General features: G+C 67.3%; 46 protein-coding genes and 3 tRNA genes (1 of these 49 running past the window's edge). 22 read left to right on the top strand and 27 right to left on the bottom strand.

From position 1 onward, the window contains the following. On the top strand, positions 1-321 hold the 3' portion of the coding sequence (locus ACV22W_RS21960; RefSeq protein ID WP_448021698.1) for an ACT domain-containing protein. The gene continues 90 nt to the left of window position 1, outside the view; the window shows 321 of its 411 coding nt (coding positions 91-411); the start codon falls outside the window, past its left edge; its stop codon occupies positions 319-321. Between the two features lie 92 nt (positions 322-413). Here the strand turns inward: ACV22W_RS21960 and ACV22W_RS21955 are convergent, their stop codons facing one another. Together ACV22W_RS21955 and uraH are read right to left on the bottom strand one after the other, a co-directional pair. Beyond that, positions 414-1,607 (bottom strand): urate hydroxylase PuuD, encoded by a 1,194-nt coding sequence (locus ACV22W_RS21955; RefSeq protein ID WP_448021696.1) that lies wholly within the window; start codon positions 1,605-1,607, stop codon positions 414-416. A gap of 53 nt (positions 1,608-1,660) precedes the next feature. Next, positions 1,661-2,014, bottom strand: a complete 354-nt coding sequence (uraH, locus tag ACV22W_RS21950; protein WP_448021695.1) for a hydroxyisourate hydrolase — start codon at positions 2,012-2,014, stop codon at positions 1,661-1,663. 512 nt (positions 2,015-2,526) lie between these two features. Between uraH and ACV22W_RS21945 the strand changes: the two genes are divergently transcribed. After that, entirely contained in the window at positions 2,527-3,939 is a 1,413-nt protein-coding gene (locus ACV22W_RS21945; protein WP_448021693.1) for an 8-oxoguanine deaminase, read from the top strand. A gap of 127 nt (positions 3,940-4,066) precedes the next feature. Here the strand turns inward: ACV22W_RS21945 and ACV22W_RS21940 are convergent, their stop codons facing one another. Then, positions 4,067-4,996, bottom strand: a complete 930-nt coding sequence (locus ACV22W_RS21940) for a LysR substrate-binding domain-containing protein (protein ID WP_006762467.1) — start codon at positions 4,994-4,996, stop codon at positions 4,067-4,069. Positions 4,997-5,218: 222 nt separating this feature from the next. Next, the gene (locus ACV22W_RS21935; protein ID WP_006755984.1) at positions 5,219-5,428 is read right to left on the bottom strand and encodes a dodecin; all 210 of its coding nucleotides are present in this window, start codon (positions 5,426-5,428) and stop codon (positions 5,219-5,221) included. A gap of 135 nt (positions 5,429-5,563) precedes the next feature. Here ACV22W_RS21935 and ACV22W_RS21930 point away from each other — a divergent pair, with 135 nt between their 5' ends. Further along, a complete protein-coding gene (locus tag ACV22W_RS21930) occupies positions 5,564-6,457 on the top strand; it encodes an NAD(P)-dependent oxidoreductase (RefSeq protein ID WP_448021691.1) in 894 nt (297 codons plus the stop codon). Between the two features lie 77 nt (positions 6,458-6,534). Here ACV22W_RS21930 and ACV22W_RS21925 read toward each other — a convergent pair whose 3' ends face one another. The 4 genes from ACV22W_RS21925 to ACV22W_RS21910 form a co-directional block, all read right to left on the bottom strand. After that, entirely contained in the window at positions 6,535-6,981 is a 447-nt protein-coding gene (locus ACV22W_RS21925) for a hypothetical protein (protein ID WP_027784713.1), read from the bottom strand. Positions 6,982-7,312: 331 nt separating this feature from the next. Next, entirely contained in the window at positions 7,313-7,744 is a 432-nt protein-coding gene (gene mscL, locus ACV22W_RS21920) for a large conductance mechanosensitive channel protein MscL (RefSeq protein ID WP_034207569.1), read from the bottom strand. A gap of 249 nt (positions 7,745-7,993) precedes the next feature. Continuing rightward, positions 7,994-9,169 (bottom strand): tetratricopeptide repeat protein, encoded by a 1,176-nt coding sequence (locus ACV22W_RS21915; RefSeq protein ID WP_448021689.1) that lies wholly within the window; start codon positions 9,167-9,169, stop codon positions 7,994-7,996. 78 nt (positions 9,170-9,247) lie between these two features. Further along, a complete protein-coding gene (locus ACV22W_RS21910; RefSeq protein ID WP_044843730.1) occupies positions 9,248-9,928 on the bottom strand; it encodes a PspA/IM30 family protein in 681 nt (226 codons plus the stop codon). Between the two features lie 437 nt (positions 9,929-10,365). Here ACV22W_RS21910 and ACV22W_RS21905 point away from each other — a divergent pair, with 437 nt between their 5' ends. Further along, positions 10,366-12,888, top strand: a complete 2,523-nt coding sequence (locus ACV22W_RS21905; RefSeq protein ID WP_448021688.1) for a penicillin-binding protein 1A — start codon at positions 10,366-10,368, stop codon at positions 12,886-12,888. A gap of 87 nt (positions 12,889-12,975) precedes the next feature. Here ACV22W_RS21905 and ACV22W_RS21900 read toward each other — a convergent pair whose 3' ends face one another. The 4 genes from ACV22W_RS21900 to mfd form a co-directional block, all read right to left on the bottom strand. Then, positions 12,976-13,446 carry a DUF3574 domain-containing protein gene (locus tag ACV22W_RS21900; RefSeq protein ID WP_448021687.1) on the bottom strand — a complete coding sequence of 157 codons (471 nt, stop codon included), beginning with the start codon at positions 13,444-13,446 and terminating at the stop codon, positions 12,976-12,978. Positions 13,447-13,579: 133 nt separating this feature from the next. Further along, positions 13,580-14,599 (bottom strand): threonine/serine dehydratase, encoded by a 1,020-nt coding sequence (locus tag ACV22W_RS21895; protein ID WP_059817680.1) that lies wholly within the window; start codon positions 14,597-14,599, stop codon positions 13,580-13,582. Between the two features lie 59 nt (positions 14,600-14,658). Then, positions 14,659-15,879: an acetylornithine deacetylase gene (argE, locus tag ACV22W_RS21890; protein WP_448021686.1), complete on the bottom strand. Its 1,221-nt coding sequence runs from the start codon at positions 15,877-15,879 to the stop codon at positions 14,659-14,661. A gap of 96 nt (positions 15,880-15,975) precedes the next feature. After that, positions 15,976-19,446, bottom strand: coding sequence for a transcription-repair coupling factor (gene mfd / locus ACV22W_RS21885; protein WP_448021685.1), 3,471 nt, complete (start codon positions 19,444-19,446; stop codon positions 15,976-15,978). A 108-nt stretch (positions 19,447-19,554) separates the two neighbouring features. On the opposite strand from mfd, the gene ispD reads away from it, so the two are divergent. Together ispD and ispF are read left to right on the top strand one after the other, a co-directional pair. Then, positions 19,555-20,265 (top strand): 2-C-methyl-D-erythritol 4-phosphate cytidylyltransferase, encoded by a 711-nt coding sequence (gene ispD, locus ACV22W_RS21880; RefSeq protein ID WP_448021683.1) that lies wholly within the window; start codon positions 19,555-19,557, stop codon positions 20,263-20,265. Between the two features lie 28 nt (positions 20,266-20,293). Beyond that, complete coding sequence (gene ispF / locus ACV22W_RS21875; protein ID WP_175718041.1) at positions 20,294-20,779, top strand: 2-C-methyl-D-erythritol 2,4-cyclodiphosphate synthase; 486 nt, start codon at positions 20,294-20,296, stop codon at positions 20,777-20,779. Between the two features lie 144 nt (positions 20,780-20,923). Here the strand turns inward: ispF and ACV22W_RS21870 are convergent, their stop codons facing one another. The 4 genes from ACV22W_RS21870 to ompR all read right to left on the bottom strand — a co-directional run bounded on the left by ACV22W_RS21870 (position 20,924) and on the right by ompR (position 24,402). Beyond that, on the bottom strand, positions 20,924-21,451 hold the full coding sequence (locus tag ACV22W_RS21870) for a carboxymuconolactone decarboxylase family protein (RefSeq protein ID WP_044843722.1): 528 nt from the start codon (positions 21,449-21,451) through the stop codon (positions 20,924-20,926). A 76-nt stretch (positions 21,452-21,527) separates the two neighbouring features. Beyond that, the gene (locus ACV22W_RS21865) at positions 21,528-22,076 is read right to left on the bottom strand and encodes a peroxiredoxin (RefSeq protein ID WP_006478563.1); all 549 of its coding nucleotides are present in this window, start codon (positions 22,074-22,076) and stop codon (positions 21,528-21,530) included. A gap of 189 nt (positions 22,077-22,265) precedes the next feature. Continuing rightward, complete coding sequence (locus ACV22W_RS21860; RefSeq protein ID WP_448021682.1) at positions 22,266-23,627, bottom strand: ATP-binding protein; 1,362 nt, start codon at positions 23,625-23,627, stop codon at positions 22,266-22,268. A gap of 40 nt (positions 23,628-23,667) precedes the next feature. Next, complete coding sequence (gene ompR, locus ACV22W_RS21855; RefSeq protein ID WP_004192636.1) at positions 23,668-24,402, bottom strand: osmolarity response regulator transcription factor OmpR; 735 nt, start codon at positions 24,400-24,402, stop codon at positions 23,668-23,670. A 258-nt stretch (positions 24,403-24,660) separates the two neighbouring features. Here ompR and ACV22W_RS21850 point away from each other — a divergent pair, with 258 nt between their 5' ends. The 3 genes from ACV22W_RS21850 (at position 24,661) to ACV22W_RS21840 (ending at position 27,847) form a co-directional block, all read left to right on the top strand. Further along, positions 24,661-24,939 carry a hypothetical protein gene (locus tag ACV22W_RS21850; protein ID WP_448021680.1) on the top strand — a complete coding sequence of 93 codons (279 nt, stop codon included), beginning with the start codon at positions 24,661-24,663 and terminating at the stop codon, positions 24,937-24,939. Between the two features lie 120 nt (positions 24,940-25,059). Next, positions 25,060-26,556, top strand: coding sequence for a DUF1800 domain-containing protein (locus tag ACV22W_RS21845; protein WP_448021678.1), 1,497 nt, complete (start codon positions 25,060-25,062; stop codon positions 26,554-26,556). 67 nt (positions 26,557-26,623) lie between these two features. Continuing rightward, positions 26,624-27,847, top strand: a complete 1,224-nt coding sequence (locus tag ACV22W_RS21840) for a DUF1501 domain-containing protein (protein ID WP_059693483.1) — start codon at positions 26,624-26,626, stop codon at positions 27,845-27,847. 24 nt (positions 27,848-27,871) lie between these two features. Here the strand turns inward: ACV22W_RS21840 and hpnD are convergent, their stop codons facing one another. After that, on the bottom strand, positions 27,872-28,705 hold the full coding sequence (gene hpnD / locus ACV22W_RS21835; RefSeq protein ID WP_448021676.1) for a presqualene diphosphate synthase HpnD: 834 nt from the start codon (positions 28,703-28,705) through the stop codon (positions 27,872-27,874). A 235-nt stretch (positions 28,706-28,940) separates the two neighbouring features. Here hpnD and ACV22W_RS21830 point away from each other — a divergent pair. Then, positions 28,941-29,027 (top strand) — tRNA-Leu (locus ACV22W_RS21830). A 229-nt stretch (positions 29,028-29,256) separates the two neighbouring features. On the opposite strand, the gene ACV22W_RS21825 is transcribed toward ACV22W_RS21830, so the two are convergent. From ACV22W_RS21825 to ACV22W_RS21810, 4 genes are all read right to left on the bottom strand, one after another. Further along, on the bottom strand, positions 29,257-29,487 hold the full coding sequence (locus ACV22W_RS21825) for a hypothetical protein (RefSeq protein WP_448021674.1): 231 nt from the start codon (positions 29,485-29,487) through the stop codon (positions 29,257-29,259). Between the two features lie 97 nt (positions 29,488-29,584). Continuing rightward, entirely contained in the window at positions 29,585-30,694 is a 1,110-nt protein-coding gene (locus ACV22W_RS21820) for a class II histone deacetylase (protein WP_448021672.1), read from the bottom strand. 15 nt (positions 30,695-30,709) lie between these two features. Then, positions 30,710-31,927 (bottom strand): MFS transporter, encoded by a 1,218-nt coding sequence (locus ACV22W_RS21815; RefSeq protein ID WP_448021671.1) that lies wholly within the window; start codon positions 31,925-31,927, stop codon positions 30,710-30,712. Positions 31,928-31,949: 22 nt separating this feature from the next. Beyond that, positions 31,950-32,993, bottom strand: a complete 1,044-nt coding sequence (locus ACV22W_RS21810; protein WP_448021669.1) for a porin — start codon at positions 32,991-32,993, stop codon at positions 31,950-31,952. A gap of 302 nt (positions 32,994-33,295) precedes the next feature. Here ACV22W_RS21810 and ACV22W_RS21805 point away from each other — a divergent pair, with 302 nt between their 5' ends. Beyond that, positions 33,296-34,441 (top strand): response regulator transcription factor, encoded by a 1,146-nt coding sequence (locus tag ACV22W_RS21805; protein ID WP_448021668.1) that lies wholly within the window; start codon positions 33,296-33,298, stop codon positions 34,439-34,441. 100 nt (positions 34,442-34,541) lie between these two features. Next, entirely contained in the window at positions 34,542-35,540 is a 999-nt protein-coding gene (locus ACV22W_RS21800; RefSeq protein WP_448021666.1) for a 2-dehydropantoate 2-reductase, read from the top strand. 240 nt (positions 35,541-35,780) lie between these two features. Here ACV22W_RS21800 and ACV22W_RS21795 read toward each other — a convergent pair whose 3' ends face one another. After that, complete coding sequence (locus tag ACV22W_RS21795; RefSeq protein WP_174908762.1) at positions 35,781-36,230, bottom strand: MarR family winged helix-turn-helix transcriptional regulator; 450 nt, start codon at positions 36,228-36,230, stop codon at positions 35,781-35,783. Between the two features lie 62 nt (positions 36,231-36,292). Next, positions 36,293-37,438, bottom strand: a complete 1,146-nt coding sequence (locus tag ACV22W_RS21790; protein ID WP_448021664.1) for a glycerate kinase — start codon at positions 37,436-37,438, stop codon at positions 36,293-36,295. Positions 37,439-37,824: 386 nt separating this feature from the next. Between ACV22W_RS21790 and tig the strand changes: the two genes are divergently transcribed. The 7 genes from tig (at position 37,825) to ACV22W_RS21755 (ending at position 46,476) form a co-directional block, all read left to right on the top strand. Then, positions 37,825-39,171 carry a trigger factor gene (gene tig, locus ACV22W_RS21785; protein ID WP_448021662.1) on the top strand — a complete coding sequence of 449 codons (1,347 nt, stop codon included), beginning with the start codon at positions 37,825-37,827 and terminating at the stop codon, positions 39,169-39,171. Positions 39,172-39,311: 140 nt separating this feature from the next. Next, positions 39,312-39,965 carry an ATP-dependent Clp endopeptidase proteolytic subunit ClpP gene (gene clpP, locus ACV22W_RS21780; RefSeq protein ID WP_006496351.1) on the top strand — a complete coding sequence of 218 codons (654 nt, stop codon included), beginning with the start codon at positions 39,312-39,314 and terminating at the stop codon, positions 39,963-39,965. Between the two features lie 164 nt (positions 39,966-40,129). Next, positions 40,130-41,401, top strand: a complete 1,272-nt coding sequence (clpX, locus tag ACV22W_RS21775) for an ATP-dependent Clp protease ATP-binding subunit ClpX (protein WP_006754177.1) — start codon at positions 40,130-40,132, stop codon at positions 41,399-41,401. A gap of 197 nt (positions 41,402-41,598) precedes the next feature. After that, positions 41,599-44,022: an endopeptidase La gene (lon, locus tag ACV22W_RS21770; protein ID WP_448021661.1), complete on the top strand. Its 2,424-nt coding sequence runs from the start codon at positions 41,599-41,601 to the stop codon at positions 44,020-44,022. Positions 44,023-44,228: 206 nt separating this feature from the next. Further along, positions 44,229-44,304, top strand: a tRNA-Val gene (locus tag ACV22W_RS21765). A 23-nt stretch (positions 44,305-44,327) separates the two neighbouring features. Beyond that, a tRNA-Asp gene (locus tag ACV22W_RS21760) sits at positions 44,328-44,404 on the top strand. Positions 44,405-44,541: 137 nt separating this feature from the next. Further along, complete coding sequence (locus ACV22W_RS21755) at positions 44,542-46,476, top strand: SurA N-terminal domain-containing protein (RefSeq protein WP_448021659.1); 1,935 nt, start codon at positions 44,542-44,544, stop codon at positions 46,474-46,476. 112 nt (positions 46,477-46,588) lie between these two features. On the opposite strand, the gene ACV22W_RS21750 is transcribed toward ACV22W_RS21755, so the two are convergent. Continuing rightward, positions 46,589-47,263, bottom strand: coding sequence for an arylesterase (locus tag ACV22W_RS21750; protein ID WP_448021658.1), 675 nt, complete (start codon positions 47,261-47,263; stop codon positions 46,589-46,591). Here ACV22W_RS21750 and ACV22W_RS21745 point away from each other — a divergent pair. Further along, positions 47,262-47,963, top strand: a complete 702-nt coding sequence (locus tag ACV22W_RS21745; RefSeq protein WP_059449953.1) for an ABC transporter ATP-binding protein — start codon at positions 47,262-47,264, stop codon at positions 47,961-47,963. The genes ACV22W_RS21750 and ACV22W_RS21745 overlap by 2 nt on opposite strands. A 75-nt stretch (positions 47,964-48,038) precedes the next feature. Here the strand turns inward: ACV22W_RS21745 and pgi are convergent, their stop codons facing one another. The 3 genes from pgi to ACV22W_RS21730 all read right to left on the bottom strand — a co-directional run bounded on the left by pgi (position 48,039) and on the right by ACV22W_RS21730 (position 52,667). Continuing rightward, positions 48,039-49,661: a glucose-6-phosphate isomerase gene (pgi, locus tag ACV22W_RS21740; protein WP_448021656.1), complete on the bottom strand. Its 1,623-nt coding sequence runs from the start codon at positions 49,659-49,661 to the stop codon at positions 48,039-48,041. Between the two features lie 111 nt (positions 49,662-49,772). Beyond that, on the bottom strand, positions 49,773-51,317 hold the full coding sequence (locus ACV22W_RS21735; protein WP_448021655.1) for an NAD(P)H-hydrate dehydratase: 1,545 nt from the start codon (positions 51,315-51,317) through the stop codon (positions 49,773-49,775). A 51-nt stretch (positions 51,318-51,368) separates the two neighbouring features. Beyond that, the gene (locus ACV22W_RS21730) at positions 51,369-52,667 is read right to left on the bottom strand and encodes an FAD-dependent oxidoreductase (protein WP_448021653.1); all 1,299 of its coding nucleotides are present in this window, start codon (positions 52,665-52,667) and stop codon (positions 51,369-51,371) included. A gap of 330 nt (positions 52,668-52,997) precedes the next feature. Between ACV22W_RS21730 and purL the strand changes: the two genes are divergently transcribed. After that, positions 52,998-57,062, top strand: a complete 4,065-nt coding sequence (gene purL / locus ACV22W_RS21725) for a phosphoribosylformylglycinamidine synthase (RefSeq protein ID WP_448021651.1) — start codon at positions 52,998-53,000, stop codon at positions 57,060-57,062. After that, positions 57,062-57,604 (top strand): GNAT family N-acetyltransferase, encoded by a 543-nt coding sequence (locus ACV22W_RS21720; RefSeq protein WP_448021650.1) that lies wholly within the window; start codon positions 57,062-57,064, stop codon positions 57,602-57,604. The genes purL and ACV22W_RS21720 overlap by 1 nt, the downstream gene beginning before the upstream one ends. Positions 57,605-57,671 lie beyond the last annotated feature (67 nt).

The following is a 57,671-nucleotide window of genomic DNA, read 5'->3' as shown; positions in this document are numbered from 1 at the left end:
GCCGATGCAGACATATCGTTATCCGAAGCGATTGCGACGTTCCGCGAAACGGAGGGCATGACCGTCGTCGTCGACGAGGCAATGGCCGCGCGCCGCGGCTGGCCCGTGCTGTTGCGCGCCGCATGGATCACGCTGACGGTGCATTCGGACCTCGCGGCGGTCGGCTTGACGGCCGCGTTCGCGAGCGCCCTCGGCGCGGCGGGCATCAGCTGCAACGTGATGGCCGCCGCGTATCACGATCACATCTTCGTGCCGTTCGACGACGGCCCGCGCGCGCTCGATGCGCTCGTCGCGCTGCAGCGCGACGCGATGCGGAGCTAGCGGAGACACGTTCCGCGCGGGCAAAAAAACGGGCCCGTTTCCGGGCCCGCGAACGGAGAGGATTGCGCCGGCAACCGGCGCCGCACGGCGGCTTACTTGACCGCGCCGCCCTCGAACCAGGCGGCGAGCTTCACGCGCTCGTCGTCGGTCATGTGCGTGACGTTGCCGATCGGCATCGCCTTCAGGCGCACGGCCTGTTCGTAAATGCGTTGCGCGTTCTTCGACACTTCGTCCGGCGTGTCGAACATCACGCCGGCGGGCGCGCTGCCCATCAGCGTCGGCTTCGCCGAGTGGCACTCGACGCAGCGCTGCTGCAGGATCGGCATGATGTCGTTGATCACGATCTTCGGTGCGTTCGCCGCCTGCGCTTCCGGTGCGACCGGCTTCGGCATCGTCCACACCAGTGCGCCCGACAGCAGCGCGACGCCGCCGATCGGCAGGTACCACAGCTGCTGGCCGCGGTGACGCATCACGAAGAACTGACGGATCAGCGCGCCGGCCAGCATGATCAGCACGAGCACGACCCAGTTGAACTTGTTCGTGTACGTCATCGCATAGTGGTTCGACAGCATCGCGAACACGACCGGCAGCGTGAAATACGTGTTGTGCACCGAACGCTGCTTGCCGCGCTTGCCGTAGATCGGGTTCGGTTCTTCGCCCTTGAGCATCTTGTCGACCATCTTGCGCTGGCCCGGGATGATCACGAAGAACACGTTCGCCGACATGATCGTCGCGAGCATCGCGCCGACGATCAGGTACGCCGCACGGCCCGAGAAGATGTGGCACGCGAGGTACGCGGCGACGACGACGTAGACGCCGACGCAGATGCCCAGCACGCGATCGTTGGTGCCGAGGATGCGGCACAGCGAGTCGTAGACGATCCAGCCGGCCGCGAGGAAGCCGAGGGCGGACGCGACGGCGACCACCGGGCCCATGTCGAGCACGCTCTTGTCGATCAGATACGTGTTCGGCGCGAGCAGGTACAACACGAAGAACAGCGAGAAGCCCGACAGCCAGGTCGTGTACGACGGCCACTTCGACCAATGCAGGTCATCCGGCATTTCGGGCGGGGCGACCGTGTACTTCTGCATGTTGTAGAAACCGCCGCCGTGGACGTGCCACAGCTCGCCGAACACGCCGCGCTTGCGCTGGTTCGCGTCGGTCGGCGGTTTCAGGCTGTTGTCGAGCGCGACGAAATAGAAGGACTCGCCGATCCACGCAATGGCGACGATGACGTGCAGCCATCGCAGCGCGAGGTTCAGCCAGTCGGTGATGAAGCCTTCCATGAAACTCCTCCAGACTCAGATCGTTGTCTTTGATGCGGGCGCCGATGCGGGTGTCAGCTGCCGCGATAGGTGCTGTACGACCACGGCGACACGAGCAGCGGCACGTGGTAGTGCGATGCGGTGTCGGCAATGCCGAAGCGCAGCACGACGCGGTCGACGAAGCGGGGTTCGGGCACCTTCACGCCGAGCGATGCAAAGTAGTCGCCGGCATGGAACACGAGTTCGTATTCGCCGGCGGCGAGCGCCGCGCCTTCGAGCAGGGGTTCGTCGCAGCGACCGTCGCCGTTGGTCAGCACGGTCTTGATCGCGCGGCGCGATTCGCCGTCCAGCGCGTAGAGGTCAACCTTGATGGCAGCGCCGGGGCGGCCGTGTGCCGTATCGAGTACGTGGGTAGTGAGCTTTCCCATTCGCAATTGTCCTTGTGTGAATGCGAGGTTCGGCGGCGACTCGATCCATTGACTGTGCGGCGGATCGAGGCTCCACGTCACGTGGCTACATACCCGTCGGCGAGAGTGAAGCGAGCGCCGTGCAGGCATTGTAAAAAGGTTCCCCGTGCAAATACGGGCGCGATATCAAAGATAATGCGCCGCGCATGAACCGCTGTCGACGCCCCGCCGGAAGCCGCCGGCGGCCCGGGATTCCGGCGTCTGCCGGGGCCGCGTGCGGCGTACCATATCGAAACCGTGAAGCGCGGTATTCCGGATCGCGCATTGTGCGTTGCGCGCGGTTGGGCGATGCTCCGGCCGTGCGCATCGGGCCGTGGGCCCGCGCGTACCCCGAAGACGGCATTCACGCCGGGTAACCGGGCCAGCGCGTTCGAACGGACGCAGGCACCGGGGCGTGCCGCGAATCAGCGTTCGAACGGCCTTGTGATGGTCTCCGGGAGCGGCTCCCGGGGGCAGAACGACGCGGAGAACGCATGAACCTCGAGCAGCACGCCGGCGCACGCGCGCCGCACCCATCCTCATCCCGCCCGACGACCCTGCTGGTCAAGCACGCCGACGTGCTCGTGACCATGGACGACACGCGCCGCGAATTGCGCGACGCGGGCCTCTATATCGAAGACAACCGGATCGTCGCGGTCGGCCCGAGCGCCGAGTTGCCCGATACCGCCGACGAAGTGCTCGACCTGCGCGGCCACCTCGTGATCCCGGGGCTCGTGAATACGCATCACCACATGTACCAGAGCCTCACGCGCGCGGTGCCGGCTGCGCAGAACGCCGAGCTGTTCGGCTGGCTCACGAACCTGTATCGGATCTGGGCGCACCTGACGCCCGAGATGATCGAGGTGTCGACGCTGACCGCGATGGCCGAACTGCTGCAGTCGGGCTGCACGACGTCGAGCGATCATCTGTACATCTATCCGAACGGCAGTCGGCTCGACGACAGCATCGGCGCCGCGCAGCGAATCGGCATGCGCTTTCACGCAAGCCGCGGCGCGATGAGCGTCGGCCAGCGCGACGGCGGGCTGCCGCCCGATTCGGTCGTCGAGCGCGAGCCCGACATCCTGCGCGATGCCCAGCGCCTGATCGAGACCTATCACGAAGAAGGCCGCTACGCGATGCTGCGGGTGGTGGTCGCGCCGTGCTCGCCGTTCTCGGTGAGCCGCGGCCTGATGCGCGACGCGGCCGTGCTGGCGCGCGACTACGGCGTGTCGCTGCACACGCACCTGGCCGAGAACGTCAACGACATCGCGTACAGCCGCGAGAAGTTCGGGATGACGCCTGCCGAATACGCGGAAGATCTCGGCTGGGTCGGCCGCGACGTATGGCACGCGCACTGCGTGCAGCTCGACGATGCGGGTATCGGCCTGTTCGCGCGCACCGGCACCGGCGTCGCGCACTGTCCATGTTCGAACATGCGGCTCGCGTCGGGCATCGCGCCGGTGAAAAAGATGCGTCTCGCGGGCGTGCCGGTCGGGCTCGGCGTCGACGGTTCCGCGTCGAACGACGGTGCGCAGATGGTCGCGGAAGTGCGGCAGGCGCTGCTGCTGCAGCGGGTCGGGTTCGGGCCCGACGCGATGACCGCGCGCGAGGCGCTCGAGATCGCGACGCTGGGCGGCGCGAAGGTGCTGAACCGCGACGACATCGGCGCGCTGAAGCCCGGCATGGCCGCGGACTTCGCCGCATTCGACCTGCGCCAGCCGCTGTTCGCGGGCGCGCTGCACGATCCGGTCGCGGCGCTCGTGTTCTGCGCGCCGTCGCAGACGGCGTACACGGTGGTGAACGGGAAGGTGGTGGTGCGGGAAGGGCGGCTCGCGACGCTCGACCTGCCGCCGGTCATCGAGCGTCACAACGCGCTGGCGCAGGCACTCGTGGAGGCGTCGCGCTGACGCATCGATGTGAAGGCCGCGCCGCGCGCCGCTGATCGGGCGCGCGGTGGCGGTGGCGGCCGCCACACGCCGCGCATCGCACCGGGCCGCACCGCGACGGCACGGCCGGCGCGTGCGTCGTGCGCGATTACGCCTCGATCAGCGTGCGGGTCGCTTCGGCGACGAGGCTGCGCAGCCAGCGCACCTCGTCGGAGTAGTGGCAGCGTTCGTGCCACAGCTGGTAATACTGCATCGGCGGAAAGTCGAGCGGTGCCGGCACGACCGACAGCGGCAGGAACTTCGCGTAGTGATCGGCGAACAGGCGCGTCGTCGTGAAGATCAGGTCGGACTTCACCAGCACGTACGGTGCGAGGTTGAAGTACGGCAGCGTGACGACCACGTGACGCTTGAGCCGTTCGCGCGCGAGATGCACGTCGATCGCGCCGCGCTGGCCGACCGAGTACGGCGTCGGCGCGAGATGCGGCGCGTTCAGGTACTGGTCGAGCGTGAGCCCGCCGCGCTTCGCGAACGGATGCGTGTTGCTCATCAGGCAGACGATTTCGTCGACGAACAGGTTCGACAGGTGCAGTTGCTCGGGCGGCTCGGGCCAGTTGCCGACGACGATGTCGAGCTTGCCGTCTTCCAGCGCGAGCTCGTAGTCGAATGCGGGGCCGAGCGAGTGGAACTCGAGCGTCGCGTTCGGTGCCGCCTGGCGGAAGCGTTCGACGACGGTCGGCACGAACAGCACGTTCAGGTAGTCGGGGCAGCCGATCCGGTAGCAGCGGATCGACGTGGCCGGGTCGAAATTGTGCTGCTGGAATTTGATGCGCTCGATTTCGCGCAGTGCGTTCTGCACCGGCTCGAGCAGGCGCAATCCGTATTCGGTCGGGACCATGCCGGACTTGCCGCGCACGAGCAGCGGGTCGCCGGTGATGTCGCGCAGGCGCCGCAGTGCGGCGCTGATCGCCGGTTGCGACTGGTTCAGTTTGACGGCCGCGCGCGTGACGCTGCGCTCCATCAACAAGGTGTGCAAGACGCGCAAGAGGTACGTGTCGATCGCCTCGCGTTGCTGACTCATGATTTCTCCGGTTTATATGGCTGGGCTGATCGAGGGGTGATGTGGGTATATGGTTTTTAATATGAACGAAAGTCAGCGTCAAGAGATGGATACCCGCAGACGCGCGCCGGCCGGGCCTCGCGAAGGCGGGGCGGACGGGGCGTGATGCGGGGGGGCGCGGCGCCGCGCGGATGCGCATTGCACGGATCCGGTGGCCAGGGCACCGCGCGTGACGCGCGTGCGTCAGTCGTCGATGCGCATGCCGACTTTCAGCGTGACCTGCCAGTGGATGACCTGGTCACCTTCGATGTGCCCGCGCGTTTCGGTGACCTGGAACCAGTGCAGGTTGTGCAGCGTCTTGCCGGCTTTCGAGATCGCGTTGCGGATGGCGTCGTCGCACGATTGCCGCGACGAACCGGTCAGTTCGATCAGCTTGTAGACGTGGTCGCTCATGATGCGCTCCCTGGGATGTCGGTGTGTGCGGCCGGCGCAAGCGGCGGGCCCGAGGCGGCACCACGCGTGTCCGGCTTCTTGAGTGATAGGTATGATGGGCGGCAAGTGCAACCCCAATTGGAGACGAGGAACATCGTGGAAGTCGGATTTTGCGGACCGGGATTGATGGGCGCGCCGATGATTCGGCATTTGCTGGCGGCGGGCCATCGGGTCAGCGTATGGAACCGGACGCGCGCCAGGGCCGAGGCGCTCGAAAAGGATGGTGCGCAAGTGGTCGACACGCCGCGCGAACTGGCCGAGCGCGTCGACACGGTGTTCGTGTGCGTGCTCGACGGCCGCGCGGTCGGCGACGTCGCGTTCGGCGAGCACGGGCTCCTTGCCGGCGATGCGAATGCGCGCCGCCTGAAGCGCATCGTCGATCATTCGAGCATTCCGCCTGCGGCGACGCGCGACTACGCGTCGCGCGCGGCCGCGCTCGGCGTCGGCTGGATCGACGCGCCGGTGTCGGGCGGCGTGCCCGGCGCGCAGGCCGGCACGCTCGCGGTGATGGCGGGCGGCGGCGCGGCCGACCTCGACGCGGTGCGGCCGCTGATCGACACCTATGCGTCGCGCATCACGCACATGGGCGACGCGGGCGCGGGCCAGACCGCGAAACTCTGCAACCAGGCGATCGTCACCGCGACGGTGACCGCGATCGCGGAAGCGGTCGGCCTCGCCCAGGCGAGCGGCATCGACGCCGCGCGTCTGGCCGACGCGCTGGCGGGCGGGTGGGCCGATTCGGTGCTGCTGCAGACCTTCGTGCCGCGCATGACGTCAGGCGGTCATCCGCCGATCGGCGCGCTGAGCACGTTCCAGAAGGACGTCGACGCGATCGCCGACGCCGCGCGCGACACCGGCGCGGTGATGCCCGTATCGGCCACGGTGCAGCAGGTGCTGCGGCTGGGCGCCGCGCAGGGGCTCGCCGGTGCCGATTTCGCTGCGTTCATCGACATCGTCCGGCCCGGCAACGGGCGCGCGACCGCGCAGTGATCGCGCGGCGACGGTGAAGCGGGAAGCCTGAATGGCCGATGGGCCGCCCGGAGGCGGCCCATCGTGTCGGTGTCGGTTCAGCCGAGGGAGCGCGGTGTCGTATCGCCGGCGTTCTGGCGTCCGAGGCCGCCGCGCAGGCTCGCCTTCGTGCCTGCACCAAATTCGGGCAGGATGCGCGCGCGGGCGCGGCTCGCGAACACGAGGAAGCCGAAGCCGTTCGCCTCGTACCAGTACCCGCCGTTCTCGAGGCCGTCGAGCGGTTGTTCGAGTGCGTTGGCGATCGATTCGATGCAGCGCTTGCGCAGTTCGGCGATGGCCGGATAGGGCGGCTGAGCGCCGCGCACGCTGCACAGGAGCACGTCGAGGCCGGGCAGCACATGCGCATAGAGGACGGGCTCGTCCTGTGCACGGGCGCGGGCAATCTTGGTGTCGAGCTGCGCGAACGGTTTCGAGTGGCGCAATACCGCGAGGAACGACTCCTGGCCGTCCTGTTGCGCACGTCGACGTTTTTTCGGGAAGGACATAAACACTCGCCTCAAAAACAATTGCAAGAAATGCGGCACTTTCATGCGACCCACTCCCGGCTATGTACGCCGCATGTCGATCCTTTATAGCACACGAAAATGCTGCACTCGTGCGGTACGACGATCAATGTCTCCCGTCGACCCGCTTGCCACGATGATCGACACAGCCAGCGTCTTGGCGCCCGTACTGTCGTTTAGTCTCCATCATAGACCTGCTTTTCCCGCGCGTGCATTCGCGCGTCACAAAAAAGTGAGACAGGCCGCGCACGGCGCGTGCCCATGAAAAAGGCCCGCACTTGGCGGGCCCGGCGGATGCTGCGTCGCGCGGTGCTCAGCGTTGCTTGAGCGAATCGCGGATCTCGCGCAGCAGCACGGTGTCTTCCGGCGTCGCGGCCGGCGCGGCTTCTTCCGGCTTGCGCAGCTTGTTGATGAATTTCACCATCAGGAAGATGATGAACGCGAGGATCACGAAATTGATCGCCACGGTGATGAACGAGCCGTAGCCGAATGCGGCGACGCCCGCGGCCTGCAGGTCCTTGAACGAATCGGGATTACCCTTGAACGACGGAGGGATGGTGCCGAGCAGAACGAACTTGTTCGAGAAATCCAGACCGCCCGTCAGCACGCCGATGACCGGCATGATGAGGTCTTTCACGACCGAGTCGACGATCTTCGAGAATGCGCCACCGATGATCACGCCGACGGCGAGATCCATCACATTGCCTTTGACGGCGAACTCCTTGAATTCCTTGATTATGCTCATGAGCGGCTTTCTCCTGGTTGGGCGAGGGGAGGCGTGCCGCGACGCGCAGGGCTGCGAAGCGTCTGGCGGGTCGGAGGGGGATCGGAGGCACGCCGATGGCCGCATGATAGCGAACGTGCCCCATTGCCGGTAGCCCATCTTGAAATGATTAACAAATCACGGACGGGGCCGCCGCGAGCGGAAATGAAAGGAATCGCGGTATGACGGGGCGGGCGCGGCGCGATGCGTCGACGCCCGCGTGTGCACGGCTCAGGTGTTGTCGTCGGTCCAGCCGTCGTCGTTGCTGCCGAGATCGACGCCGCCACCGCCGTTGCCGTCGCTCCAGTTCGAGCTGTCGCCGCGGCCGAAGTCGAAGCCCGGATCGTTGTTCTCCTGGCGCCGGCGCTGGTCGTCGACGATCACGTCGCGTTCGACCACGCGTTCGCGGCCGCCGGACATCGCCTCGCCGAGCAGCACGCCCGTCAGCAGCCCGCCCATTCCGCCGCCGAAACCACCGCCTTGCTGGACCACGACGGGCGGCTGCTGTTGCGGATACGGCTGCTGCGGGTACGGTTGCTGCTGATATGGCTGGCCTTGCGTGCCGGTCATGCGATCGGCTTCCTGCGCATACACGGAGCCGCCGCCGTTCGCGGGCGCCGCGGGCTGCGCGCTCGGATCGGGGCGGCCCTCGACGCGCGCCTTCACGCTCGCATGGCGCTGTTCGAGTTCGTCGATGCGATACGGCGGCACCGGGTTCTTGCCGTTCGACAGCGTCTCGACGAGCGTGCGTGCATCGGTCTCGATGCCTTCGAGTTCGCCGGTGAGCGCGGCGGCGCCCGGCGCCGTCGACAGCTTCGCGTCGAGTTTCAGCGGACGGATGTCGTTCAGCACGTCGGTCGCGCGCTTCAATTGCGTGCGGCGTTCGTCGTCGGCGCGGCTGTTGTCGGCGGAGCGCGCGCGCCGCAACGTCCAGCGCAGCACCAGTGCGATGATCGCGACGATCAGCCCGAGGCCGATCCACATGCCGGTCGACGGACCGTGTTTCGCGACCGGCGCGGCGGGCGCGAGCGACGACTGCAACGAACCGGCCTGCGTGGCCGACGGTGCGTTGCCGCTGGTGCGCGCGACGTCGGCGCGAATGCGCGATTCGGTCTGCGCGAAACGCGACGCGTCGGTGAAGCGCAGTTGCGGATCGAGCGACTTCGCCCGCTGCAGTTGCACGAGCGCGTCGGACGCGCGGCCTTCGCGGTCCAGCACCTGAGCGTACAGGTAGCGCGCATGCGCGTTGTTCGGATGCGCGTCGATGACTTGCGATAGCTGCGTGTCGGCTTGCTGCCAGTTGCGCTGCGCGATCGATTGTTCGACCTGCTGCAGCGACGGGACCGCAAACGCGGCGGACGACAGCAGCATCAGCGAAAGGCCGAGAGCGGCGAGAGATTTCTTCATGGTCGAACCGGGCGCGAGCGCCCGTCTCCTGACGATCGGTGCGCGCCGCGGGCCCGGCGGGCCGCGGCGCGGTTGCCGTTACTGCGCGGGCGTGTCGAGCTGCTTCTTCAGCGCGGCGAGGCGGTCCTCGACCGACGGACCCTTGTTCAGCGCGGCGAGCTTGTCGTCGAGCGCCTTGCCGCTCGACGTGTCGGCCGAGTTCAGGCGGGCATCCGAGCGCGCGTTCTGCAGCGCGACCTTGTCCTCGAGCTTCTGGAAGTCCTCGGACAGGTTCTTGCCGCCGATGCCGCCGAGCGCGCTGGCCGCGACGTCCTTCGCCTGCGCGATCTCCTGCTTGGCCTGCAGGATGTTCGAGCGTGCGTTCAGGTCGTTGCGGCGCTGACGCATGTCGGCGATCTGCCCCTTCAGCTTGTCGACCGACGGCTCGAGCGTCGTCAGTTCGGCCGCGAGCGCATCGCGCTCGGCTTCCGCGTTCGACTGCGCGGCGAGCGCCTCGCGTGCGAGCGCTTCGTCGCCGGCCTGCAGCGCGCGCTTCGCACCGTCCTCGTACTTCTTCACCTTGTCATCGGCCGCATCGCGCTTGCTGCGCTGGGTCGCGACTTGTGCCTCGATCTCGATCAGCGAATTCTCGGCACGGCCGATGCTGTCGTCGAGCTCCCGCACGATCTGCCGTGCGTCGCGCGAAGGATCCTGTACCGAGTCGGCCGCATCGTTCAGCAGGCCTTTGATCGTGCGCGAAACAGAGTCGAAAAGCGACATGAAATCCTCCGTGGTTGAAAGGTGCCGCGTCGGCGGCAATGCCCGTCGCGAATCGGTTCCGACCCGCGTGAGCTGGCGGATATTACACCGCCGGCCCCTTAAATACGGCTTAAGTGCCGGAGTTCAAGCGCCATGCGTGTGCGGATTTCAACCTTTCGCATCTGAAAGAAATGCCGCGGCACGCACCGGGTTGCGAGTCCATGATAGGCGGAGCATGGCGCCAATACGTTCTGCAATTCACGCTTGTGCGGGAATTTTTACAAAAAATCGCGAAGCCGGTCGGTCGATTTCATTAAAATGCGCTGTCACGTCGCGGGAACGGATCGCCGCGCGGCGGGGTCTGTCGACGTGACAGTTGCCACGATGCACCCACTCTGATTCATCCGCTTGCATTTTCCGCATGCGTCCGAGGGCGCCACGCCGCCCGCCATTCCGACATGCCAATTATCAAACGACCGTCTTCTCCTTCCGACCGGAACGAACCTCACTACACGTTGCGCCGTTCGCCGTCGGGAGCCTATCACCCCGATGACGACGACCGCGGCGACGACGACCGGCACGCGCAGCGTCGCGGAGGCGGAGGCGGCGATCGCCGTTCGTTCGGCTCGCGCGTCGCGCTGTGGTTCGTCGGCCTGTTCGCGACGCTCGCGATCGTCGGCGCGCTGATCGTCGGCTACGCACTCGTCGTGATGGCGCCGCAACTGCCGTCGCTCGATGCGTTGACCAACTATCAGCCGAAGGTGCCGCTGCGAGTGTTCACCGCCGATCACGTGCTGATCGGCGAGTTCGGCGAGGAGCGCCGCAGCCTCGTGCGCTTCCAGGACATTCCCGACGTGATGAAGAAGGCGGTGCTCGCGATCGAGGACTACCGCTTCTACGAACACGGCGGCGTGGACTTCCTCGGCATCCTGCGCGCGGGCGTCGCCGACCTGATGCACGGCGGCGCGCGCCAGGGCGCGAGCACGATCACGATGCAGGTCGCGCGCAACTTCTTCCTGTCGAGCGAGAAGACGTATACGCGCAAGATCTACGAGATGCTGCTCGCGTACAAGATCGAAAAGGCCCTGACGAAGGACCAGATCCTCGAGCTGTACATGAACCAGATCTACCTGGGCCAGCGCTCGTACGGTTTCGCGGCCGCCGCGCGCGTGTATTTCGGCAAGGACCTGAAGGACATCACGCTCGCGGAAGCGGCGATGCTCGCGGGGCTGCCGAAGGCGCCGTCCGCGTACAACCCGGTCGTCAATCCGAAGCGCGCGAAGGTACGTCAGGAGTACATCCTGAAGCGCATGCTCGAGATCGGCTACATCACGCAGCCGCAGTACGACCAGGCGGTGAAGGAAGAGATCCACGTGCGCACGCCGGGCAATCAGTACGCGGTGCACGGCGAATACGTCGCAGAGATGGTGCGGCAGATGATGTACCAGCAATACAAGGACGAAACCTATACGCGCGGGTTGACCGTCACGACGACGATCAACTCGGCCGACCAGGAAGCGGCTTACCAGGCCGTGCGTCGCGGCATTCTCGACTACGAGCGCCGCCACGGCTATCGCGGGCCGGAAGGCTCGATCAACCTGCCGGCGGCCGGCGACGATCGCGACGAGGCGATCGACGATGCGCTCGCCGATCACCCGGACAACGGCGACCTGCAGTCGGCGGTGGTGCTGGCCGCGTCGCCGAACGCGGTCGAGGTGCAGTTCGTCGGCGGCGCGACGACGACGATCGGCCCGGCCGGGCTGCGTTTCGTGTCGGCCGCGCTGAGCCCGCGCGCGAATGCGACGCTGCGGATCAAGCCGGGCTCGATCGTGCGCGTGCTGAAGGACGGCAAGGCGGGCTGGCAGGTCGTGCAGCTGCCGCAGGTCGAAGGCGCGCTCGTCGCGATCGCGCCGCAGGACGGTGCGATCCGCTCGCTCGTCGGCGGCTTCGACTTCAACAAGAGCAAGTTCAACCACGTGACGCAGGCGTGGCGCCAGCCGGGCTCGTCGTTCAAGCCGTTCATCTACTCGGCGTCGCTCGACAAGGGCCTCGGGCCGGCGACGATCATCAACGATGCGCCGTTGTACTTCCCGCCGAGCGTGCCGGGCGGCACCGCGTGGGAGCCGAAGGACGACGATCAGCCCGACGGCCCGATGTCGATGCGCACGGGCCTGCAGCGTTCGAAGAACCTGGTCTCGATCCGGATCCTCGCGTCGATCGGCACGCAGTACGCGCAGGAGTACGTGACGCAGCGCTTCGGTTTCGATCCGGCGAAGACGCCGCCGTATCTGCCGATGGCGCTGGGTGCCGGCCTCGTGACGCCGCTGCAGCTCGCGACCGGCTATGCGGTGTTCGCGAACGGCGGCTACAAGGTCGATCCGTACCTGATCGCCGAAGTAGACGACGCGCGCGGCCAGCCGCTGCAGAAGTCGCAGCCGGTGATCGCCGGCGGCACCGCGCCGCGCACGATCGAAGGCCGCAACGCATACGTGATGAACAGCCTGCTGCACACGGTCGCGACGGCCGGCACGGGCGCGGGCACCAACGCACTCGGCCGAAGCGACCTGCAGGGCAAGACGGGTACGACGAACGATGCGAAGGACGGCTGGTTCGCCGGCTACCAGCAGTCGCTCGTCGCCGTTGCGTGGATGGGCTTCGACCAGCCGAAGAGCCTCGGCAGCCGCGAATTCGGCGCGCAGCTCGCGCTGCCGATCTGGGTGAACTACATGCGCACCGCGCTGAACGGCGTGCCCGAGCAGCAGATGCCGATGCCGGACGGACTGACCTCGATCGACGGCGAGCTTTACTACGCTGATCGCACGCCGGGCAACGGTTTCGTCGCGAGCGTGGACATCAACCCGGCCGCGAACGCGATCAGCGCGAACGACGCGCTCGGCTCGGCCGGCTCGGAAGGGCTCGCGCCGCCGCCCGTCACGCAGCAGGAGAAGCAGCAGATCATGGACATGTTCCAGAACAAGTAAGCGATACGCGGATGTTTCGCATGCGACGGGCGCCTTCGGGCGCCCGTTTTCTTTTGCGTGTCGCCGTGCGCCGGCGATGAAGACGAATCAGAACGACGCGCAGGCCGGCACGAGCGTGATGCCGACGGACTCCTGCCGGAAGCGCTCGCGGTACGCTTGCCGGATCTCGGCAAGCCGCGCGTGCGTGTTGGCCGTATCGTCGGCGACGATGCGGACCACGAAACTCGCTTCGCGGATGATCCGGCCGGTGGCGCGGTCGCGCCATTGGCCGCGGGTGTCCCAGTAGGTGAAGCCGTCCGGGAAGCGCGGCGTGACGACGTCGGCGAGGAACGCCGCGCGTTCCGCATCGGTGACGGGGCCTCGTCCGGCGATATCGCGCCCGAACAGCAGGTCGGCCTGCAGCATCCGGTGCGCGTCCGGCTGCACGCAGGCCGTGGGCGTGTCGACGACGGGCGAGGGCGGTGCCGCGCAACCGGCGAGCAGCGCGATGGCGGCGGTGCCGATCGCATGGTGCGCGCGATGCCGCCACGTCGCGGGACGGGCGCTCGAAGGCGGCATCTGCCTATTTCGCGTCCGGCGTGCTTCGCGCGCGTAAAACGCTGCGCGCTCAACCACTTGCGTGCATGTCCGGCGGGTTATCAACAGGGCTGTCAACATAAACTGGGGATAACCCGGAGTGCCGTGCAGGGCGTCAGTGCTGCAGTTTCGCGTGCGCGAGATGCATGCCGAGCGTCGCGGGGTCGGTGTTGGTGCCCGACAGCAGCACGCCGACCCGCTTGCCCTGCAGCGTTTCGCGCAGCGGGCCGAGCAGCGCCGCGAGCGCGGCCGCGCACGCCGGTTCGACCGCCAGCTTCAGGTGCGAGAACAGGAACAGCATCGCCGCGCGCAGCGCGTCGTCGGACACCGTGACGATGCGGTCGACGTGGCGCCGGCACAGCTGGTAGCTGTATTCCTCGGTGTGCGGCGCCATCAGCGAGTCGGCGATGGTCTGCATCGCGCTCATCTTGATCGTGTGATTCGCCGCGAAGCTGCGGCTCATCGCGTCGGCGCCTTCCGGTTCGACGCCATACACGTGCACGCGCGGATTCGCGAGCCGCAGCGCGGTCGCCATGCCGGCCGCGAGCCCGCCGCCACCGATCGGCACGATCACCGCGTCGAGATCGGGCGTCTGCGTCGCCCATTCGTAGCCGAGCGTCGCGGTGCCGAGAATCGTGTGATAACCGTTGAACGGATGGATGAAGAAGCGGCCTTCCTCGGCCTCGATCCGGCGCACGAGGTCGAATGCCTGCGACGCGCTGCCGGCGAGCACGACTTCCGCGCGGTACTGCTTGCACTGCGCGATGCGCGCCGGGCTCGCGGTATGGAACATCACGACTTTCGCGCTGCTGCCGAGCCGCATCGCCGCGTACGCGACGGCTGCCGCATGATTGCCGGCCGACACACACGTGACGCCGGCGTTCTTGCGCGCTTCGTCGAGCGCCAGCAGGTGTGTAAACGCACCACGCACCTTGAAGCTGCCGCTCACCTGCAGCAGCTCGAACTTGAAGTTGACGTGCGTGCCCTCGAGGGACGGCAGGTCGGCGCGCTCGAACACGGGCGTGCGTGCGACCCACGGTGACAACGCGAAATGCTGCGCGGCGATTTCGTCGAGCGTCGGAATCGGCTCGCCGTCGATCGTCGTATGGGCGGTGCCCTGTTGTTCAGTCGACATGACGTGGCGGGTGGCGGGGTGGGCCGGCCCGCACACGCAGGCCGGCGTGGCGGGGGCAGTCAGCGTGCGTCGACCGACATGCTGCGAATGAACTTGCGCAGGAACTGCTCGCAGGCGGCGAGCTGCGCGAGTTCGACATACTCGTTCGGCTTGTGCGCCTGTTCGATGTTGCCGGGCCCGCACACGATGCTCGGGATGCCCGCGCGTTCGAACAGGCCGGCCTCGGTGCCGTATGCGACCTTGCGCTTGTCCTGGTCGGCCGTCAACGCGCGCACGAGCTGTGTGATCGCGGCCTGTTCGGTCGCATCGAGCCCGGGTGCGGCGGCGATCTTCGAGAACTCGATCGCCGCGTTCGGATGCTCGCGACGCATCTGCGGCAGCAGCGTTTCCTGCGCATACGCTTGGATGCGCGTGAAGATCTGCTCGGGATCGAGCGTCGGCAGGTTCCGGAACTCGAAGTCGAACCGGCATTCGGCCGGCACCGTGTTGATCGCGTTGCCGCCCTGGATCGTGCTCGTTTGCGCGGTCGTGAACGGCACGTCGTACAGCTCGTCGAACGGGCCTTCGGCGCGGAAGCGCTCGGCGATGTCGCGGATGTGGCAGATGAGGCGCGCCGCGTATTCGATCGCGTTCAGGCCCTTCGGCGTCAGCGACGAGTGTGCCGCGTGGCCGCGCACGCAGCAGCGGTACGCGTTGATGCCCTTGTGCGCGATGATCGGCCGCATGCTGGTCGGCTCGCCGACGATGCAGCCGGACGGCTTCACGCCGCGCTTGACGAGATCGGCGATCAGAAGCGGTGCGCCCGCGCAGCCGATTTCCTCGTCATAGGACAGCGCGAAATGAATCGGCTTTGCGAGCTTCGTCGCCTGCATCTCGGGTAGCAGCGCGAGCGCCGCGCCGATGAAGCCCTTCATGTCGCACGTGCCGCGGCCATACAGGCGGCCGTCGCGCAGCTCCGGCGCGAACGGGTTGCTGTCCCACTGCTGGCCGTCGACCGGCACGACGTCGGTGTGCCCCGACAGCACGATGCCGCCGTCGGTCGAGCCGTCGTGCGCGGGCACGGTCGCGAACAGGTTGGCCCAGCCTTCGCGCGGATCGTGCGTGAGCGTCGACACGATGCCTTTCGCGGCCAGTGCGTCGCGCACCGTTTCGATCAGCCCGAGGTTCGGCACGCGGCTCGTCGTGTCCATCGACACCAGCCGCTCGATCCAGGGCAGGCTGACGAGCGAAGCGTCGCCTTGGGGGGCGGCGGACGGCGCGGGCGCGTCGAGTGTGGACATGGCAAAACTCCGTCTGATGAATGGGAAAATCATACTCAAAAACGCGTGCGCCCGCCTTCGCCGGCCGCGATGCGGTGCAGCATCGCGGCCGTGCGCTCAGCGTGCCGCGCTCGCCGCGTCGGCGCGCGGGGCGAGCGCGCGCAGCGTCTCCTTGATCGTCGACACGCGGATCGCGAGGTCGGGCGAGCGCGTCTCGATGCGCAGCTTGTCCTGGCCCGCGAGCTTGATGTGCCGGTGCTTCTGCACCATCTCGATGATCCGCATCGGATCGATCGGCGGGTTCGGCTCGAACTGCAGCCCGATCGCGGCCTCGCTCGCGTCGATCTTGACGATGCCGAGCGGCTTCGCGGCCAGCCGCAGCCGGTGCGTCTCGACGAGCGCGTGCGCCTGCGGCGGCAGCTTGCCGAAGCGGTCGATCAGCTCTTCCTGGATACCGTCGATCGCGTCGCCATGCTCGCAGTTCGCGAGTCGCTTGTACAGCGACAGCCGCTCCTGCACGTCCGCGCAGTAATCGGCCGGCAGGATCGCGGGCGCGTGCAGGTTGATCTCCGTCGTCGCGGCGAGCGGGGCGGTGAGGTCGGGCTCCTTGCCGTTCTTCAGCGCCTTCACCGCGTCGTTCAGCATGTCGGTGTACAGCTGGAAGCCGATCTCGTGGATTTCGCCCGACTGCTTGTCGCCGAGCACCTCGCCGGTGCCGCGGATCTCGAGGTCGTGCATCGCGAGATAGAAGCCCGAACCGAGTTCCTCCATCTGCTGGATCGCTTCGAGCCGGCGCTGCGCCTGCTTGGTCAGCGACTGCGGGTCGTGGACCAGCAGGTAGGCATACGCCTGGTGGTGCGAACGGCCGACCCGGCCGCGCAACTGGTGCAGCTGCGCGAGGCCGAACTTGTCCGAGCGATGCATGATGATCGTGTTCGCGCTCGGCACGTCGATGCCGGTCTCGATGATGGTCGTGCACAGCAGCACGTTCGCGCGCTGCGCGACGAAATCGCGCATCACGCGTTCGAGTTCGCGCTCGTGCATCTGGCCGTGCGCGATCACGATGCGTGCTTCGGGCACGAGTTCCTCGAGCATCGCCTTGCGGTTCTCGATCGTCTCGACCTCGTTGTGCAGGAAGTACACCTGGCCGCCGCGCTTCAGTTCGCGCAGCATCGCCTCGCGGATCACGCTTTCTTCCTCGCGCCGCACGAACGTCTTGATCGCGAGCCGCTTTTGCGGCGCGGTCGCGATCACCGAGAAATCGCGCAGCCCCTCGAGCGCCATGCCGAGCGTGCGCGGGATCGGCGTCGCGGTCAGCGTCAGCACGTCGACCTCCGCGCGCAGCGCCTTTAGCGCTTCCTTCTGGCGCACGCCGAAGCGGTGTTCCTCGTCGATGATGACGAGGCCGAGGCGCTTGAACTGCACGTCCGACGACAGCAGCTTGTGCGTGCCGATCACGATGTCGACGCTGCCTTCGTTGATCTGCGCGATCGCCGCGTTCACTTCCTTCGCGGTCTTGAAACGCGACAACTCGACGATGCGCACCGGCCAGTCCGCGAAACGGTCGGCGAAAGTCTGCGTGTGCTGCTCGGCGAGCAGCGTGGTCGGCGACAGCAGCGCGACCTGCTTGCCGCCCATCACCGCGATGAACGCGGCGCGCAGCGCGACCTCGGTCTTGCCGAAGCCGACGTCGCCGCACACGAGGCGGTCCATCGGCTTGCCGCTCGTCATGTCGCCGATCACGGCCGCGATCGCCGCGGCCTGGTCGGGCGTTTCCTCGAAGCCGAAGCTTTCCGCGAACTTCACGTAGTCGCGCGGCTCGAGCGCGAACGCGTGGCCTTCGCGGGCCGCGCGGCGCGCATACAGGTTCAGCAGCTCGGCGGCCGTGTCGCGGATCTGCTGCGCGGCCTTGCGTTTCGCGCGTTCCCACTGGCCCGAGCCGAGCGCGTGCAGCGGTGCGCTGTCGGGATCGGCGCCGCTGTAGCGCGAGATCACGTGCAGTTGCGCGACCGGCACGTAGAGCTTGCTGTCGCCCGCGTATTCGAGATGCAGGAACTCGGTCTCGCCTTCGCCGAGATCCATCGACACGAGGCCCATGTAGCGGCCGATGCCGTGCTGCGCATGCACGACCGGATCGCCGACCTTCAGCTCTGACAGGTCGCGCACCATCGCGTCGACATTGCTCGCCTGTTCCTGGCGGCGGCGCCCGGCGCGGCGGCCGAGCGCACCGTACAGCTCGGTTTCGGTGACGATCGCGTAGCCTTCGCCCGGCACCGCGAAGCCGCTCGCGAGCGGCGCGACGCCGAGCGCGAAAGGCGCGTCGCTTTCGAGCCAGCCTGCGAAGTGGTCGTTCGACGCGGGGCGCAGGTGATGCTCGGCGAGCAGTTGCAGGATCGTTTCGCGGCGGCCGGCCGATTCGACCGTCAACAGCACGCGCTTGCCCGACGATTCGACGAACGTGCGCAGCGCGGCGAGCGGATCGTCCGCATGGCGATCGACGGTGAGCTCGGGCAGGCCCGTCGCCCAGCCGCCCGCCGGCTGCGCGGGCAGCACGACGCGCGCGAACGGCTTCGCGAACGCGAAGAAATCCTCGTCGGACAGGAACAGGCGCTGCGGCTCGAGAATCGGCCGCTCGCGATCGTGCGCGAGGAACGCGTGACGCTGCTTCGTATCGGCCGTGAAGCGGCGGATCGACGCTTCGAGGTCGCCGGCGAACACGAGGTGCGCATCCTGCGGCAGGTAGTGGAACAGCGTGGCCGTCTCGTCGAAGAAGAGCGGCAGGTAATACTCGATGCCGGCCGACGGCACGCCGTTGCCGATGTCCTTGTAGATCGGCGCGCGGCTCGGGTCGCCTTCGAAGGTTTCGCGCCAGCGGCTGCGGAAGGCCGTGCGCGCGGCTTCGTCGAACGGAAACTCGCGGCCGGGCAGGAGGCGCACGTCGCGCACCGGATAGAGGCTGCGCTGCGTATCGGGATCGAACGCACGGATCGAGTCGACCTGGTCGTCGAACAGGTCGATCCGGTAGGGCAGCGGCGAGCCCATCGGGTACAGGTCGATCAGCGAGCCGCGCACGCAGTATTCGCCTGGGCGCACGACCTGGCTCACGTGCTCGTAGCCGGCCAGCGTGAGCTGCGCCTTCAGCTTCGCCTCGTCGAGCCGCTCGCCCTGCGCGAATGCGAACGTGTACGCGGCCATGAACGACGCGGGCGGCATCCGGTACAGCGCCGTGGTCGCGGGCACCAGCAGGATGTCGCAGCGGCCCTCGCCGAGGTCGTGCAGCGTCGCGAGGCGCTCGGAGACGAGATCCTGGTGCGGCGAGAACGTGTCGTACGGCAGCGTTTCCCAGTCCGGCAGCAGGCGCACGCGCGCGTCGGGCGAGAAATAGCGGAGCTCCTGCGACAGCCGCTGCGCGTCGACCGCGTTCGCGCAGATCACCGCGAGGAGCGGGACCGCGTCGCGGTTGTCGGCGAGATAGCGGGCGATGGCGAGTGCGTCGGCGGAGCCGTGTGCGCCGTCGAAGGCGAACCGCTGGCCCGGTTTGACGCGGGCGACGGGCGAGGCGAACGGGGTGGAAGCGTTGTCTGGCATAGGGACGGCAGGGGTGGCGGGCACGGGCGCATCGCGGTGCGCCGGTCGAGACGAAAGACCTATTATAAAATCCGCTTCTCGATTTCATCTTTCCGGCGTTTCCCCTTCGTGACTCCCCGACTTTTCGCCCTGATTCCTTGCGCCGGCACGGGCAGCCGTTCCGGCTCTGCCGTGCCGAAGCAATACCGCACGCTGGCCGGCCGCGCGCTCCTGCATTACACGCTCGCCGCGTTCGACGCGTGCAGCGAATTCGCGCAGACGCTCGTCGTCCTCGCACCCGACGACACGCACTTCGACGCGCGCCGTTTCGCGGGCCTGCGTTTCGCGGTGCGCCGCTGCGGCGGCGGCTCGCGGCAGGCGTCGGTGCTCAACGGGCTGCTCGAGCTGGCCGAATTCGGCGCGACCGACCAGGACTGGGTGCTGGTGCACGACGCCGCGCGCCCGGGCATCACGCCGGAGCTGATCCGCACGCTGGTCGCGACGCTGAAGGACGACCCGGTCGGCGGCATCGTCGCGCTGCCGGTGGCCGATACGCTCAAGCGCGTGCCGGCCGGCAGCGACGCGATCGCGCGCACCGAATCGCGCGACGCGCTGTGGCAGGCGCAGACGCCGCAGATGTTCCGCATCGGGATGCTGCGCGACGCGATCCTGCGCGCGCAGCGCGAGGGGCACGACCTCACCGACGAGGCCAGCGCGATCGAATGGGCGGGCCATACGCCGCGCGTCGTGCAGGGCAGCCTGCGCAACTTCAAGGTCACGTACCCGGAAGATTTCGCGCTTGCGGAAGCGATCCTCGCGCGCCCCGCGAACGCTTCCTGACTTTCACCTCATCTCAACCGGAATACGCATGGATTTCAGAATCGGACAAGGCTACGACGTGCACCAGCTCGTCCCGGGGCGCCCCCTCATCATCGGCGGCGTGACGATTCCGTACGAGCGCGGCCTGCTCGGCCACTCGGACGCGGACGTGCTGCTGCACGCGATCACCGACGCGCTGTTCGGCGCGGCGGCGCTGGGCGACATCGGCCGCCATTTCTCCGACACCGACGCGGCGTTCAAGGGCGCGGACAGCCGCGTGCTGCTGCGCGAGTGCGTCGCCCGCGTGAAGGCTGCCGGCTTCGCGATCCAGAACGTCGACAGCACGGTGATCGCGCAGGCGCCGAAGCTCGCGCCGCACATCGACGGGATGCGAGCGAACATCGCGGCCGATCTCGGACTGCCGCTCGAGCGCGTGAACGTGAAGGCGAAGACCAACGAGAAGCTCGGCTATCTCGGCCGCGGCGAGGGCATCGAGGCGCAGGCCGCCGCGTTGCTGGTGAAGCAGGGCGCGTGAGCGCCTGAAGCCAGTCCGAAGCGGCGCGCCGGTCGCGCCGCCGGAATGAAAAATGCCACGCGCTTGCGTGGCATTTTCGTTTCTGCGGTGCGGTGCGGCGCGCATGGCCGCCGCAGTGCACCGCGCTGCCGCTGGCGCGACGGCTTATTCGCCTTCGGCGGCGATCACCTGTGCGGCGGCGTTGATCACCGACGCGATACGGCCGACGTCGCGCAGCTGCGTCGTCGTCATGCCTTGCTCGTTCTTCAGCAGCGCATAGTGCGACTTCACGCAGAAGTGGCACTTGCCGACGATCGATGCGGCGAGCGCGTACATCTCGAACCTGCGCTTGTCGACGCCGCCGTGCGACGCATACGCGCCCATCCGCAGCTCGGCACGCTGCGTCTTCAGGTCGGCGTCGTCGGCCATCTCGACATACGGATACCAGGTGTTGTTCATCCCCATCAGCGCGGCCGCCGTCAGCACGGCGTTCGTCTCTTCGGGCGACAGCACGCCGGCTTCGCGGATCGTCTTCACGAGCACGGTGCTCTTCGCCGCGACCGCCGCCGCCAGCGCGACGCCGACTGCATCGGTGCCTTCGAGCGACGAGCGCGAGATCGTGCCGTCGAGGTTCAGGCGAATGTCCTTCGCGTAGTCGGGGATACGTGCCTTAATCGAGTCGATGAATTCCATTGATATCTCCTATGGGTTGGCCGTTAAAAAAGCCCGCAGGCAGGACGCGCGCCGCGGGCTTCGTGCATCGATGCGCTTACAGCGTTGCGCCGCCGACTGCACGGTTGCACGGGCACAGTTCGTCCGTTTGCAGGCCGTCCAGAATGCGCAGGACTTCTTCCGGGCTACGGCCGACGTTCAGGTTGTTCACCGAAACGTGCTGGATCGTGTTGTCCGGATCGACGATGAACGTTGCGCGCAGGGCCACGCCGGCTTCCTTGTCGCGCACGCCGAGCTGGTCGATCAGCTCGCCCTTGACGTCGCCGAACGAGTAGTGGTTCAGCTTGTCCAGGTCCTTGTGTTCACGGCGCCATGCGAGCTTCACGAATTCGTTGTCCGAGCTGCCGCCGAGCAGGACGGCGTCGCGCTCTTCGAACTGCTTCGTCAGCTTCGCGAACTCGACGATTTCCGTCGGGCACACGAACGTGAAATCCTTCGGATAGAAGTAGATGATCTTCCACTTGCCCGGGAACGACGCTTCGGTGACGGTCTCGAACGCCGACTGGCCGTTTTCCTCGTGATTGTTGAAGCCCGGCTTCGCGGCTACGACGGTGAATGCTTCGAGTTTATCGCCCACGGTTTTCATGCGGATACTCCTGTATGAGTTGGGAAGAAGACTGAGTCAAGCTACCTCGGTGCTGCAACGTTGGTGTGACAGCATGGGGTGGACTATAACACTATTAAAAAAGCGCTTCAATAGATTTTGGCTAACGATTCCCATAGTTTTTTTCAACCGCGCCGATAGTGTGACGCGCAAGAAGTGTGCGCGAACGCGTCACGCCGTCGCACGCGCCTTGCCGGCGCCAGGGAATTCGAGGGTGACTTCCAGGCCCGCTTCGGGGCTGCGGTTGCGCAGGCGCAGCGCGCCGCGATATCGGCCGACGAGGCGCAGCACGATCGCCATACCGAGACCCGTGCCGTCCGCCTTGGTGCGCGCCGTGTCGACGCGGTAGAACGGCCGCATCACGAGCGGCAGTTGGTCCTCGGGGATGCCGGGGCCCTCGTCGCTCACCGACAGCTCGACGCGCGCGTGCGTCACGCGTGTCTCGAGCGTGATGCGCGACACGCCGTCGTCGCGGCTCTGGCCGTATTTGCGCGCGTTCTCGACGAGATTGCCGATCACGCGGCGCATGTCGGTCTCGTCGGCTTCGATCACGGCGGTCGCCGCGAGCCGCGTGCGGATCTCGACACCGTCCTCGCCGGACACGCGCGCGGCGACTTCCTGAGCGATCGACGACAGATCGACGGGCTCGGGCTTGCGTTGCGACGGGCGCGCGTAATCGATGAAGGCCGCGATGATGCGGTCCATCTGCTCGATGTCGTCGACCATCGCGTCCTTGGTCGCCTGGTCGGACGGGCTCATCTCGGTCTCGAGGCGCAACCGCGCGAGCGGCGTGCGCAGGTCGTGCGAGATGCCCGCGAGCATCAGCGCGCGGTCGGCCTCGAGCTGTTCGAGATCGCGCACCATCTGGTTGAAGCTGCGGTTGGTCTCGGCCGCGACGCCCATCCCGCGCTCGGGCAGCAGCTCGGGCGTCTGGCCCGAGCCGATCTGCCGCGCGGCGAGCGCCAGCCGCGAGAACGGCCGGTTCACGAGACTCGTGATGAACGCCGAGCCGAACAGCGACAGCGCGAGCGCGAACAGGCCCCAGCCGGCCCACTGCAGGCCGGTGACGCTGTCGAGCTGGTCGCGGTCGAGCGCGACCCAGTAGTCGTCGTCGTCGATCTTGAAACTGATCCACACGCCCGGGATGTCGTTGACCGACTGCGCGATCACGGTGTCGTCGCCGAGACGGCTGCGGATGTCGTGTTCGATCAGCCGGTTCAGCGATTCGTCGGGCTGCAGCTTGAACTTGTCGGTTTTTTCGCGCGGGTACACGCGCACGCCCTCGTTGCTCTCGAGATCCTGCAGCAGCGCGCGCCGCAAATCGGGATCGGAATAGAGCAGGGCGGTGCGCGTGAGCTTCACGATCGCGACGAGCTGGAGCGCGACGCGCTGCGCGCGCGGCTCGCGCTCGATCACGCGAAAGCTCTGGAACCACGCGGCGAGACTGACCGAGATCAGCAGCGCGATCAGCAGGAAGGTGCGCCAGAACAGCCCGCCGAACGCGAGCTGCAGGAGGCGCCGGTCGATACGCATGGGACGGGCCGAGGACGGGCGAAACCGGAAAGGAAAAAGATCAGGCGGCGCCGTCGGGAATGAACACGTAGCCGAGGCCCCAGACGGTCTGGATGAAGCGCGGGCTGCCCGGATCCGGCTCGATCAGCTTGCGCAGGCGCGAGATCTGCACGTCGAGGCTGCGGTCGAACACTTCGTATTCACGGCCGCGCGCGAGCTCCATCAGCTTTTCGCGCGACAACGGCTGGCGCGGATGACGCGCGAACACCTTCAGCACCGAGAATTCGCCGGTCGTCAGCGGAATTTCCTGGCCGGACTTCGTCAGCGTGCGCGTCGCGAGGTTCAGCGAGAACTCGCCGAACTCGAACACCTCGGTGGTTTCCGACGGCGCGCCCGGCAGCTCGGCCGGCGCCTGGCGGCGCAGCACCGCGTGAATGCGCGCGACGAGTTCGCGCGGATTGAACGGCTTCGGCAGGTAGTCGTCGGCGCCCATCTCGAGGCCGACGATGCGGTCGACGTCCTCGCCCTTCGCGGTGAGCATGATGATCGGCGTGCGGTCGTTGCTGCCGCGCAGGCGACGGCAGATCGACAGACCGTCCTCGCCGGGCAGCATCAGGTCGAGCACGAGCAGGTCGAAGCGCTCGCGCACCCAGAGCTTGTTCATCGCGGTCGCGTTTTCCGCGACGTACACGTTGAAACCCTGCTCGCCGAGATAGCGGCGCAGCAGATCGCGCAGGCGCGGGTCGTCGTCGACGACGAGAATCTTGGAGGGGTTTTTCGTTTCCATGAGCGGCATCTTATCGCGAATGGGAAATTACGCACGGTCGCGTATTTTCGCGCGTTACAGTCCGTTACAAAATTTACCCGTAGTGTCGCGCGGAGTAAAGGCAGGCTATAGAGATTCCTTTACTCGAAGCCGAAATTCGGTAGATACTCCCCTGCACTCCATCTTTCATCTTTGTACGCCCGAATTCCGCAGGGTTTTTCAAGTACCAGAGGTAACCGGTTGCCGCGTGACGAAGGGAACAAATCGACCAAAGAAGCGAGGACGGTCATGCGATCTGCCCGGATTGCACTGATGCTGACGATCGCACTTGTCGGTCCATATGCGTCGAACTTCGCGTATGCGCAGCGCCCCGAGCAGGGGGCCTCGTCGCGCAAGCTGCAGCGCGGCAAAGCGCCGCAGTCCGACCGCGCCGCCGACATGGCGGTCCGTTCCGCCGTGCCTCCCGATCTCGAACAGCGCCGCCGCGACGGGCACATGACGCCCGAGGAGCGCCACCTGTTGCGCCAGCACATCGAGGACGCCGTTCGCGAGCTGTACAAGCGCTGATCCGCACGCGCCCTCGCGCGGCGCGGAAAGATTCCGTAGCAATTTTTCCGTCAACTTTCGGATGCCTGCCGCCGTTGTACCGGCATCCGCACCGCCGGTGCGTTCCGGGAGTCCACGACGATGAAAGCGAACGCTGCCGCCCCGGCATCGCCCGCGATGCAGGCGCCGCTCGACGCCGACGATGCGCTGTTCTTCCTGAGCCGCACCGGCTTTTCTCCCGCACCGGCCGAGGTCGCCCGCATCGTCGGGATGACGCGCGCGCAAGTCGTTGCCGACACGCTCGGCAACGTGCGTCGCGACCCCGTGACGACCTGGCCCGACTGGCTCGCCGAGTTGCCGCCGACCCGCGCGCAGCGACAGGCGCTGACGCCCGACATGCGGCGCGACGAGCAGGGCGAACGCAATCGCCGCTACGATGCGTTGCGTGCGGCGTGGGTCAACGAAATGGTCGTGACGCCGTCGCCGCTCACCGAGCGCATGGCGCTGTTCTGGCATGGGCATTTCACGTCCGGGCAGGACAAGGTCCCGTATCCGCAGACGATGGCCGCACAGAATGCGCTGTTTCGCCGCGAGGCGCTCGGCAACTTCGGCACGCTCCTGCATGCGGTCGCGAAGGATCCGGCGATGCTTCAGTATCTCGACGGCGCGAGCAACCGCAAGGGCCGTCCGAACGAGAACTTCGCGCGCGAGGTGATGGAGCTGTTTACGCTCGGCGAAGGGCATTACACGCAGCACGACGTAACCGAGGCCGCGCGCGCGATGACTGGCTGGAGCATCGATCCCGATACGCTGCGCTTCGTGGTGCGGCCCGAATGGCGCGACGCGGGCGACAAGACGATACTCGGCGAGACCGGTGCGTTCGACGGCGACGGCTTTCTCGACATCCTGTTGAAGCGGCCCGACACCGCACGCTTCATCGCCGGCAAGCTGTGGCGCGAGTTCGTATCCGATACACCGGACGCCGGCGCGCTCGATATCGTCGCCGAACGGTTTCGCGCGAGCGGCTACGACATACGCGCGGCGCTCGCCGCCCTTTGGTCGACCGACGAATTCTGGGATCCGCGCAATCGCGGCGTGCTCGTGAAGTCGCCGGCCGAGTTCGTCGTCGGATCGGTGCGGTTGTTCGGCGTCGCGTACGGCGATCCGCAGATGCTCGCGAACACCGTGCGCACGCTCGGGCAGAACCTGTTCTATCCGCCGAACGTGAAGGGCTGGCCGGGCGGCGCGATGTGGATCAACAGCACGACGCTGCTTGCGCGCAAGCAATTCGTCGAGCAACTGTTCCGCGCGACCGAGACCGCCGCCATGCGGGCGCCGGCGCATGCGATGGCGGCACCGTCGCCGAATGCGCACGCGATACCGGTTGCCGACGCCGCGTCGGTTGCCGGCATGCGCGGCGCGCCGGCCCGGCCCGCGCGCGGCGGCCTGCGATTCGACCTCGAACGCTGGCTTGCGCAGTATCGTGCGCGGCCGCAGGCGATTGCCGGATTGTCGACCGAGCTTCAACTGCAGCACGCGGTGCTGCCGGTGTCGCCGGTCGCCGCAATCGATACGGACTCGACCGGCGGCGCGTATCTCGAGGCGCTGCTGATGGATCCGGCCTATCAACTTAAATGACCGAAACGACGATGAACAGGCGCGCTGCCGCGGTGGCCATGCCGCGCGGCAAACCGAAGGATGCACGATGAACCGACGCGATTTTCTGACGCTGACCGGCGCCGCGGCCGCGGCGGGCGTGTCGTTGTGGCAGCCGCCCGCGCAGGCGGCGACATCGATCGCCGCGGCGGGGCGGCAGCCGGCGGCCGGCTATGCGAACGTGCTGATCCTCGTCGAGCTGAAGGGCGGCAACGACGGCCTCAACACGGTGGTGCCGTATGCCGATCCGCTCTACTACCAGTTTCGCCGAAGCATCGGCATCAAGCGCGACCAGGTGCTGCAGCTCGATGCGCATACGGGGCTGCACCCGTCGCTCGCGCCGTTGATGCCGCTGTGGCGCGACGGGCAGGTCGCGGTCGTGCAGGGCGTCGGCTATCCGCAGCCGAACCTGTCGCATTTCCGCTCGATCGAGATCTGGGATACCGCGTCGCGCTCCGACCAGTACCTGCACGAAGGCTGGCTCACGCGCACGTTCGCGCAGGCGCCGGTGCCGCCCGGCTTCGCGGCCGACGGCGTCGTGCTCGGCAGCGCGGAGATGGGGCCGCTCGCGAACGGCGCGCGCGCGATCGCGCTCGTCAATCCGGCGCAGTTCATCCGCGCGGCGCGGTTGGCCGAACCGTCGTCGCTGCGCGAGCGGAACCCGGCGCTCGCGCACATCATCGACGTCGAAAACGACATCGTGAAGGCGGCCGACCGGCTGCGTCCGCGCGGTGGGATGCGCGAGTTCAGGACGGCCTTTCCGGCCGGTACGTTCGGTACGTCGGTGAAGACCGCGATGCAGGTGCTCGCGGCATGCGAGGCGTCGGGGCCCGGCGCGCAGGATGGCGTCGCGGTGTTGCGACTCACGCTCAACGGTTTCGATACGCACCAGAACCAGCCGGGGCAGCAGGCTGCGCTGCTCAAACAGTTCGCAGAAGGGATGAGTGCGATGCGCGGTGCGTTGATCGAACTCGGGCGCTGGAACCAGACGCTCGTGATGACGTATGCGGAATTCGGGCGGCGCGTGCGCGAGAACCAGAGCAACGGCACCGATCACGGCACCGCCGCACCGCATTTCGTGATGGGCGGCCGCGTGGCCGGCGGGCTGTATGGCGCGGCGCCGGCACTCGGGCATCTCGACGGCAACGGCAACCTGCCGGTCGCGGTCGATTTCCGCCAGTTGTATGCGACCGTGCTAGGGCCGTGGTGGGGGCTCGACGCGACGCATGTGCTGCAACAACGCTTCGATACGCTGCCGCTGCTGAAGGTGTGATGCCCGGGAGGGTGACGGCGCGGGTCAGCGGCGGCGCGCGGCGCGCCACGCGATCCACAGCTTGCGGATCGGTGTCAGCGCGATGCGCTGGTGCAGCACCTGGTAGCCGTCGCGCTCGATTTCGTCGAGCAGCGCGCCCGCCAGTGCGATCTGCGCACGCAGCGTGCGTTGCGCGCGGCGTTCGGATGCGGGGATCGCTGCGTCGGCGGCGGCCAGCGCTTCGCGCGCGCGGCCCGTCTGAAACTGCAGCAGCTCCGTGAAGGCCGGGCTGTAGCGGCGGTTCAGCAGGTCGGCAGCGGTCACGTTGTAGCGTTGCAGCTCGTCGATCGGCAGATAGATGCGGCCGTGCCGCGCGTCGTTGCCGAGTTCCTGCACGAATTGCGCGAGCATCAGCGCGCGGCCGGCATCCGCGGCCCACGGCTGCGGATCGGCCGGATTCGCGGCACTTGCGCGCGCGACCAGCGACGCGAAGGTGCCGCCGACCTGCACGATATAGCGCTGCAGGTTCGCGAAATCCAGGTAACGCGCCTGTTCGAGATCCATCCCGTAGCCGTTGACGAGCGTGCGCAGCGCGTCGGATTCGGCCCCGATCGCCGGGTGGTGTTGCGCGAGCGCCTTCGTGACCGGATGCGACGGTTCGCCGGCGGCGAGCGCCGCGAGTTCCTTGTGCCACCACGCGAGCTTCGTGTGTCCGACGGTCGGATCGCTGGTTTCCTTGACGGTTTCCTCGAGTTCGCGGCGCAGCGCGAACAGGGCCGTCAGCCGCGGTTCGGCGGCGAGCGGCGCCTGGCGCAGCGCGTAGTAGACGCTGGAGCCTGCGGGGGCGGCCTTTTGCTGACAGTAGTCGTCGAAGTTCACGGGTGGGATCGTGGCGGAGGCGGGTTCGGGGACGCGCGCCGGCACATGGCCGGCACGTCGAGCGCGGCATTCTAGCACCGCTGTTCGACGGGTGTCGGTGGGGCGAGACAATGCTGCGCAGATCGGGTAGAATCTCGCGCTCGCCTGAGCGGGTGTGCCGGTTTTTGGTTCGGCATGAAGCCCGGGCGCGTGGAGAACGCATCTTGCGTGCCATGCGATTAGGCGACAGAAATCCGCGTGAGTGGCGAAATTGGTAGACGCACCAGGTTTAGGTCCTGACGCCCGCAAGGGTGTGCCGGTTCGAGTCCGGCCTCACGCACCACGAAGTCGAACGTGCCCCGCCAAGGGCCGTTCCCAGGAAGCGCTGCCGGTTGGCTGACCGGCAGCGCTTTTTTGTTGGTGCGGTTCCGCGCGGAGTGCACGCGCGGGCTTATGAACGGTTCCAATCCGAACGGAGAGGCCTGCTGCTCGTCGCAGCTACCTGCACTGACCCAGATAAAAGAAGGCGCCGCGCATCCACCGACCGCGGCGCTTCGTCGTTTCAAGCGTGCCTAGTCCCAGAAACTCCGCACCGCGACCGCCACGATCACCGGCACCGAGAACACCAGCGGAATTGCGAAATACTGTGCTTCGCGATCGACGATCCAGCTATAGATCAACCAGCCCGCGCCAATCGCGAACGTGACGAGCCCGACCAGCACGGCGGCGATATTCAGTGCGAGCTTCGAAGGCTGGCGGCGCGCTTTGTCGTTGGTGTCGGGGTCGCGCGAAGACGATTTCATCTGAAGAGGGGGCCGGACCTGGCAGGTGTAAAAGCACAGGAAACCCCATCCGCACCGATCGCGCAAGGGCCGGCCCCGCATCGTTGGTGAGCGCGCGTTACAAGCCGAACGACACGGCCAGTTCGTCGAGCAGTTCGCGCTGGAACGCGACGAACCGCTCGCCCGGCTGCTGCGCGATCGCGAGATCGAGCATCGGATCGGCGACACCGGTTCGGATACCGGCCAGTTCCTCGACGATCGCGAGTCCGCAGAACGGCACATACGCTTCCGAATAGCCGCCCTCGTGGACGATCACGAGCCGCCCGCCGCAATGGCGTTGCGCCGCCTCCTTCACCGCGCGCGTCATGTACCGGTAACTGTCCGTATGCAATTGCATGCGCGCGAGCGGATCGACCGCGTTCGCATCGAGGCCGCTCGCGACGACGATCAGTTCCGGCCGGAAACGCTCCAGCGCCGGCAGCACGATCCGCTCGAACGCATGGCGATACGCGTCGTCGCCGCTGCCCGCGAGCAACGGCACGTTCAGGTTCGCGCCGACGCCCGCGCCTGCACCGCGCTCGTCGCCGCCGCTGTAGCCGGGCGGAAAGCAGCGGTCCTGATGCAGCGAGATCGTCAGCGTGTCCGGATCGTCGTAGTAGATCGACTGCGTGCCGTTGCCGTGATGCACGTCCCAGTCGATCACCGCGACGCGGTCGATGCCATGCTTCGCGCGTGCGGCCTCGATCGCGATCGGGATGTTCGCGAGCAGGCAGAAGCCCATCGGGCGATCGCGCAGGCAGTGATGGCCGGGCGGGCGCGACAGCGAGAACGCGTTCGCCGTGCGCTCGGCGACGACGGCGTCGACCGCCGCGATCGCGAGACCCGCGGACAGTGCGGCGATCTCGTAGCTACCCTTGCCGAACGGCGCGAGATCGCCGAGGTCGCCGCCGTTCGCATCGCTGAGCGCGCGGAACGCGTCGAGATAGCTCGCTGGGTGGATGCGCAGCAGATCGGCGGTGGTGGCCGGCGTGGCACCGCGCATGTCGAGGTGGTCGGCCAGGCCCGACGCCTGCACGAGCGACAGGAGGCGGCGCTTCGAATCGGGCGATTCCGCGTAGCCGGCGCTCGACGGCGGCTGGACCCAGCCGCCGACAGGGAAGAACAGCGCGTGCGTACCGCCGGTGTGCCAGAAGGTGCGTTCGTCGGTGAAGAAGGCAGTGCGATTCATGGATGGGTCGACCTGTCACGGTTGGGAAGAAGCGGAAGTCATGGAAGACCGCGCGCGCCGATCGATACGGCGCAGCGCGGCAAACGACGCGATCGCGACGGCCGTCGCGGCCGCGAACAGCGCGTGCATCGTGCCGCCGGCATCGAGCAACAGCCCGGCGAGGAGCGGGCCGGCCGCGAGGCCCGCGCCGATCACGAAATTGAGCGTTGCGACGAGGCGCCCGGACGTGTCGATCTGCGCGACGGTCGCGAGAATGAACGGCAGTACGAACGTCCACGCAAACTTGAACGCGAAGATCGCGGCGCCGTAGCCGCTCGCATGCGGCAGTGCGGCGAGGGCGACGAGCGACGCCGCGAGCAGCGCGTAACCGGCGGCCAGCATCGTGCGCCGCGCAAGCCGGCCGCCCGCGCACGATGCGAGCGCCGCGCCGGCAATCCCCATCACGCTTGCGATCGCAAGCACGTTGCCGGTCGATTGCGGGTCGAGTCCGGCTTCCGCGGCCGCGCGGCTCGCGAACGTCCACACGCTGCCGATCGCGAGATAGAAGCTCAGTACCGCGCCGATCGCGAGCGCGACGAAGAGCCGTGATGTATCCGTCGCGGCGCCGCGCGCGGCCCGGGCCGACGCGGTCCGCGCACCGAGCGTCGCCGGAAAGCCGCGTGACAGCGGCGCCGCAAGCAGCGCGAGCGCGGCGAGCGCGACGTACAGCGCGCGCAGCCCGAACGCGGCGAACACGTGCGGCAGCATGAACAGGCCAACCGCACCGGCGACCAACTGGCCGACGACCCACAGCCCGTACACACGATCGCTGTTCTCGCTCGTGGCCGCGCTGGTCATGCAGAGCACCATCAGCGAGCCGCCGCCGAGCGCCGTGACGGCTCGCAGCGCGAGCAGCGCGACGAAGCCGGGCATCCACAACGCGGTCAGGAGATTGCCCGCGCCGAACAGCGCGATCGCGCACGCGGCGACGCGGCGCGCATCGACGCGGCCGAGCCACAGGTACGACGGCACGGTCGCGAGGCTGAACGCGCCGAGTTCGACGAAGAAGTAGGTGCCGATCTGCGACGCGGACAGCCCGAACTGCGTCGCCAGTTGACCGGCGACGGCCGGCGCGACGAGCAGCAGCAGCGGCGTGATGGCCGCGAACACGACGAGCGCGACGAGCGTCGAGCGCGCGAAAGGCGCCGCGCGGCCGTCGGACGGCGGCGCGGCATCGGAGCAAAGGGTTTTCATGGCGGGATCTCGCTGGACGGAATCAGAACAGGTGATACATGCCGACCATCGCGCCGAACTGCGATGCGCCGGCGAGCGGTGTCGGGTCGTATTCGTAGACGGTCTGTGAACTCTGGCCGCTGTTGCGCGCATAACCGAGGTTCACATAGGCGACGGTGCGTTTCGACAGCGCGTAGGTGGAGCTGGCGATGAAGAGCGTCGGGTGGCCGATCGCCGGCGTGTGCGAATCGGTGTGGTAGACGCCCGCGTTCAGCCCGATGCCGCCCGACGTCAGATAACGGGCGCCGCCCCAGACGATCGTGCGCGCCGCATCGAGGTCGCCGGTCAGGCGTTCGACGCCCGCGTAGACGGTGAGCGGCAGCGTCGCGAACGCGTAACGCGCGGCGAGCGTGCCGAGTTCGCGGCGGCGCGCGGACGCGTCCTCCGCGGCTGACGCGTCGCCGTGGGCCTGATGCAGCACCGCGCTGACCGACAGTCCGTTGCTGGCGTACTGACCGCCGAGCTCGAGCACGCGCCCGGCGCGCGTGTTGCCCGCGACGCCGGCGGTCGCGGCGAGGGCCTCGACATCGAAGCCGGCGAACGTCGGAGACTGGTACTTGATCGAGTGGTCGATGAAGTTCGCGTTCATCGGCACGAGCACGCCCTGGCCGCTGTACGACGCGTACCACAGCGGGTCGTAGAACAGCGTCTTGTCGAACAGCACGCTGAACTGCCGGCCGAGCGTCACGGTGCCGACAGGCCCCGCGATGCCGACATACGCGCCGCGGAAGAACGCGTAGCCCGGCACGGTCGAGGTGCCGTCGTTGATGTTGAGGCCTTGTTCGAGCTTGAACAGCGCGCGCCAGCCGCCGCCAAGATCCTCGGTGCCCTTCAGCCCGACCTGCGACGGCAGGATGCCGTAGTTCTGCAACTGCACGGTCGCGTGCCGTCCGTCGGCATGCGTCAGGTACTGCACGCCGGCGTCGAGCGCGCCGTACAGCGTGAGGGTCGATTGCGCGTGCGCGGCGAGGCTGCACGCGGCGAGCGCCGCGGCGGTCGCCGTGCGGATGAAGCGGGATGTCATCACGTGGGGTTCTCCATACCGTCCTGCATCGTTTGTCGTTGGTGTTGTCGCGACGCAGTGTCGGCAGCGGGAAAACCGCTGAACAGTCGTGCAGATGAACGGTGAGGAAAACCCGCGGTGCACGGGATGGACGCACCGCGACACCGCGGCGCGGCGTGCTGCGCAGCAGCAACGGACGGCGCACCGTTCAAATGGATGGGGTTGCCGCGCGTTCCGGCGGCGGAGCCCGCCAAAAATGCCGGTCGCTATAATCGGCCGGTCTGCGTTGAGCGCATCAGCGGCCCGATCGGGCAGGAGAGCGGAAGGTGAGGATCACCACGGATATCAGGCAGGATCCCGATGCGCTGCGCGACGTGCCGGCCGCGATCGTGCTCGACGAATCCGCATGGCCGCCGCTACGGTCGCGCCGCGCCGATTTCGACGGTGTGACGCGCGGCGACGCGGCGCGACGCGAATTCGGCCTGATGCTGCTCGACCTGTACGCGCTCGCCGCGCAGTCGAGCATCGGCGAATTCGAGTGCCGCTTCTTTTCGCTGCTGCAGGGGCTCATCCCGTTCGACGCCGCGTGGACCGGCGTCGCGACGCACGTGCCGACCGGCCCGGTGATGCACAACAGTTTCCTGTACCGTCTTCCGCACGCGTTCTTCAGCGACTGGAAACGCGTGCGCGATTGCGATCCGCTCGCGCAGCGCACGCTGCTCGGCGCGCATGGTCGCGCGGTGCGCTTGTCGGTCGTCGAGCCCGGGTTCGACGCGCGGTTTCGGGACTGGTGCGTGAAGTACGGGCTGGCGCAACTGATGTGCGTGTGTACGCTCGATCGCCGCTTCGGGCTGACGACGTTCATGTCGATCTACCGCCAGGGCCTGAATCGTCCGTTCAGCGACGACGACGCGAGCCGCTTCGAGGAAGTGATTCCGCATCTGGCGGCCGCGCTGACGATCAACCGCGCGGCACAGCTCACGCGTGAGCGTGGCGATGCGGTGGCGCCGGCGGCGCGCGCGCTCTGCGACAACTTCGGTGTGCTGCATCACGCCGATCACGGCTTCGACGACGTGCTGCGGACCGAATGGCCGGCGTGGACAGGCCCGCGCGTGCCGGAGCCGCTGGTCGCGCATGTGCGGCGCCAGTCGGGCCAGCCGTTCATCGGCGACGCGTTGCGCATCCAGTGCGTGCCCGTCGCGGGACTGTTCCAGCTCGAGGCGCGGCCGCGCTCGCTGCTCGACCGGCTGAGTCCGCGCGAGCTGGCGGCGATCCGCTATTACGGTGCCGGCCGTTCGCACAAGGAGGTCGCGCAGCAGATGGCGATTTCGCCGACGACCGTGCGTCACTATCTGCGCTGCGCGTACCGCAAGCTCGGCATGCACGACAAGAGCCAGATCGCCGGCGTGCTCGGCGCGACGGGCGGCTCGACCGACGACGAGCCTGTGGAGGCGGGCATCGCACCGCGCTGAATCGCGCATGCGAACACGGCACGCAGATGCTTGCGTGAATGGTTGTATCCGCAACCATCTGGCGCTATGCTCGTCAGCTCCCGGTAGACGGATTCCCATCATGAATGACACGAATTCAGGGTCGGTGCGCGCGGCGGTGGTCGGTGTCGGCGCGATCGGCGGGTTGCTCGCGGCCGCGCTGTCGCGGGCCGGCATGACGGTGAGCGCATTCGCGCGCGGCGCGACGCTCGATGCCCTGAACGCGCACGGCGTGCGCGTGATCGACGAAGCGGGCACCGAGTCGTCAGTCCCGGTGCGTGCGAGCGACGACGCGGCCGCGCTCGGCGTGCAGGACTACGTGGTGATCGCGCTCAAAGCGCAGGCATTGCCGGCGCTGGCCGCGCGCATCGCGCCGCTGGTCGGGCCCGGCACGGTGATCGTCGCCGCGATGAACGGGCTGCCGTGGTGGTTCACGCACGGGTTCGCGGGCCCGCTCGACGGCGTGCCGCTCGATGCGGTCGACCCGGCGGGGGCGGTCTCGGCGGCGCTGCCGCCCGCGCAGGCGATTGGCTGCGTCGTGCACCTGTCGTCGAGCACCGACGCGCCGGGTATCGTGCGCCGCGGCCGCGGCAACCGTCTGATCATTGGCTCGCCCGATCCGCGGCTCGATGCGTCGACCGCGCGATTCGCAGCGGCGCTCGCCGCAGGCGGCTTCGACGTCGAGTCGACCGACGCGATCCGCACCGAAATCTGGGCAAAGCTGTGGGGCAACATGAACATGAACCCATTGAGCGCGCTGACGGGTTCGACCGCCTCGCAACTGCTCGACGATCCGTTCACGCACGACCTCGCGTTGCGGATGATGGAGGAGGCGGCCGCGATCGGCGCGAAGCTCGGTCTCGATACGGGAATGAGCGGGCCGGAGCGGATTGCCGTGACGCGCAAGCTCGGTGCGTTCAGGACATCGATGCTGCAGGATTTCGAGGCTGGGCGAGCACTGGAAATCGGACCGATCCTCGGCGTGTTTCCGGAACTGGGACGCAAGCTCGACGTGCCGACGCCGTATTGCGACGTGGTGCTGGGATTGCTGCGTCAGCGTGCGGCGAACAGCGGGCTATAGCGGGGGGAGGATCGCCGCGCCGATGGGCGGTGCAAGGAGACGGGTGACGAAGAGGCGGGTAGTCGGTCCGGTAGTCCGCGGGGGAAGCCGGGCATGCTACCCGTGCGCTTGCGTGCCTCGGGTGGTTCGCAGAATTCATCGGAACATAGCGCGGCAGGCGCTGCGGGCCACCGCGGCGATTCCAGCGTATCTCACTCCTTCGCAATACGGGTGCGGCACAGAGTGCACCCGTATTGCGACTCAGTCGTCGCGTTCGACCGCGTTCGCGACGACCTTGTCGAGCAGTCGCTCGAACGTCTGGCGCTCGCTGTCGGACAGGCACGCGAGCAAGCCGTCATTCCACTTGCGCACGATCGGCATGATCTTGCGATGCAGCGCGCGGCCGTCAGCGGTCAGCGCGATCAGCACGATTCGCCCGTCTTCCTCGCTCGCACTGCGCTGGAGCAGCCCCTGGCGCAGCAGCGCTTCCGCCGCGCGGCTCGCCTGGCTCTTGTCGAGGTTGGTGTGGCGAGCGAGATCCATGATCGAAAACGGGCCGAAGGCGCCGACGGCGGCGATCACGCGCGCCTCGGGCAACGAGATGTCCAGCTTGTGCCGGTACACCTCGGCGATCCCGCGGTCGGATCGCTTCGTGAGCGCATGGAGGCGATAGGTCAGAAACTGATCGAGCCCGGCTTGGCGGCCTTTCATGTCGAATCCTGAAGAAAAAGGGCGGGCCCGATTGTTCCTGTATCGCGCGCTCGGGTCAACGGTCAGTGTGCGCCGTACTTCAGCCGTGTCAACTGTTCGGCTTCGTTCGCGAGCAGGTTCGCCGCGTCGCGGATCGCGACGTCGAGCGTGATCGGGCCGGGCGCGGGTGAGAAGCAGCCGGAAAAGTGTTCGGACAGGCGCGACAGCGCTGCAGGGTCGACCGCGCCCGACAGTAGCGACGCGGGCACGCCCGCGACCCGCGCATGACGGCAGGCGATGAACGGTGCCTTGCCGTGCAGTGTCTGCACGTCGGAGCGGCCTTCGCCGGTGATCAGCCAGTCGGCGCCGGCGAGCGCGGCATCGAGCCCGATCTGCCGCGCGACGACTTCAGCGCCGGCTTCGAACTGTGCGCCCAGCATGTGCAACGCGAATCCGAGCCCGCCCGCGGCGCCGGCGCCCGGCAGGTCACGGCCTCGCCGGTCGAGCGCGGCCTCGAGCAGGTCCGCGAAACGGCCGAGCGCGGCGTCGAGGGTCGCAACCTGCTCGGGTGTCACGCCCTTTTGCGGACCGAACACCGCGGTCGCGCCGTGCGCGCCCGTCAGCGGGTTGTCGACGTCGGACATGCCGATGAATTCCGCTTCCGTCAGGCGCGGATCGAGCCCCGACGCGTCGATCCGCGCGATATCGGCGAGCCGCGCCGGGACGGGTTCGACCGGCTGGCCGGCCGCGTCGAAGCATTGCAGGCCGAGGCCCGCGAGCAACCCCGCGCCCGCGTCGTTGGTGCTGCTGCCGCCGAGCGCGACGAAGAAGCGGCGCACGCCTTCGTCGAGCAGTGTGCGGATCGCTTCGCCCATGCCGCGCGTGCTGCGTGCGTCGACAGGCACGCTCATGCCGACCGCATCGGTGATGCCGACGATCTCGGCAGTCTCGACGATCGCGGTGCGCGGATCGATCACGCCGACCGCCGCGTCGCGTGCCACGAGCGACGCGCCGGCCACCCGCAGCGTGCGCCGCGTGCCGCCGCCCGCCAGCATCGCGTCGAGCGTGCCTTCGCCGCCGTCGGCCATCGGGCAGCAGCGCACGACCGCGTCGGGACGGGCACGGCGGATGCCGGTGGCGATCGCGTCCGCGACCTGCTCGGCGGAAAGCGAGCCTTTGAACGAATCGGGCGCGATGACGACGACAGGCGCGGACGGGTGTTGCGGCATGGTGTCTCCGGAAGGCGTGATTGGTGTGAAAAATGGCGGCCGCAAGCGCGGCGCATCCTCAATCGGAGCTTACAGGATGGCGGGCTGGCGGTGGATACGCCGTTCGGCATAGCGGCGATCCGCGCGCATTGCCGTGCGCGGGAGCGGGCGGCATGGCCGGTCGGCATCGTTGTCGTACCGATCTGGCGGTACGAGGAAAATTGTTTGCTAGAATAGTCGATTCTTCCGGCCAAAGCCGTGCTCCGAGCCGCTTGCGCTAGCCATTCGGCGCGTGCAGGGATGGCGTGGCGCTCCGGCGCGGCGTGTGCATGCGATGCACTCACGCCGCAGGCAGGCACGGCAAGGAAAACCCGATTCGCTCGAATAATTTTAGGACGATTGAAGCCATGGCTAACGTTGTTGAGAACCTCGGCAAGCTTGAACGCCGCGTGACGATTTCCCTGCCGAAGGACACCGTGCAGAAGGAAATCGACGCCCGTATCCAGAAACTCGCGAAGAACGTTCGCATGCCGGGTTTCCGCCCGGGCAAGGTGCCGCTCAAGATGGTTGCCCAGCAGTACGCGGGCCAGGTCGAGGCGGAAGTGCTGAGCGACAAGATCGGCCAGGAATTCTTCACGATCAGCCGCGCGGAAAACCTGCGCGTCGCCGGCCAGCCGAGCTTCGAGCCGAAGCAGGAGCAGGTTGAGGATGCATACGCGTTCGACGCGACGTTCGAGGTTTACCCGGAAGTGAAGATCGGCGATCTGGCGACGGCGGAAGTCGAGCGCTCGACGACGTCGATCGGCGACGCCGAAATCGACCGCACGCTGGAAATCCTGCGCAAGCAACGCGTGCACTTCCACGCGCGCGGCGAAGCTGGCGAGCATGGCGACGGCGGTGCGGACACCGCGGCGAAGAACGGCGACCGCGTGACGGTCGACTTCGTCGGCAAGATTGACGACGTCGCGTTCCAGGGCGGTACGGCCGAAGACTTCCCGTTCGTGCTCGGCGAAGGCCGCATGCTGCCGGAATTCGAAACGGCGGCACTGGGCCTGAAGGCCGGCGAGCAGCGTACGTTCGACCTGAAGTTCCCGGACGACTACCACGGCAAGGACGTGGCGGGCAAGACGGCGCAATTCACGGTCACGATGAAGAAGATCGAGTGGCCGCACATGCCGGAAATCGACGCCGAATTCGCGAAGTCGCTCGGCATCGAAGACGGCGACTTGACGAAGATGCGCGCCGAAATCAAGGAAAACCTCGAGCGTGAAGCGAAGCGTCGCACGCAAGCCATCGTCAAGAACCAGGTGATGGACGCGCTGCTGAAGATTTCCGAACTCGACGTGCCGAAGGCGCTGATCGAGCAGGACCAGCAACGGCTCGTCGAAATGGCTCGCCAGGATCTGGCGCAGCGCGGCGTGCCGAACGCGAAGGACGCACCGATCCCGGCCGAGATGTTCGCCGAGCAGGCAGAGCGTCGCGTGAAGCTGGGCCTCGTGCTGGCCGAACTCGTGAAGTCGAACAGCCTCGAAGCGAAGCCGGAGCAGATCCGCGCGGAAGTCGACGAGTTCGCGAAGAGCTACGAAGACCCGAAGGAAGTGGTCCGCTGGTATTATTCGAACCAGCAGCGCCTCGCCGAGATGGAAGCGTTCGTCGTTGAAAGCAACGTCGTCGACTTCGTGCTGGGCAAGGCAAAGGTGACGGACAAGGAAGTGAGCTTCGAGGCACTCGCGAGCGCGTCGGCGCAAGCGTAAGTGTCGCTCTAGCGGCGTGCCGGCTGTCGGAGCGACGGCCCGCACGCCGTTTTTACGTCAAGCGCACGGTTGCCATTAATATGGCGATTGAGCGGGCGGCTTCCCTCCGTTCAATTTTCCATTCGAACAAGGTTCATTGAATGATCACTCGCGCTGAATTGCTGGACATGCTTGCTTCGAACGCGCCGCAGGGTTTCGAGGCGCAAGCGCTGGGGCTGGTGCCGATCGTCGTCGAAACGAGCGGCCGCGGCGAGCGTTCGTACGATATCTATTCGCGTCTCCTGAAGGAGCGCCTGGTGTTCATGGTCGGCGAAGTGAACGACCAGACCGCCAACCTCGTGGTCGCGCAATTGCTGTTCCTCGAGAGCGAGAACCCCGACAAGGACATCAGCCTCTACATCAACAGCCCGGGCGGCTCGGTGTCGGCCGGCATGGCGATCTACGACACGATGCAGTTCATCAAGCCGGACGTATCGACCCTCTGCATGGGCCTCGCTGCCAGCATGGGCGCGTTCCTGCTCGCGTCGGGCGCGAAGGGCAAGCGTTTCGCGCTGCCGAACTCGCGCGTGATGATTCACCAGCCGCTCGGCGGCGCGCGCGGCCAGGCGTCCGACATCGAGATCCAGGCGCGCGAAATCCTCTACCTGAAGGAACGGCTGAACAACCTGCTCGCGCAGCATACGGGCCAGGACGTCGAGCGCATCGCGCGCGACACCGACCGTGATAACTTCATGTCGAGCGAAGATGCGAAGGCGTACGGGCTGATCGATCAGGTGCTGCTGAAGCGCCCGTAAACTTAAGTGGGGTGCCGCCCCGATTCGTGCGGCGCCCCTGCAACGTCCCGAGTGCCCTGAGCATCTGCGGCAAGCGCATCCAGCCGGCTCCGGTCGCGCCCTAGGCGCGGCGTTCGGAGCATTCGGCGTATCATGTCATTTACCTGTCCGGAGGCTCTACATTCATGGCGGACAAAAAAGGTTCGAACAGCGAGAAGCTGTTGTATTGCTCGTTTTGCGGGAAGAGCCAGCATGAGGTGAAGAAACTCATCGCGGGCCCGTCGGTATTCATCTGCGATGAGTGCATCGACCTCTGCAACGAGATCATTCGCGACGAGGCGGCTGCCGCCGGCGTCGAGGCCAGCCTGTCCCGGTCGGATCTGCCGAGCCCGCAGGAAATTCGCGACATCCTCGATCAGTACGTGATCGGCCAGGAGCGCGCGAAGAAGATTCTCGCGGTGGCCGTGTACAACCACTACAAGCGCCTCAAGCACCTCGACAAGAAGGACGACGTCGAGCTGTCGAAGAGCAACATCCTGCTGATCGGCCCGACGGGCTCCGGCAAGACGCTGCTCGCGCAGACGCTCGCGCGGTTGCTGAACGTGCCGTTCGTGATCGCCGATGCGACGACGCTGACCGAAGCCGGCTATGTCGGCGAGGACGTCGAGAACATCATCCAGAAGCTGTTGCAGAACTGCAACTACGAGGTCGACAAGGCTCAGCGCGGGATCGTCTACATCGACGAAATCGACAAGATCAGCCGCAAGTCGGACAACCCGTCGATCACGCGCGACGTGTCGGGCGAGGGCGTCCAGCAGGCATTGCTGAAGCTCGTCGAGGGCACGATGGCGTCGGTGCCGCCGCAGGGCGGCCGCAAGCATCCGAATCAGGATTTCATCCAGGTCGACACGACCAACATCCTGTTCATCTGCGGCGGCGCGTTCGACGGGCTCGAGAAGGTGATCACCGATCGTACGGAGAAGACCGGCATCGGCTTCGGCGCGACGGTCAAGAGCAAGCAGGAACGTGACGCGGGCGAAGTGCTGCGCGAAACGGAACCGGAAGACCTGATCAAATTCGGTCTGATCCCCGAATTGATCGGCCGTCTGCCGGTGGTCGCGACGCTCGGCAAGCTCGACGAAGCCGCGCTGATGAAGATTCTCGTCGAGCCGAAGAATGCGCTCGTCAAGCAGTATCACAAGCTGTTCGCGATGGAGCGCGTCGAGCTGGAAATCCGGCCGGGCGCGCTGCAGGCAGTCGCCCGCAAGGCGATCCGCCGCAAGACCGGCGCGCGCGGTTTGCGTTCGATCATCGAACAGGCGTTGCTCGACGTGATGTACGAGCTGCCGGCGATGAAAGGGGTCAGCAAGGTCATCATCGACGAGAACGTCATCGATGGCGACGGCAAGCCCCTGCTGATCTATGAGGACACGCCGAAGGTGGCGGGTTCGAACTGACCGGCTAGCCGACGATGTTCTGCGAAAAAGGCCGTTCATGAGTCCGTGGGCGGCTTTTTTTCGTTTATCTTGTGGGTAACTCTGACTCGACACGCGGTGGTTACTTTCTTACCGAATATTTCCCGCACTTGAAGGCTTGCAATTCGTTGTGGCGGCCTCAATTACCGAACAATTGATTCCACTCATGGGGAAATGAAATGTCAGGCACCCAACTTCTCCCGCCGGAACGCATCACGCTCCCGCTGCTGCCGCTGCGGGACGTCGTCGTTTTCCCGCACATGGTCATTCCGCTCTTCGTCGGCCGGCCGAAATCGATCAAGGCCCTCGAAGCAGCGATGGAAGGCGGCAAGCACATCATGCTCGTCGCCCAGAAAACCGCGGCCAAGGACGAACCGACCGAAAAGGACATGTACGAGGTCGGTTGTATCGCCAACATCCTGCAGATGCTGAAGCTGCCGGACGGCACCGTGAAGGTGCTCGTCGAGGGCCTGCAGCGTGCGAAGGCGTTGTCGATCGAAGAGCAGGAGACGCAGTTCTCCTGTGAAGTAATGCCGCTCGAGCCCGATCACGCCGACAGCGCGGAAACGGAAGCGCTGCGCCGTGCGATCGTGTCGCAGTTCGATCAGTACGTGAAGCTGAACAAGAAGATCCCGCCGGAAATTCTCACGTCGCTGTCGGGCATCGATGAAGCCGGTCGCCTCGCGGACATGATCGCCGAGCGTCTGCCGCTGAAGCTCGACCAGAAGCAGCACATCCTCGAGATGCTCCCGGTCATCGAGCGCCTCGAGCACCTGCTCGCGCAGCTCGAAGCCGAGATCGACATCCTGCAGGTTGAAAAGCGCATTCGCGGGCGCGTGAAGCGCCAGATGGAAAAGAGCCAGCGCGAGTACTACCTGAACGAACAGGTCAAGGCGATCCAGAAGGAACTGGGCGAAGGCGAAGAGGGTGCGGATCTCGAGGAACTCGAGAAGCGCATCAACGCCGCGCGCATGCCGAAGGAAGCGAAGAAGAAGGCCGATGCCGAGCTCAAGAAGCTGAAGCTGATGTCGCCGATGTCGGCGGAAGCGACCGTCGTGCGCAACTACATCGACACGCTGATCGGCCTGCCGTGGCGCAAGAAGAGCAAGGTCAACAACGACCTGTCGAACGCCGAGCAGGTCCTCGACGAAGATCACTTCGGCCTCGAGAAGGTGAAGGAACGCATCCTCGAGTACCTCGCGGTGCAACAGCGCGTGGACAAGGTGAAGGCGCCGATCCTGTGCCTCGTCGGGCCCCCGGGCGTCGGCAAGACCTCACTCGGCCAGTCGATCGCTCGCGCGACGAACCGCAAGTTCGTCCGGATGGCGCTCGGCGGCGTGCGTGACGAAGCCGAGATCCGCGGTCACCGCCGCACGTACATCGGCTCGATGCCGGGCAAGATCCTGCAAAGCCTGGCGAAGGTCGGCGTGCGCAATCCGCTCTTCCTGCTCGACGAAGTCGACAAGATGGGCATGGATTTCCGCGGCGATCCGTCGTCGGCGCTGCTCGAAGTGCTCGATCCGGAACAGAACCACACGTTCGCCGACCACTACATCGAAGTCGACTTCGACCTGTCGGACGTGATGTTCGTCGCGACGTCGAACTCGCTGAACATCCCGCCGCCGCTGCTAGACCGGATGGAAGTGATTCGTCTGTCGGGTTACACGGAAGACGAGAAGGTCAGCATCGCGCAGCGCTACCTGCTGCCGAAGCAAAAGAAGAACAACGGTCTGAAGGACGGCGAGATCGAGGTCGCCGAGCAGGCGATCCGCGACATCATCCGCTACTACACGCGCGAAGCCGGTGTGCGTTCGCTCGAGCGGGAAGTGTCGAAGATCTGCCGCAAGGTCGTGAAGATGCTGTTGCTGAAGAAGGCATCGGGCGCGATCAAGGTCGATGGCGAGAACCTCGATACGTTCCTCGGCGTGCGCAAGTACGACTTCGGCCTCGCGGCGAAGGAAAACCAGGTCGGTCAGGTGACGGGCCTCGCGTGGACGGAAGTCGGCGGCGACCTGCTGACGATCGAAGCCGCAGTGATGCCGGGCAAGGGCAACGTGATCCGCACGGGTTCGCTGGGCGACGTGATGAAGGAGTCGGTCGAGGCTGCACGTTCGGTCGTGCGCTCGCGTTCGCGCCGTCTGGGTATCAAGGACGAGGCGTTCGAGAAGCAGGACATCCACATCCACGTGCCGGAAGGCGCGACGCCGAAGGACGGTCCGTCCGCCGGCGGTGCGATGACGACCGCGCTGGTGTCGGTGCTGACGGGCATTCCCGTGCGTGCTGATGTCGCGATGACGGGCGAGATCACGCTGCGTGGCGAAGTGCTGCCGATCGGTGGGCTGAAGGAGAAGCTGCTGGCTGCGCATCGCGGTGGCATCAAGCTCGTGCTGATCCCGGAAGAGAACGTGAAGGATCTTGCGGACATTCCGGACAACGTGAAGAACGCGATCGAGATCGTGCCGGTCCGCTGGATCGACAAGGTGCTCGAGCTCGCGCTCGAACGTACGCCGACCCCGCTGCCGCCGGAAGAAGAGGCGAAGGCTGCGGCACCGGTGGGCGAGGCGGCGAAGGATGCCGGCTCGACGGAAGTCGTCAAGCACTGAAAACCTGAACGCCGTCCCTGACGGTTGTTCACGAAACCCGCGGCGCGTCCGCGGGTTTTTTTTACGTGCTTCGACATCGTGGATTGAGCGGCGCGTTAAAATTTTTTGCGCACGGGCTTGGCAAAATGATCGGGAATGAATTAAACTTGCGGGCTCGCTGGTTGTTGATGCCGAAACGCAGATCGCAGCCAGAACGAATCGGAAACGGGTGCTTAGCTCAGCTGGTAGAGCGGCGCCCTTACAAGGCGTAGGTCGGGGGTTCGAACCCCTCAGCACCCACCAGTTTCCTGATTCAGCCAGACCAAGGAGCGGTAGTTCAGTCGGTTAGAATACCGGCCTGTCACGCCGGGGGTCGCGGGTTCGAGTCCCGTCCGCTCCGCCAAAAAATGAGAAAGCCCGCCTCGTGCGGGCTTTTTCATTTGCGTCGTCGGTTGCGCACGTTCGTTGCGCACCTGCTTTTTTCCCGTGCCACCCCGTATGTTGTAATATCGGACGTTTTGTCCAATTTTCCCGTCACGCATGCTCGATTTCTTCCGTAATCACCAGCGCCTGATGATGGCGCTCCTGCTCCTGATCGTGTTGCCGGGGCTGGGTTTCGTCGGGATCCAAGGTTTCCGCGGCTTCTTCGACGACAGCGCGAACGTCGCGGCGGTCAACGGGCACAAGATCACGCGGGTCGAATTCGACGGCGCGTTCCGCCAGCAGATCGACCAGGCGCGCCAGGCGCTCGGCGGGCAGTTCGACATCAAGGCATTCGACACGCCCGAACATCGCAAGCAAGTGCTCGACGGCCTGATCCAGCAACGCGTGCTGGCCGACGAGACGCAGCGCCTGCACCTGACCGCATCCGACAACGCGGTGCGCGACGCGCTGATGAGCGACCCGATGATCGCGTCGCTGAAGAAACCCGACGGTACGATCGACGTCCAGCGCTACGCGCAACTGTTGTCGTTCCAGGGGATGACGCCCGAGCAGTACCAGGAACGCGTGCGCTACAGCCTCGCGCTGCAGCAGATTCCGGCGAGCATCGTGGCGAGCGCATTCACGCCGAAGGGGCCGGCGCAACGGCTGTCGGAACTGGCTGCGCAGCAGCGTGAAGTGCAGGCGCTCGTGCTGAAGACGAGCGACTTCGCGACGAAGGTGCAGCCGACCGACGCACAGCTCACCGCATACTACGACGCGCACAAGCAGGGCTTCGCGACGCCGGAAACCGCGACGATCCAGTATCTCGTCTATTCGCCGGCAGCTGCCGCCGCGAGCGCGCAGCCGACCGATGCCGACATCAAGAAGTTCTACGACGACAACCCGACGCACTTCCGCTCGGAAGCGCAGGTGCGCGTGAGCCACATCTTCATCGCCGCGGCGAGCGACGCAAGCGCGGCCGACAAGGCGGCCGCGAAGGCGAAGGCCGAGCAGCTGCTGGCCGACGTGAAGGCGCATCCGGACCAGTTCGCGCAGATCGCGCAGAAGAGCTCGCAGGACGCGCCGTCGGCGGCGAAGGGCGGCGATCTGGGCTTCATCACGCGTGGCTCGACGGCGGGCGGCAAGGCGTTCGACGATGCCGCGTTCGCGCTGAAGCAGGGCGACGTGAGCGGTATCGTGCAATCGGATCTCGGTTTCCACATCCTGAAGGCGACGGAAGTGAAGCCGTCGGTCGTCAAGCCGTTTGCGGACGTGAAGGACCAGATCGCAGTCGACCTGAAGCAGCAATACGCGGCGAAGGCATTCTCGGACAACGCGGAAGGCTTCACGTCGACCGTCTATGAAAAGGCGAAGACGCTGCAGCCGGCCGCCGACAAGTACAAGCTGACGATCCAGACGGCCACCGTCACGCCGACGCCGAATCCGCAACTGCCGCCGACGAGCCCGCTGAACAATCCGAAGTTCCTCGCTGCGGTGTTCGCGAACGACTCGGTGAAGAGCCAGAACAACACGCAGGCGATCGACGTGGGCAACAACACGCTGATCTCGGCGCGCGTGACCGACTACAAGCCGGCTGCCGTGCCGGCGCTCGATACGATCAAGGACGCGGTGCGTCAGAAGGTCATCGCCGAGCAGGCCGCGGAACTCGCGAAGAAGGACGGCGCGGCGAAGCTGGCCGAGTTGCAGAAGTCGAAGTCGGCCGATGGCTTTACGGCCGCGCAGAAGGTATCGCGCACGCAGTCGCAGGGCCTGACGCCGGCGGCGCTGAGCGCCGTCTACAAGATCGATGCGAAGACGCTGCCGGCATACGTCGGTGTCGATCTCGGAGCGGACGGCTACGCGATCTATCGCGTGAACGCGGTGATTCCGGGTACGGCCGTCGATCCGCAGCAGCTCGCCGCCGCGCAGCAGCAGATGGCGCAGGTCGAAGCGCAAAGCGAAGGCGAGGCGTATCTCGCCGCGCTGCGCGACCGCTCGAAGGTGAAGCTGTACGGCACCACGCAGAGCCAGTCGCAGGACGGCGGCAACTGAGGCGCGACCAAGCGGCCGCCAGGCGAAGCGCCGTTCGCGGTTTCGCGTGCAGCAACAAAAAGCCCCGCTCGAAGCGGGGCTTTTTGCTTTCCGGCGGTGACGTGCCGCGAGGTCAGCCGCGCGGCTTGCCGAGCAGCGGCTTCAGCGCCGGCCAGACGTTGTCGAGCAGGATGCCCTGTGCTCGCTGCGCGGGATGCATCTGGTCCGGCTGGAACATCTCCGGCTTGTTCTCGATGCCGGCCAGCAGGAACGGCACGAGCGGTACGCCGAGTTCTTTCGACACGCGCGTGTAGACCGCATGGAATTTCTGCGTGTAATCGGGCCCGTAGTTGGGCGGCACGTACATGCCGACCAGCAGGACCTTCGCTCGCGCTTGCCGCGCATCGGCGATGATGTCGCGCAGGTTCTGTTCGGTCGTCGCGAGCGGCACGCCCCGCAGCGCGTCGTTCGAGCCGAGCTCGACGACGACGATCGACGGCTTGAGCCGTTGCAGCACCGCAGGCAGTCGCGCGCGGCCGCCGCTCGTGGTGTCGCCGCTGACGCTTGCGTTCGCGACGCTATAATCGATTCGCTCGGTCGCGAGCCGTTGCCGCAACAACGCAACCCAGCCGGTGTCGCGTGGCAACCCGTATTCGGCCGACAGGCTGTCGCCGAGCACGACGAGCGCGGGCTGGCCCGATGTCGAGGCCGCCGCCGTCGCAGCGCGAGCGGGTACGTTTGCTGCGAGGAGGGTACCCAGCAATGCGGCGAGCGCCGCGCGTCTTTTCCAGCGGAATGTCGTATCCATGTTCAAGATTACCGATCCGATCATCGAAGTCCATGACGTGTGCAAGCGGGTTGCCGACGCAACGGGCGAGCTGACGATCCTCGACGGCATCACGTTCGCGGTGCGGCCCGGCAGCAGTCTCGCAATCGTCGGCGCGTCGGGGTCCGGCAAATCGACGCTGCTCGGCCTGCTTGCGGGATTGGACAGCGCGACGAGCGGCACGGTTCGCCTGCTCGGTCGCGCGCTCGACCAGCTCGACGAGGACGAGCGCGCCGCGCTGCGCAATGGCGCCGTCGGGTTCGTGTTCCAGTCGTTTCAGTTGATGCCGCACCTGACGGCACTCGAGAACGTGATGCTTCCGCTCGAGCTGCAAGGCGGCATCAACGCGCGCGACGCCGCCGATCGGGCGCGCGCGTTGCTCGTGCAGGTCGGTCTCGGCGAGCGCACCGCGCATTATCCGAAGCTGCTGTCGGGTGGCGAGCAACAGCGCGTCGCGCTCGCGCGCGCGTTCGTCACGCATCCCGCAATCCTGTTCGCCGACGAACCGACCGGCAGCCTCGATGCGGCCACGGGCCATGCCGTCATCGACCTGATGTTCGAACTGAACCGCACGCACGGGGCGACGCTCGTGCTCGTCACGCACGATGCCGAACTCGCGCGGCGCTGCGCGACGACGGTCACCATCGACGCCGGCCGCATCGTCGCGCCGCACGCGGCATAGCGCGAGACCGAATTTCTTGCCGGCCGCGCAGGGTAGATCGCCCGGCGCGGCCGGCATGCGTTCGACGCTGTCGCGTCAGCGCTTGAGCGCCGCCCGCGCGCGCTCGATCAGCGCGGTCGTCGACGAATCGTGCTTCGCGGGATCGACCGATTCGGCCGCCAGGTCGGCTTCGACGACTTTGCCGAGAATCTTGCCGAGCTCGACGCCCCACTGGTCGAACGGATTGATGTCCCACACCGTTGCCTGCACCAGCACCTTGTGCTCGTAGAGCGCGATCAGCGCGCCGAGCGTGCGCGGCGTCAGCGCATCCACCAGCAGCGTCGTCGTCGGGCGGTTGCCGGGGAAGGTCAGGTGCGGCGCGAGCGCTTCCTTGCCGGGGCCGGCGACCTTGCGCGCTTCGTCGAGCGTGCGGCCGAGCATCAGCGCTTCACTCTGCGCGAAGCAGTTCGCGAGCAGCTTCGGGTGATGGCTCGCGAGCGGATGCTCGGGCGTCAGCACCGCGATGAAGTCGATCGGCACGATCGTCGGGCCCTGGTGCAGCATCTGGAAAAACGCGTGCTGGCCGTTGGTGCCCGGCTCGCCCCACGTGACGGCCGACGTCGGGTAGTCGACGAACGTGCCGTCCAGGCGTGCGGACTTGCCGTTGCTTTCCATCTCGAGCTGCTGCAGGTACGACGGCAGGTAGTGCAGCGCTTCCGAATACGGCGCGACGAGATAGCTCTGCGAGCCGAAGAAGTTGCGATACCAGATGCCGATCAGGCCGAGCAGCACCGGCAGGTTGCGCTCGAGCGGCGCCTCGCGGAAATGGCGGTCCATGTCGTTCGCGCCGGCGAGGAGTTCGTCGAACTGCTCGGGCCCGATCGCGATCATGATCGACAGGCCGACCGCCGACCACAGCGAGTAGCGGCCGCCGACCCAGTCCCACATTTCGAACACGTTGTCGGCGGAGATGCCGAACTTCACGACTTCGGCCGGGTTCGCCGACACGCCGACGAAGTGCTTCGCGAGCGCATCTTCCGGGCAGCCGCGCGCGACGAACCAGTCGCGCAGCGAACGTGCGTTCGTCATCGTCTCGAGCGTCGTGAAGGTCTTCGACACGATGATCGCGAGCGTCTCCTCCGGGTCGACCTGTTCGAGCACGCGCGCGAGATCGGCGCCGTCGACGTTCGATACGAAATGAGTCGAAATGTCGGGCGTCGCGACATGGTGCAGCGCATGCGTGACCATCTTCGGTCCGAGATCCGAGCCGCCGATGCCGATGTTGATCACGTGGCGGATGCGCTTGCCGGTGTAGCCGGTCCACGCGCCGCTGCGCACGGCGCGTGCGAAGGTCGCCATCTTCGCGCGCTCGGCGCTGACCTGCGCATGGAACGGCGCGTGCGGGTCGGTCGCGCGCAATGCCGTGTGCAGCGCGGCGCGGCCTTCGGTCGGGTTGACGATCTCGCCGGCGAACATCGCGTCGCGGCGCGCCTCGACGCCCGCTTCGCGGGCCAGTTGCACGAGCAGGCGCAGCGTGTCGTCGTTGATGCGGTTCTTCGAGAAGTCGGCTGCAAGGCCGCCGCCGGGGATCGTGAAGCGTTCGGCACGGGTCGGCGCGCGGTCGTTTTCCGGCGCGAACCAGTCGCGCAGCCGCGCGTGGCGGATCTGTTCGAAGTGGGATTGAAGGGCAGTCCAGGCGGGGAGCGAATTCAGCGTCATGGCGGTTCGAGTGAAGCGTGAATCGGGAGGAATGCCGCGCCGGCGCATCGGGATCGGAACGCCAGCGGACGAGCGGGCCCGCCGTGCGGCGGGGCACCCAGTATAGCGGCGTTATATGTCGGCGCGCGCCGACGGGTAAAAAAGGCGATTGATCAGCGTGCGCACCATCGGCGCGAGTTCGCCCGCGGTGAGGCCGGCCGGCCCCGTGCCGTTCGCGGTCAGCGTGTCGGCCGCGAGGCCGTGCAGGTATACGCCCGCAAGCGCGGCTTCGTACGGCGCGACGCGCTGCGCGAGCAATGCGCCGATCAGGCCGCCGAGCACGTCGCCGGTGCCGCCGGTGGCGAGCGCCGCATTGCCGGTCGGGTTGATCGTCAGGCGCCCGTCTGGCGCCGCAATCACCGTGCCCGAACCCTTCAGCACGACGATGCTCGCGTAGCGCGCGGCCAGCGCCTGGGCCGCGGCCAATCGGTCGTGCTGCACCGTCGCGGTATCGCTGCCGAGCAGACGCGCTGCCTCGAGCGGATGCGGCGTCAGCACGCACGCGTTGCCGCGGGTGCCGCGGGCGGCGACGGCGGCGGCGAGGTCGGCATGCGTCGCGACGAGGTTCAACGCGTCGGCGTCGAGCAGCGTCGCGGCATCGTGCGCGAGTACGTCGCGCACGAGCGTGGCCGCGGCCTCGCGCGCGCCGAGGCCGCAGCCTGCCGCGATCGCGGACATCGCATCGAGGTCGAGGCTGTCCGCCGGATGCAGCATCAGTTCGGGAAACGGTGGGTCGTACGGTGGCGCGCCGGCGCCGAGAAAGCCGACATGCACCTTGCCGGCGCCCGCGAACAGCGCGGCGCGCGCGGCGAGAATCGGCGCGCCGCACATGCCGGTGTCGCCGCCGAGCACCGCCAGGTTGCCGAACGTGCCCTTGTGCGAAGCGAACGCGCGGGCGGGCAGCGCGGCGGCGAACCGTGCCGGTGCATTCAGCACGACGGCCGGCGCGGCGGGCGGTGCGACGTCGAGCGACGCGATGTCGATCTCGCCGGCGAGGTCGCGGCCGTCGCCGGTGTAAAGGCCAGGCTTCGCGCCGATGAAGGTGAGCGTGTGCGTCGCGGTGACGGCGACGCCCGCGCCGACGATCCGGCCCGTGTCGCTGTCGAGCCCGCTCGGTACGTCGAGCGCGAGCACGCGGCCGCCGCTTCGGGCATGTGCGGCGATGCGCGCGGCCTGGACGGCGAACGGTCCGTCGAGTGCGCGAGCGAGGCCGATGCCGAACAATCCGTCGACGACCCACGCGTAATCGTCGAGCGAGGCGGGCGGTTCGGTCGACAGCGGCACGCCGGCCGCGCGCGCGAGGCCGAGCGCCCATTGCGCATCGTCCGGCTTGACCGGCACCGGCATCCAGGCCTGCGTCGCGACGCCGAGCTGCTGCAGTTGCGCGGCGGCCACCAGCGCGTCGCCGCCGTTGTTGCCGGGGCCGACCGCGAACCAGACCGGGCGGTCGTCGCCGGCCACCCGTTCGGACAGCCAGCGCGCGGCGGCGGCGCCCGCGCGGCCCATCAGCGTGTGCGGCGGCAGTTCGGCGGTCGCGGCGGCCTCGGCCGCGCGCAGGTCGGCGACGCGCAGCAGCGCGAGCGGGGCGGAGTCGGGAAGCGGGCGGGGATTCGTCATCGCGGGGTCATGGCGGCGGGAGGAGGCCGCCCCGGGACGGGCCCGTGGCGGTCAGGTCGTGAAGCGCGCGGCGCTCAGCGCGGCGAGCGTGTCGGCGGGCCACTGCTGCGTGTCGCCGCTCAGACAGTCGGTCACCACTTTAGCAGACCCGCACGCGAGGCCCCAACCGGCCGGGCCGTGCCCGAAATTGACGAACACGCGCGGATGCGGGGTCGGACCGACGACCGGCAGGCCATCCGGCGACAGCAGTTGCGTGCCTTGCCACGACAGCGCGGCGGAAATTTTCGCGGCGCCCGGCACCCAATCGTGGACGGCCTGGCCGAGCAGCGCGAGCGCGGCCTCGGACAGCGGCTCGGGGAGCGGCTTCGCGGTGTCGGCGAGGCTCTGCAGCACGGCGCCGCCGCCGATGCGCAACCGCTGGTGGGTGCGCGTGATCGAGATCCGCTTGATCGAATCGACGACGCTCAGGTGCGGCGCATGTTCTTCGTACGCGACCGGGGCGGTCAGCGTGTGCGCGCGCACCGGATGCAGCGGCAGCCGCCAGCCGAGCCGCTCCAGCAGCGGCAGGCTGCCGGCGCCCGCGGCGACCACGATCGCGTCGGCCGACATCACGTCGACCTCGTGCGCCTTCGCGTGCCGGCTGCCGGCCGGCGCGAGCTCGACCGCGGCCCGGCCGGTGTCGACGCGGATCGCGGCGACGTCGGCGCCGAAGCGGAACTGCACGCCGTGCTCGTCGAGCGTCTGCTTGACCAGTTTCGCGAACAGCGGGCAGTTTCCTGTGCGCTCGCTCTCGAGCAGCACGCCGCCGGCAAAGCCGGGCTCGGCCGGCAACGAAGGCTCGAGCGCCGCGCATTCGTCGGCCGTGAGCACCCGGTACGGCTGGTCGAGCGAACGCAGCAGGTCGAGTGCCGGCTGTAGCGCTTCCCAGTCGCGCGGGTCGCGCACGACGTGCAGGATCCCGGGTTTCTGCTCGAATTCGAGCTGGAAGCGCGCCTCGATGTCGGCGAGCGACTCGCGCGACGCGTCGATCAGCGGGCGCAGCCGCGCAAATTGCGCGGCGAATGCGTCGGCGTCGCGCAGCGCGGCGAGCTGCTTGACGAAGCGGCGCACGCCGCCGTTGAAGCCCGGCTTGTAGACGATGCCGGTGTCGCGCGGCTGGCGCTCACGCATGAAGGTGGGGCCGAACCAGACGTCGAGCGGGCTCGGCAGCAGCGTGCCGCCGTCGCCGTAGGTTGCGCCTTGCGCGACGGTCGCGTGGCGTTCGACCACGCACACGCGATGGCCGGCCGCGCGCAGCTGGTAGGCGGTGGCGACGCCGCTGATTCCGCCGCCGATGACGATGACATCCATGAATTGCTTCGATGACGGGCGGCATGCATGCCGCCCGGTGAGGATTCGCTGACGGGCTCCCGGCCCGGTGAACCGGGAATGATAGCGCCAAAATCGCACGAACCGGCGTCGCGCGACCGCGTCCGATTCCGCCGTCGCGTGGACGCCGGCCGCCGCGGCCGTGCGGGCCGGTGCGGCGGGCGGCGGTCCGCCGCGGATGCCGGTGCACCGTTGCGGTGCGTGACGGGTGCCGATCAGCCGGTCTGGGACGACCGACTTCCGGGTATAATTACGGCCTTCCTTTCGCCCCACGTCGCCACCTCGCGCGACTCATCGACGTCAGTCCAGCCCATGGCTCACTTCTCGTGTTTTCCCGGCGCTTCGGCCCTCTCCGATTTCCGTCAAACCCGTCTGCTCGACACGCTCAGGCAAATCGACGCCAACATCGTCGCGGTGCGCGGCCAGTTCCTGCACTTCGTCAATGCGGCCGAGCCGCTGTCGGCCGACGACAGCGCACGCATCGACGCACTGATGCACTACGGCGCGCCGTTCGAGCCGGCGGCCGAGAAGGGCGCGGCCGAGACGTTCGTCGTGCTGCCGCGCTTCGGCACGGTTTCGCCGTGGGCGAGCAAGGCGACCGACATCGCGCAGCACTGCGGCCTCACGCAAGTGCGCCGCATCGAACGCGGCGTCGAATTCACGGTCACGCTGAAGTCGGGCCTGCTCGGCGGCAAGAAGGCGCTGTCCGACGACGCGCGCGCAGCCGTCGCGGCCGCGCTGCATGACCGGATGACCGAAAGCGTGGTCGCCGCGCGCGACGACGCGAAGCACCTGTTCGACGAGCTGCCGGCCAAGCCGCTCGCGACCGTCGACGTGCTGGGCGTCGGCCGCGCCGCGCTCGAGCGCGCGAACGTCGAGCTGGGCCTCGCGCTGGCCGACGACGAGATCGACTACCTGGTCGACGCGTTCCGCAAGCTCGAACGCAACCCGACCGACGTCGAACTGATGATGTTCGCGCAGGCAAACAGCGAGCATTGCCGCCACAAGATCTTCAACGCGCAGTGGACGATCGACGGCGAAGCGCAGGACATGTCGCTGTTCGCAATGATCCGCAACACCGAAAAGCTGAGCCCGCAAGGCACGATCGTCGCGTATTCGGACAACTCGTCGATCATGGTCGGCGCCGAAGCCGAGCGCTGGTTCCCGCGCAACGCGGGCGCGGCCGGCGAGCCGGGCGAACGCTATGGTCGTCACACCGAGCTCACCCACACGCTGATGAAGGTCGAGACGCACAACCACCCGACGGCGATCTCGCCGTTCCCGGGCGCGGCGACCGGCGCAGGCGGCGAGATCCGCGACGAAGGCGCGACGGGTCGCGGTGCGCGTCCGAAGGCCGGCCTCACGGGTTTCACCGTGTCGAACCTCGATCTGCCGGATGCACGCCAGTCGTGGGAAAACGCACGCGACGCGGCGCAACCGGTCGGCGAGCGCAACCCGAACGATGCGCACGGCCCGTACGGCCGCCCGGACCGCATTGCGTCGCCGCTGCAGATCATGATCGAAGGCCCGCTCGGCGGCGCCGCGTTCAACAACGAATTCGGCCGTCCGAACCTCGGCGGCTACTTCCGCGTGTACGAGCAGAACGTCGGCGGCCAGGTGCGCGGCTATCACAAGCCGATCATGATCGCGGGCGGCCTCGGCAACATCGCGGATCAACACACGCACAAGCACGACGTGCCGGCAGGTTCGCTGCTGATCCAGATCGGCGGCCCGGGCATGCGGATCGGCATGGGCGGCGGCGCGGCGAGCTCGATGGCGACCGGCGCGAACACGGCCGAACTCGACTTCGACTCGGTGCAGCGCGGCAACCCGGAAATCGAGCGGCGCGCGCAGGAAGTGATCAACGGCTGCTGGCAGCTCGGCGCGGAAAACCCGATTCTTAGCATCCACGACGTCGGCGCGGGCGGCTTGTCGAACGCGTTCCCCGAAATCGTCGACGGCGCGGGCAAGGGCGCACGCTTCGAGCTGCGCAAGGTCGCGCTCGAGGAGTCGGGCCTGTCGCCGCGTGAAATCTGGTCGAACGAGGCGCAGGAGCGCTACGTGCTGGCGATCGCACCGGCCGACCTGCCGCGCTTCGAGGCGATCTGCGCACGCGAGCGCTGCCCGTTCGCGGTGGTCGGCGTCGCGACCGACGAACGCCAGCTCAAGCTCGTCGACAACGAAGCAACGGGCATCGAGGAATTCCCGGTCGACATGCCGATGGAGGTGCTGCTCGGCAAGCCGCCGCGCATGCACCGCGACGTCGCGCGCGTCGCGACCGAGCGCGCGCCGGTCGAGGTGACGGGCATCGCGCTGTCGGAAGTCGCGGTCGACGTGCTGAAGCACCCGACGGTCGGCAGCAAGTCGTTCCTGATCACGATCGGCGACCGTTCGGTCGGCGGCACGTCGGTACGCGACCAGATGGTCGGCCCGTGGCAGGTGCCGGTGGCCGACTGCGCGGTGACCGCGCTCGACTACGCGGGCTTCAAGGGCGAGGCGATGACGATGGCCGAGCGCACGCCGCTCGCGGTGATCGACGCGCCGGCATCGGGCCGCATGGCCGTCGGCGAGGCGATCACGAACATCGCGAGCGCGCCGATCGCGTCGCTCGACAAGCTGAAGCTGTCGGCGAACTGGATGGCCGCGTGCGGCACGGCCGGCGAGGACGCCGCGCTGTTCGACACGGTCAAGGCGATCGGCATGGAGCTGTGCCCGGCGCTCGGAATCGGCATCCCGGTCGGCAAGGATTCGCTGTCGATGAAGACCAAGTGGGACGAGCAGGGCGTCGCGAAGGAAGTGGTGTCGCCGGTGTCGCTGATCATCTCCGCGTTCGCGCCGGTCGAGGACGTGCGCCGTCACCTGACGCCGCAACTGCGCCGCATCGCCGACGCGGGCGACAGCGTGCTGATCGCGATCGATCTCGGCCGAGGCAAGAACCGGATGGGCGGCAGCATCTTCGCGCAGGTCACGCAGCAGGTCGGCGATACGACGCCGGACGTCGACGATCCGGAAGACCTGAAGCGCTTCTTCAACGCGATCCAGTCGCTCAACGCGCAAGACAAGCTGCTCGCGTACCACGACCGCTCGGACGGCGGCCTGTGGGCGACGGTGTGCGAAATGGCGTTCGCGGGTCACGCGGGCGTGTCGCTGAACGTCGACATGCTGACGCTCGACCCGAATCACGAATCGGACTACGGCGACGCGAAGGACTGGGCGAAGCAGACGAGCGGCCGTCGCGAGGATCGCACGCTGCGCGCGCTGTTCTCGGAAGAACTCGGCGCCGTCGTGCAGGTGCGCGCGGCCGATCGCGACGCGGTGCTCGGCGCGCTGCGCGAGTTCGGTCTGTCGGCGTGCTCGCACGTGATCGGCACGGTCAACGATCGCGACGTGATCGAGGTGTACCGCGACGCGAAGAAGGTGTTCGACGCACCGCGCGCTGAACTCCATCGCGCGTGGAGCGAAGTGAGCTGGCGCATCGCGCGCCTGCGCGACAACCCCGCTTGCGCGGACGCCGAATACGACGCGCTGCTCGACGCGGCCGACCCGGGCATCTCGCCGGTGCTGAGCTTCGACCCGGCCGACGACATCGCAGCACCCTTCATCGCGACGGGCGCGCGTCCGCGTGTCGCGATCCTGCGCGAGCAGGGCGTGAACTCGCATCTCGAAACGGCCTATGCGTTCGACCGCGCGGGCTTCGATGCGCACGACGTGCACATGAGCGACCTGCTGGCCGGCCGCGCGACGCTCGCCGATTTCGCGGGCGCGGTGGCATGCGGCGGCTTCTCGTACGGCGACGTGCTGGGTGCGGGCGAGGGCTGGGCGAAGACGATCCGCTTCAACGCGAAGCTCGCCGACATGTTCTCGGCCTTCTTCGCGCGTCCCGACACGTTCGCGCTCGGCATCTGCAACGGTTGCCAGATGCTGTCGAGCCTCGCGTCGATGATTCCGGGCGCGGAGGCATGGCCGAAGTTCACGCGCAACAAGTCCGAGCAGTTCGAGGCGCGCTTCTCGTTCGTCGAAGTGGAGAAGTCGCCGTCGATCTTCTTCGCGGGGATGGAAGGCTCGCGGATTCCGGTGGCGGTCGCGCACGGCGAAGGCTATGCGGACTTCTCGCAGCAGGGCGACATCGATCGCGTCGCGGTCGCGATGCGCTACGTCGACCACCGTGGCGAGGCGACCGAGCGTTATCCGTTCAACCCGAACGGCTCGCCTGCCGGCATCACGTCGGTCACGACGGCCGACGGCCGCTTCTCGGTGCTGATGCCGCACATGGAGCGCGTGCACCGCACGGTCACGATGAGCTGGCATCCGGAAGGCTGGGGCGAGGCCAGCCCGTGGATGCGCGTGTTCCGTAACGCACGCCGCTGGATCGGCTGATGTTCGATCCGCACGCACCGGTCGAGATCGTCACGCTGCGCGACGAACGCGCGAGCGATGTCGATGCGATCGGTCGCGTGATCGTGGCCGCGTTCGCGGACGAGCCGCAGCACGGTCAGTTCGAAAGGCAGATCGTCGATGCGCTGCGCGCGGAGGGTGTGCTCAGCGTGTCGCTCGTCGCGGAGCGCGACGAGCGCGTGATCGGTCACGTCGCGTTTTCGCCGGTGTCGATCGGCGGCGAGCCGGCCGGCAGCCAGCAGTGGTACGGGCTCGCGCCGCTTGCGGTGCTGCCCGAATGCCAGCGGCAGAGCATCGGTGCGGGGCTCGTGCGCACGGGGCTTGACGCGTTGCGCCGGCTCGGTGCGCGCGGCTGCGTCGTGCTCGGCGATCCCGCGTATTACGCGCGTTTCGACTTCGTGCAGTCCGGCGATCTGGTGTTCCCGGATGCGCCGCCCGAGTATTTCCTCGCGCTGGCGTTCGACGAAGGCGCGCCGCGCCCGACGGGCGAAGTCCGCTACCACGATGTGTTTTATCCGGCATAGCGGCTCGCCGCGCTGCCCGAACGTTATCCCGCAGTCCTGAAAAGCCGCCTCGAAGGGGCTTTTTCTT

This window comes from Burkholderia sp. AW49-1 (genome assembly GCF_053427845.1).
Note: the sequence above shows the minus strand (reverse complement) of the source record. Positions and strands in the feature narration are given on the sequence as shown.

Coding starts and splice junctions, on each gene's coding strand:
- ACV22W_RS21955 (WP_448021696.1), bottom strand. CDS start 1,607: ATGGAAGGCTTCATCACCGACTGGCTGAACCTCGCGCTGCGATGGCTG.
- uraH (WP_448021695.1), bottom strand. CDS start 2,014: ATGGGAAAGCTCACTACCCACGTACTCGATACGGCACACGGCCGCCCC.
- ACV22W_RS21945 (WP_448021693.1), top strand. CDS start 2,527: ATGAACCTCGAGCAGCACGCCGGCGCACGCGCGCCGCACCCATCCTCA.
- ACV22W_RS21940 (WP_006762467.1), bottom strand. CDS start 4,996: ATGAGTCAGCAACGCGAGGCGATCGACACGTACCTCTTGCGCGTCTTG.
- ACV22W_RS21935 (WP_006755984.1), bottom strand. CDS start 5,428: ATGAGCGACCACGTCTACAAGCTGATCGAACTGACCGGTTCGTCGCGG.
- ACV22W_RS21925 (WP_027784713.1), bottom strand. CDS start 6,981: ATGTCCTTCCCGAAAAAACGTCGACGTGCGCAACAGGACGGCCAGGAG.
- mscL (WP_034207569.1), bottom strand. CDS start 7,744: ATGAGCATAATCAAGGAATTCAAGGAGTTCGCCGTCAAAGGCAATGTG.
- ACV22W_RS21915 (WP_448021689.1), bottom strand. CDS start 9,169: ATGAAGAAATCTCTCGCCGCTCTCGGCCTTTCGCTGATGCTGCTGTCG.
- ACV22W_RS21910 (WP_044843730.1), bottom strand. CDS start 9,928: ATGTCGCTTTTCGACTCTGTTTCGCGCACGATCAAAGGCCTGCTGAAC.
- ACV22W_RS21905 (WP_448021688.1), top strand. CDS start 10,366: ATGCCAATTATCAAACGACCGTCTTCTCCTTCCGACCGGAACGAACCT.
- ACV22W_RS21900 (WP_448021687.1), bottom strand. CDS start 13,446: ATGCCGCCTTCGAGCGCCCGTCCCGCGACGTGGCGGCATCGCGCGCAC.
- ACV22W_RS21895 (WP_059817680.1), bottom strand. CDS start 14,599: ATGTCGACTGAACAACAGGGCACCGCCCATACGACGATCGACGGCGAG.
- argE (WP_448021686.1), bottom strand. CDS start 15,879: ATGTCCACACTCGACGCGCCCGCGCCGTCCGCCGCCCCCCAAGGCGAC.
- mfd (WP_448021685.1), bottom strand. CDS start 19,446: ATGCCAGACAACGCTTCCACCCCGTTCGCCTCGCCCGTCGCCCGCGTC.
- ispF (WP_175718041.1), top strand. CDS start 20,294: ATGGATTTCAGAATCGGACAAGGCTACGACGTGCACCAGCTCGTCCCG.
- ACV22W_RS21870 (WP_044843722.1), bottom strand. CDS start 21,451: ATGGAATTCATCGACTCGATTAAGGCACGTATCCCCGACTACGCGAAG.
- ACV22W_RS21865 (WP_006478563.1), bottom strand. CDS start 22,076: ATGAAAACCGTGGGCGATAAACTCGAAGCATTCACCGTCGTAGCCGCG.
- ACV22W_RS21860 (WP_448021682.1), bottom strand. CDS start 23,627: ATGCGTATCGACCGGCGCCTCCTGCAGCTCGCGTTCGGCGGGCTGTTC.
- ompR (WP_004192636.1), bottom strand. CDS start 24,402: ATGCCGCTCATGGAAACGAAAAACCCCTCCAAGATTCTCGTCGTCGAC.
- ACV22W_RS21850 (WP_448021680.1), top strand. CDS start 24,661: ATGCGATCTGCCCGGATTGCACTGATGCTGACGATCGCACTTGTCGGT.
- ACV22W_RS21845 (WP_448021678.1), top strand. CDS start 25,060: ATGAAAGCGAACGCTGCCGCCCCGGCATCGCCCGCGATGCAGGCGCCG.
- ACV22W_RS21840 (WP_059693483.1), top strand. CDS start 26,624: ATGAACCGACGCGATTTTCTGACGCTGACCGGCGCCGCGGCCGCGGCG.
- ACV22W_RS21825 (WP_448021674.1), bottom strand. CDS start 29,487: ATGAAATCGTCTTCGCGCGACCCCGACACCAACGACAAAGCGCGCCGC.
- ACV22W_RS21820 (WP_448021672.1), bottom strand. CDS start 30,694: ATGAATCGCACTGCCTTCTTCACCGACGAACGCACCTTCTGGCACACC.
- ACV22W_RS21815 (WP_448021671.1), bottom strand. CDS start 31,927: ATGAAAACCCTTTGCTCCGATGCCGCGCCGCCGTCCGACGGCCGCGCG.
- ACV22W_RS21800 (WP_448021666.1), top strand. CDS start 34,542: ATGAATGACACGAATTCAGGGTCGGTGCGCGCGGCGGTGGTCGGTGTC.
- ACV22W_RS21795 (WP_174908762.1), bottom strand. CDS start 36,230: ATGAAAGGCCGCCAAGCCGGGCTCGATCAGTTTCTGACCTATCGCCTC.
- ACV22W_RS21790 (WP_448021664.1), bottom strand. CDS start 37,438: ATGCCGCAACACCCGTCCGCGCCTGTCGTCGTCATCGCGCCCGATTCG.
- tig (WP_448021662.1), top strand. CDS start 37,825: ATGGCTAACGTTGTTGAGAACCTCGGCAAGCTTGAACGCCGCGTGACG.
- clpP (WP_006496351.1), top strand. CDS start 39,312: ATGATCACTCGCGCTGAATTGCTGGACATGCTTGCTTCGAACGCGCCG.
- clpX (WP_006754177.1), top strand. CDS start 40,130: ATGGCGGACAAAAAAGGTTCGAACAGCGAGAAGCTGTTGTATTGCTCG.
- lon (WP_448021661.1), top strand. CDS start 41,599: ATGTCAGGCACCCAACTTCTCCCGCCGGAACGCATCACGCTCCCGCTG.
- ACV22W_RS21755 (WP_448021659.1), top strand. CDS start 44,542: ATGCTCGATTTCTTCCGTAATCACCAGCGCCTGATGATGGCGCTCCTG.
- ACV22W_RS21745 (WP_059449953.1), top strand. CDS start 47,262: ATGTTCAAGATTACCGATCCGATCATCGAAGTCCATGACGTGTGCAAG.
- ACV22W_RS21750 (WP_448021658.1), bottom strand. CDS start 47,263: ATGGATACGACATTCCGCTGGAAAAGACGCGCGGCGCTCGCCGCATTG.
- pgi (WP_448021656.1), bottom strand. CDS start 49,661: ATGACGCTGAATTCGCTCCCCGCCTGGACTGCCCTTCAATCCCACTTC.
- ACV22W_RS21735 (WP_448021655.1), bottom strand. CDS start 51,317: ATGACGAATCCCCGCCCGCTTCCCGACTCCGCCCCGCTCGCGCTGCTG.
- ACV22W_RS21730 (WP_448021653.1), bottom strand. CDS start 52,667: ATGGATGTCATCGTCATCGGCGGCGGAATCAGCGGCGTCGCCACCGCC.
- purL (WP_448021651.1), top strand. CDS start 52,998: ATGGCTCACTTCTCGTGTTTTCCCGGCGCTTCGGCCCTCTCCGATTTC.
- ACV22W_RS21720 (WP_448021650.1), top strand. CDS start 57,062: ATGTTCGATCCGCACGCACCGGTCGAGATCGTCACGCTGCGCGACGAA.